This window comes from Neisseria lactamica, from assembly GCF_901482445.1.
GTDB classification, from domain to species: domain Bacteria; phylum Pseudomonadota; class Gammaproteobacteria; order Burkholderiales; family Neisseriaceae; genus Neisseria; species Neisseria lactamica.
The window spans coordinates 634,388-691,482 of sequence record NZ_LR590477.1 but is presented as its reverse complement, the minus strand read 5'-3'; the positions used below and the strand labels follow the sequence as shown (position 1 = coordinate 691,482).

The following is a 57,095-nucleotide window of genomic DNA, read 5'->3' as shown; positions in this document are numbered from 1 at the left end:
GCATCAAGGTTCGCTACCTGCACAGCGATATCGACACCGTAGAGCGCGTTGAAATTATTAGAGATTTACGGCTCGGCCTGTTTGACGTACTCGTCGGCATCAACCTCTTGCGCGAAGGCTTGGACATCCCCGAAGTCTCCCTCGTCGCCATCCTTGATGCCGACAAAGAAGGCTTCCTACGCTCCCACCGCAGCCTGATTCAAACCATAGGCCGCGCCGCACGCAACGTGAACGGCGTCGCCATCCTGTACGCCGACAAAATCACCGACTCCATGAAAGCCGCCATCGACGAAACCGAACGCCGCCGCGAAAAACAGATGAAATTCAACGAAGAACACGGCATCGTGCCGCAGCAGATTAAAAAACAGGTCAAAGACATCATCGACGGCGTGTACCACGAAGAAGACAGCGGCAAAGGTCGTAGACAAGGCAAAAACAAGGTTAAAGTCGGCGAAATCCACAACGAAGAAGACGCGATTAAAGAAATCGCCAAACTGGAAAAAGCCATGCAGCAGGCGGCTAGGGATTTGCAGTTTGAAGAGGCTGCAGTGTTGAGGGATAGGATACGGAATATTAAGGAAAGCATGTTGTTTGGGGCGGAGTGATGATTTTAATATTTGAAATTTTAGAAAGGATTATGTAATGGAAAATCTAGAAAAACGGACTCAAGAAGTTGTCTTTCAAACTTGTTTGTTATTAATTAAACATTTCAGAAACTTAATTGAATTTCAAAATGAAACCAATCAAATTCGTCTTGGGTACAATTCAAGAATTTTTGAACATATGTTGCACAAAGAAGATTCTTTTGTGTTTTTGGGGGAGTCAGAAAAAGCAGCAGCTACTACAGATCGATGTCGTCTCGAGCATGTAGTTCCCTGCTCTTATATGATTGATGAGTTAGATAAATTGATTAAACAAAAAGATTATTCTGATGAAGAATTAGCTACAGCACTTCAGAAAAATTGGAAAGTAGCACGTATTACTCTGGAAGAGGCTGGATACTTAGATGCTAAATCGGGAGCAGGATTGAAGAGTAAAATGCCAGATGGTTGGGATTTTATGGTAGGGCGACCGGAGGAAAGATTGGAAGTAGCCGGTATTAAATTGCTCCCTAAACAATCCTAGCAAGCGTGGGTCGGATACTTGTATCCAGCAAAACCTTTAATATTCCCGTCGTTGCAATCCATTGCAGCAATGCCCAAAATGTCGGATTCGAGAATCTGACCTACGGAAAACTAAAGATTTCATGCTGGCTACGGCTTACTTGTTGAGTTTAGATTTCATATGGGCTATAGCTTGCTTCTTAATTGTCTCCGAAGAAATTTTGAGCCTACCTACGTAATTTATTTATTATCTAATATTCTTATAGGTATTAATGGATTATTTTCCTCCCATGGAACTTCATAATCTAGGAAAATAGATTCTAGAGCTAGAATGAACGAATGATTAAGCTCAAATGGCAAATCTTCGCATTCGAATAGTTCGGGAATATAAAATTTAACTAAATCCAAACCTTTTTTTGTTAATGTAATTTCCCCAGAATACCATAATTCATTATTTTCCGTACCAAAAGGATTTTGTTTTGCAAATTCCTGGCAAAACAGGAATATCTCTTGTTTTTTATCAAATGTAAAAGGCCATAAAATAGCCAATTCACATACTAATAGCCGATATATAAATTCAACTGCAAATTGCCATTGCCATGTTTGCGGTTCGCGCCCTAGCGGTGCAAAAGATATCGGAGTAAGATCATCAAAGGTCAAATATTCAAATCCGCATTGTATTTCTTCTGCTGTTTCTTTATTCATAGTAAAACCTTATTTAGCTGGAAATTTAAATTTTAAACTTGTAGGCTTTCCCTTTTTACCAATATTTAATCGGCGGCAATCTCAGACTTTGGCAAAAACGCTTTTGGGAACATACTATCCGCGATGAGGCTGATTTTGCCTACCATTTTGATTATCTGCATTTCAATCCGGTCAAACATGGCTATGTAGGACAAATTTCCGATTGGCGGTTTTCTACGTTTCACCGTTATGTCAAATAGGGTATTTATCCGCATCATTGGGGTGGCGGCAATGCGGACTTTTCTATTGAATACGATTAAAGTAATGTCGGATTCAAGCATCCGACATACGGAAAACTAAAGATTTCATGCGTGTTACGGCTTGCTTGTTGAATTTAATCATATTTATTTGAATTGAATTCTTTTATTTTATTGTGAGATGAAAATAGTATTTTCGATGAGAAACCCATGACTAAAATAGTATAGTCTTTATCATTCTTTACGAAGTAACAATTACCATATCCTGCAATATTTTTATCCCAAAAATCACAATATGATTCAGTGGTAAAATCAGTTTTAGTTGATATAAAATCAAAATTATTTGGGTAAGACCCATATTGCTGGTAATATTTATCTATATTTTCTACTAAGAAATCAATTCTTTTTTCTAACATTTTGAGATTAATTTGTAATAATAAAATGTATAAAACTATACTAGTTATTATTATTTTTAAATAAGTCATTTTATTTTCCAGTAAATAGAAGTTTAGTTGTTTTGTTAACTATGCCTGAATGTATACCTAAGTCTTCTTTTGGTAACGATGAATAATTAGCAAGCGGTAGCCCGCATCTCCGCCAAACGCGTGCCACTATCTGCGAGTGGCACAAACTTTAAAACCGATGTGCATAAAACCTACAAGGATGCGTGCGGTACGCAGGTGTTTTGCCGTTCAAACCATTGTTTTAAAACTTGTATCGAAATATCACTCGCTGCTTTGCATGAGCCAGAAGTACTTGGTTGGAGTGGTTTTACAGAAATTTTAGGAGCAGTATATGATAAATGGTTGAATAATTCCACATTATGATGGTATTTATAAAGGAATTAGCGAAGTAACAGGTATTCCAAATATTTCTGATAAATATAAAGAACAAGGAGTAAAAAAATGAAAGTAATCACTATTACATTGTTTACTAGCTGCATACTATCTGGATGCTATGGGCTTGAATATGGAATGAGTGGCGGCATTCCTCATGATGACTGGGCAAGAGGCAGCCATGTTAGTCAAGCCAAAGCAGATGCTGCGTGGAAAGAATGTTCTGACAAATATATGAAAAATGGTGGTTCAGTATTAGTAGAACAATGTATGAATGATAAAGGATTAATACGTTTATCTGAAATACGTCGTAGGCAAAAGAGAGCAGAAACACAAAGAGCAGTAATTAAGTAACAATAATGAAATACTACTGTTCCCGAACAAAGCGGCATTTACGCAGGTGATGACGGCTATATTTTGAAAAAATGCCGTCTGTAAGCAAATGTGCTTCAGACGGCATTTTCAAACGGCGGTTTGTTATCCGATCCGTTTGAATACCAAGTCCCAAACGCCGTGTCCGAGGCGTTTGCCGCGCGCTTCGAATTTGGTTTCGGGGCGGTAGTCCGGTGTGGGGGCGTAGTCTGCCGCCGTATTTTGCAGGCTGTCGAAGCCGCTGAGGACTTCAAGCATCTGCTGTGCATATTCTTCCCAGTCTGTCGCCAGGTGGATATAGCCGCCGGTTTTGAGTTTGGGCAGTAGTTTGGCGATGAAGGGGGCTTGTATCAGACGGCGTTTGTGGTGGCGTTTTTTGTGCCACGGGTCGGGGAAGAATATGTGGATGCCGTCGAGCGAGCCGTCTTGCAGCATATTTTCGACAACTTCTACGGCATCGTGCCGCATCACGCGGATATTTTCCAAATGGTTTTCGTTGATGAGTTTGAGCAGGTTGCCTACGCCGGGGCCGTGTACGTCGATGGCGAGAAAGTCGGTTTCGGGCAGCCTGCGGGCGATTTCTGCGGTTGCCGTCCCCATACCGAAGCCTATTTCGAGGATTTTGGGTCGGTTGCTTCCGAAATTGGCATCAAGATCGGCCGGTGTTGCTTGGTAGCCGATGCCGAAGCTGTCCCATAAGGTATCGATGGCGCGTTGCTGCGCGGCGGTCATATGGCTTTGGCGGAGGACGAAGCTGCGGATACTGCGGGGGTGTCCGGCTTGACGGTCGTTTGGTGTTTGGTTTTCGGCGGTGTCTGTCATAATGCTTTCGTGCGCTTGTGCAATCAGGATGCCGTCTGAATGCGGGCTGCCTGTTCGGACGGCGGGAAGGGAAAGGGGCGATTATACCTGTTTCGTTTCAGCAGGGTAGGTGTAACGCTGTTCAGACGGCATTTTGCCATTGTTGCAGCAGTTCTTGCAGGACGCTTTTTTGCCCGTATCCGTTGTTTATGGCTTCTTGCAGGTAGCGGCAGGCTTTTTCTTTATCCGGCCCGACACCGTGTCCGCTGTAATGGATGCAGGCGAGGTTGTAGAACGCCATACTGTCTTTTTGCGCGGCGGCTTGTTCAAACCATTTGCGTGCTTTGTTGTAGTCGGCGGCTATGCCCTGTCCGAAGTAGTACATACTGCCCAGATTGGTTTGGGCTTTGCTGTGTCCGAGTTCTGCGGCTTCTGTGTAGAGTTTGAGCGCGGCTGCGTATTCGGGCGCGCATTGTAATCCGTAATGCAGGGCTTGGGCTTTTTGATAAAGCCGTTCTGCCCTTTGCCGCCTGATGGCGGAATCTTTGATGCCGCCGTATTGGTCGGGATGGTTTAACGCGCTGTCGGATATGAGTTTCTGATACGCGGCAAGGCTGCCTGCTTCGGCTGCCTGCCGGTAATAATGCCGGGCTTTTTCCGTATCGGGGGCTATACCCAAACCGTAGCGGCAGATGTCGCCCAGTATCCGCAAACCTTCGGGATGGCGTTCGGTGGCGGCTGCTTCGGCATGATGTAGGGCAAGTTCGTGGTTTCTTTCCAGATACTTGCCTTGCAGGTAGATGTCGGCCAGTGCGGCATGGGCATCGGGGTCGTTTTCCTGTGCCGCCTGTTGGAACCGGTAAACGGCCTCATCGGGGGCGGTAGGCAGGATGAGTTCGGCAAGCGGGGTGCAGGCGGGAATGTATCCTTGTTGTGCGGCGGCGCGCAAATGATTGACGGCCTGTGCCGTGTCGGTTTGCGTCCCTTGTCCGAAACGGTATTGCAGTCCGAGCTGCCAGTGTGCCGCCGCCAAGCCTTGTGCCGCCGCTTTGCGGTAGAGCAGGTGCGCCGTTTCAAAATCCGGCGGTGTGCCGTACCGGCAGTATTGGGCGAGCAGGTATTGCCCGTGGGGATTGTTGTTTTTTGCGGTCGTTTTTGCCCATTCGAGTGCTTCTTCAAAATGCCGGGACGCGTACAGCAGGTACATCAGGCGGACTTGCGCTTCGGGCACTCCTGCTTCTGCCGGAGGCCTGTAAAGCGATATCAGGGTTTCAGGGGGCGCGCCTTCCAATTCTTGGATATATGCCAGATTGTAACGCGCGTAGGGATGCCCCTGTTCGGCGGCGATGCGGAGCATTTCCATACCTTGTTCGCGGTCTTGGTAGGGGCCGTCCGCATCCATCAGGTGTTTTGCCAACTCGAATGCGGCGGCGGGATGACCTGCCGAGGCCGCTTCTGTCAGCAGTCGGCGGACTTCGGTAAAGTTATATTGTTTTTGAGAAAGGCAGTCTAAGGCCTGCCGATAGGATAAGTCGGGATTGCTCATATCAGATCGTTTTCCGTTTTGTCGAATCATCGTTATTCGTTATGAAGTTAGGTTTATATCGGCACGCCGGCCTGCTGTATCATATTTTTACAGGCGGTTTTTGCTTTGGCGGCACACTAATGCAGATGATTGTAAATGGTTTCCGCCAATGCCTTGCTGATGCCTTCCACTTGTTCCAAATCTTCTTTTCCGGCGGCAATCACGCCGCGCAGGCCGCCGAAGCGGGTAAGCAATGCTTGGCGGCGTTTGCTGCCGATACCGGGGATGTCGCTGAGGGACGAGGTAACGCGTGCTTTGTCGCGTTTTTTGCGATGCCCCGTGATGGCGAAGCGGTGGGATTCGTCGCGCACGGTTTGCAATAAATGCAAGGCCGGGCTATTGGGCGGCAGGCGGAAGACTTCGCCGGTAAAAGGCAGTATGAGTTCTTCCATACCGGCTTTGCGTTCGGGGCCTTTGGCAATACCGACCAAAGGAATGTGCAGCCCGAGTTCTTCCCATACCGATACGGCTACGCCGATTTGTCCTTTGCCGCCGTCAATCAACACGACATCGGGCCATTTGACGGTCTCGCCGTTGGCTTCGGCTTCCTGCATTTTGCCGTAACGGCGCGTCAACACTTCGCGCATGGCGGCGTAGTCGTCGCCGGGTTTGGCGGTTGTGATGTTGTAGCGGCGGTATTGCGAAGGCTGGATGTTTTGCTCGTCGTATACGACGCAGGACGCAATCGTGGCTTCGCCTTGCGTGTGGCTGATGTCGAAGCATTCGAGGCGGTTGAGGTCGTCTGAATTCATGTTCAGGATTTTTGCCAACTCGTCGATGCGGTGTTGCCGGTTGCTTTGTTGCAGGCGGCGTTGTGCAATCGCCATTTGCGCATTTTGTTCCGCCATCTTCAGCCAGACCTTGCGTTCGCCTATGGTCTTGGTGACAAACTGCATCTGCTTGCCGTGTTCGCCCTCTAAGGCTTCTTTCAATGCGTCGGGGACGGGGAAGTTGCTGATGATGATGTCGGGTTTGCTTTTGCCCAGATAGTGTTGGGCAACGAAGGCTTCGGCGTAATCTTGTCCGTTTGGCTCGGGATCGTTTTTGGTGTCGGGGAAGAAGCTTTTGTCGCCGACGTGCCGTCCGCCGCGGATGCTGACCCAGTGTACGCAAACGAGGCCGTCTGAAACGGCAAGTGCGAGCAGGTCGATATCGTTGGGGTTGTTCGGGTTTTTGCTGTCGATGAACTGGTTGCTCTGCATGATGCCGAGTGCTTGGATTTGGTCGCGGTAGCGGGCGGCTTCTTCAAATTGCAGATTCGCGGCGGCGGTCTGCATTTTGTGTTGCAGGGTACGCGTCAGTTCGTCGGTTTTACCGTTGAGGAAAGTGGCGGCTTCACGCACGCTGTCGCGGTAGTCTTCTTCGCTGATATGTCCGACGCAGGGTGCGGTGCAGCGTTTGATTTGGTACAGCAGGCAAGGGCGGTCGCGGTGTTCGAACACGCTGTCTTCGCAGGTACGCAGCATAAAGACTTTTTGCAGGACTTGGATGCTGTCGCGCACGGCGTTGCTGTTGGGATACGGGCCGAAGTATTGGTTGGGCTTTTTCAGCGTGCCGCGGTAATACGCCATTTGCGGATATTGATGGCCGCTGAGCATCAGATAAGGATAGCTTTTGTCATCGCGGAAAAGGATATTGTATTTCGGCGACAAGGCTTTGATGAAGTTGTTTTCGAGAATCAGGGCTTCGGCTTCGGAACGCGTGATGGTGGTTTCGATGTGGCGAACCTGTTTCACCATCAATGCAATGCGCGGCGAATGGTCGTTTTTTTGGAAATAGCCGGACACGCGCCGCTTGAGGTTGACCGCTTTGCCGACGTATAAGACTTTGCCGCCTTCGTCAAAAAAACGGTACACGCCCGGCAGCTTGGGCAGGTTTTTGAGGAAGAGCGGGATGTCGAATTGTTCCAAAGAACGGTTTTCTGTATTCATATCAATCATTTGAAAAACGGCTTCAGACGGCATATCGGCGGCGGCAGCCTTATCCGTTCGGAAAAGCTGTCGGGCGAGTTATATGCGGTCAATCGATTTTTACCCGTTTCAGGCGCAAGGCATTACCCAATACCGAAACCGAGCTTGCCGCCATTGCTGCGCCTGCGATAACAGGGTTTAAAAAACCGAGCGCGGCAAGCGGAATGCCCAAAATATTGTAGAAGAAGGCGAAAAACAGGTTTTGCTTGATATTTTTCAAAGTCGCCCGCGATACCGACAGCGCATCGGCGAGTTGGTTGACCGAATGCTGCATCAGCGTGGCGGACGCGGTGTGTTCGGCAACGTCCGCGCCGCCTTTCATCGCAAAGCTGACGTTGGCGGCGGCGAGCGCAGGCGCGTCGTTGATGCCGTCGCCGACCATCGCCACGGTTTTACCGGCGGCTTTGAGTTTCTGTACTTCGACGGCTTTGTCGCGCGGACTCATGTTGCCGAAGGCGTGTGCGATGCCCAGTTGTTTGGCGACGTACTCGACCGTGCCTTGGTTATCGCCGCTCATCATATAGACATCGATATTGTGTTTTTTCAGACGGCCTATGGCTTCGGCGGTATCGGCTTTCAATGCGTCGGCAAGTGCGAATGCGCCGATAGGTTTATTGTCAACTGAGACTGCAACAATACTTGCAACGTCCCAAACGCCGTCTGAAAACTTCGGCAAGGTCAATTCGGCAAAATCAAGTTTGCCCGCTTTCACCAAACCCACGCCTTCCACTTCGGCGGTAATGCCTGCGCCGACAACGGTTTGAGCGTTTTGTGCGGCAGGAATGTCCAAACCGCGCGCTTGGGCGGCGGAGACGATGGCTCGGGCGAGCGGGTGGGCGGCGTTTTGTTCGACGACGGCGGCGATGCGGTACAAAGCGTCTTCGTCAAAGCCGCTGTCGGGAACGCAATAAACGGCGGCAACCTGCGGCCTGCCTTCGGTCAGCGTACCGGTTTTGTCCAACACGACGGCATCGACGTGGGCGGCTTCCTCCATTGCCGCCGCATCTTTAAACCAAATACCGTGTTTAACCGCTTTGCCCATACCGACCATAATCGCGGCAGGGGTTGCCAGACCCAGCGCGCACGGGCAGGCAATCACCAAAACGGCAACGGCGTGCATCAATGCGAGCGTCCAATCGCCTTTAATCAGCCAAGTGGCAATAAAGGTCAACAGCGCAATGCCCACGACAGTCGGCACAAACACCGCCGCCGCTTTATCGGCCACGCGCGCAATCGGTGCTTTGCTGCCTTGCGCTTCGGAGAGCGCGTTCATCATGTCGCCGAGCAGGGTTTGGCTGCCGAGCTGGGTGGCACGGTACACCACGCTGCCTTCGGTCATCAGCGCGCCCGCCAACACTTTGCCGCCCGCCTTTTTCTCTTCGGGGTTGGATTCGCCGGTAAGATGGCTCTCGTCCGCCCAACCGCTGCCGCTTTCGATAATGCCGTCGGCGGCAATGCGTTCGCCGTGGTTGGCGCGGATAAGGTCGCCGATTTGCACTTGGTCGATGGGCACTTGTTTCCATTCGCCATCGCGTTGCACGTTGACTTGGGTTGGTGTGAGTTTGAGCAGCAAACCCAAGCTGTTCAGGCTGGATTTTTTGGTGCGGTGTTCCAAAAATTTACCCAGTGACACAAAACCGATCACCATCACGCCCACTTCAAAATACACATGCGCCATACCGTGCGCCGCGTGCGGGCTGAAAAACAGCATATAAACGGAATACAGGTAAATCGACACCGTGCCGATGGTAACCAGCACGTCCATATTCGCCAGCCCGCCCTTAATGCTCGCCCACGCGCTTTTGTAAAACGGTACTGCCAGCCAAAGCTGCACTATGCTTGCCAGTACAAACTGCCATACAGGCGGAATCATCCAATCGTATCTGCCAATCATCATCCCCGCCATACCGATAAGAAAGGGGATATTGATGGCAAACAAAAGCCACAATCTCCAGCCGATATGGTGTTCTGCTTCAGCTTGCGGCAATGTATCTTCCGTTTTTTCCTTCGCGCCGTAACCGGTTTTCTCAATGATTTTGGCAATGTCAGCTACCGACGTTTTGCTGTCGTCAAACGTAACCTGCGCTTCCTCGCTGGCGAAGTTCACTCCCGCCGATTCGACAAAATCTTTTTTGTTCAACACTTTTTCAATACGCGAAGCGCAGGCCTGACAGGTCATGCCTTCGATTTGGAAACGGATTTTTTGTTGCATAAGTTTGATTCCTGCTTTGATGTTCAGACGGTAGTCAAGGTTGCGGGATGCCGTCTGAACGCCCGTATGGTCGAAATTTCTCAAACGCGCCGATAATTCGAGTAGAATCCGAAAACTTGACACAGCAAAGGAAAAACGATGTCCCAACACCGCAAACTGATTATTTTGGGTTCCGGCCCCGCCGGATACACCGCCGCCGTCTATGCCGCGCGCGCCAATTTAAACCCCGTCATTATTACAGGTATCGCGCAAGGCGGGCAACTGATGACCACCACCGAGGTGGACAACTGGCCTGCCGATGCCGACGGCGTGCAAGGGCCGGAGCTGATGGCGCGGTTTCTCGCCCACGCCGAACGTTTCGGAACGGAAATCATTTTTGACCAAATCAACGCCGTCGATCTGCAAAAACGCCCGTTCGCACTCAAAGGCGATATGGGCGAGTACACTTGCGATGCCCTGATTGTCGCCACCGGCGCGTCCGCCAAATACCTCGGTTTGCCGAGTGAGGAAGCGTTTGCGGGGAAAGGTGTTTCCGCCTGCGCCACCTGCGACGGTTTCTTCTACAAAAACCAAGATGTTGCCGTAGTCGGCGGCGGCAATACGGCAGTTGAGGAGGCACTCTACCTTGCCAATATCGCCAAAACCGTTACGCTGATTCACCGCCGCAGCGAGTTCCGCGCCGAAAAAATCATGATCGACAAACTGATGAAACGCGTGGAAGAGGGCAAAATCATCCTCAAGCTGGAAAGCAACCTGCAAGAAGTACTGGGCGACGATCGGGGCGTAAACGGCGCATTATTAAAAAACAACGACGGTTCTGAGCAACAAATTGCCGTCAGCGGCATCTTTATCGCCATCGGGCACAAGCCGAATACCGATATTTTCAAAGGGCAGTTGGAAATGGACGAAGCCGGCTACCTGAAAACCAAAGGCGGTACGGCGGACAATGTCGGTGCAACCAATATCGAAGGCGTATGGGCGGCGGGCGACGTAAAAGACCATACCTACCGTCAGGCGATTACCAGCGCGGCTTCCGGCTGTCAGGCGGCTTTGGACGCGGAACGCTGGCTGGGCAGCCAAAACATTTGAATGCCGTCTGAAACCGAAATTTTCGGCGGAATGCAAGTTTTTCGCGCCAAATCCTTGATTCTGTCGGCAAACCCCAATATAATGCCCGTTCTTTGAACCTTGCCTTCTGCTTTCGCATGGCAGAAGGCTGTTTTTACCATCCATAAGGAGATAACATGCGTCATTACGAGATCGTGTTTATCGTTCATCCTGATCAAAGCGAGCAAGTGCCCGCTATGGTTGAACGTTACAAAACCATGATTGCCGAGGCAAACGGTAAAATCCACCGTTTGGAAGACTGGGGCCGCCGCCAACTGGCTTACCCGATTAACAAAATCCATAAAGCCCATTACGTTTTGATGAACATTGAAACCACTCCGGAAGTTGTTGAGGAGTTGGAAACCGCGTTCCGTTTCAATGATGCGGTATTGCGTCATCTGACCATCAAAACCAAACACGCCGTTACCGAAGCCTCCCCTATGTTGGGTGGTGAAAAGGCTAAGAACCTGTTGAGCGGTGCGTCTGAAGAAGCGGCTGCCCAATAATTGGGATTCAATAATCTTGTTTCGCTTGCCGCGTTGATTGAAAAAGTTTTCCCTATTCGATATACGCCTGCCGGAATCCCTGTTTTAGATATTATTTTAAAGCACGAATCATGGCGGGAGGAAAACGGGCAGCAATGCCTTGTCCAATTGGAGATCACCGCGCGGATTTTAGGCAGGCAGGCGGAAGAGTGGCAGTATCGGCAGGGCGTATATGTATACGTCGAAGGTTTTTTGGCTCAAAAAAGCAGACGTTCCCTGATGCCGATGCTCAGAATACAAAATATTCAAGAATATAAAGGTTAAACGACAATGGCTCGTCAATCATTCAAACGTAGAAAATTCTGCCGTTTCACGGCTGAAAAAATCCAAGAAGTCGATTACAAACAAGTTGATTTGCTGAAAGACTTTATCTCTGAAAACGGTAAAATCATTCCTGCCCGCATTACAGGAACGAAGGCATTCTACCAACGCCAATTGGCTGTTGCCGTAAAACGCGCGCGTTTTTTGGCACTCCTGCCTTATACCGACCAACACAAATAATTTTGGAGTTTGAATCATGCAAATTATTCTGTTAGAAAAAATCGGCGGTTTGGGCAACTTGGGCGACATCGTAACCGTTAAAAACGGTTACGCCCGCAACTTCTTGATTCCTGCCGGTAAGGCAAAACGTGCGACTGAAGCGAACATGAAAGAGTTTGAAGCACGCCGCGCAGAACTGGAAGCCAAACAGGCCGAAATTTTGGCAGATGCCCGAGCCCGTCAGGAAAAATTGGACGGTCAAACCGTTACCGTTGCACAAAAAGCCGGTGTGGACGGCCGCCTGTTCGGTTCCGTTACCAATGCCGACATTGCTGCTGCAATCGTTGCTGCCGGTATCGAAGCCGTGAAAGCAAATGTACGCCTGCCAAACGGTCCTTTGAAAGCCGTTGGCGAGTATGAAGTAGAAGTTGCTTTGCATACTGATGCCGTTGCTAAAATTACCGTTGCCGTCGTTGCCGCAGCCGAGTAATTGAAATTATCAGAATGCCGTCTGAAGCCCTGCTGATTATCGGAATGTGGTTTCAGACGGCATTTGTTTTGTTTTCCGTATATTCTGCAAAAATCGGGACGGTTGTTTTTCATTTTGCCGGAATGGGAGGCCGGAAGCCTTGTCCTGATTAAGTGTTTGTGCAAACGGTAAAAAGGGTTTTTCGTGTGTTTCAAAGCAGGTTGTACAGCATTTTTCCGGCAATCAAAAGCAGCATAATGCCGAAGGATTTTTTAAGTTTGGCAGAAGAAAGGTGATGGGCGGTTTTGACACCGAGCGGGGCAAAGGCAATGGTTGCCGCACTGAGGACGGCGACAGCGGGCAAATAAAGGAAGCCCAGCGAGCCTTCAGGCAGCCCTCCAACTTTCAGACCGTTTAAAAGATAAGATATCGCACCTGCCAGCGCAATTGGCCAGGAGAGTCCGGATGATGTACCGATGGCTTTGTGGGTGGGAAATCCGCATCGGATTAAGAAAGGGACAGAAAGTGAGCCGCCCCCTATGCCGACCCAGCTTGACATTGTGCCGAATAATGTGGAAACAGCAGTCAGTCCCGGCAGTTTTGGCAGCGGATGCGATGCAGTCTGATGACCGCTATGCAATGTTCTGAATGCGACGGCTGTAAAAAACAGGATAAAGAAAATTTGAAGCCAGAATGTGGGGATATATTTTGCGGAGAGCGAACCCAAGAATACGCCGAATATCATGCCCGGTATCATCATGAATACCGTTTTCCAGTCAACTGCCTGTTTTTTGTGCTGTCCCAACATACTGGAGAAGGCGGTAAAGACCATAACGGCAAAGGATGTGCCGATAGCGAGGTGTTGGGCATAGGGATGTTGAGCCAATCCTTGGTAACCGAGTACCCATAAAACGACAGGAACAATCAGTGCGCCGCCTCCGACACCGAACAGACCGGCAATAAAACCTGACGCACTGCCTACGGAAAGCAGGAGCAGGATAATTTCCCAATGCCACATTTAATCCGCCTTTCTGTATTTTTTCCAAAACCGGCGTGCCGCCATAATGTAGCCGGACAGGCTGTATCCGAGAAAGAACAGGAAGAGGACGAGCGACGGTTCCCAAGTGACCAAAAGCAGCAGCAAGACGGCAAGCAGCATTCCGACAAAGGGGACTTGTTTGCGGATGTTGATTTCTTTAAAACTCCAAAAAGGGATTTGGACAATCATCGACAGGCCGGCAAACAGCGTGATGCCCAATGCCCACCAGTGGACGGCGGGGAACTTTTCGACGCTGTGGTTGACCCAAATCAGCCCGGCAATCAGCGCGGCGGCAGTCGGACTGGGCACGCCGATAAACCAGCGTTTGTCCACCTTGCCGATGAGCGTGTTGAACAGGGCGAGGCGCAGGGCGGCGCAGGCGCAGTAGATGAAGGCGACGGAATAACCGATTTTGCCGAATTGCCAAAGTTGCCATTTGTAGGCAATCAGCGCAGGGGCGACACCGAAGCTGACCATATCGGCAAGGCTGTCGAGCTGCTCCCCGAACGCGCTTTGGCTGTTGGTCAGCCGCGCCACGCGCCCGTCCATACCGTCCAGCAGCATAGAGATGAATACCGCGATGGCGGCGGTTTCATAATGCCCGTGCATCGATTGGGTAATGGCGTAAAAGGCAGAAAACAGGGCGGCAACGGTAAAGGAGTTGGGCAGCAGGTAGATGCTGTTTTGACGCAGGGAGCGTTGGGGGGTGTTGGGCGGGGTTTCCATAGGCAAAGTATCTCGCGGACGTGGAAAGTCGATAGGGGATTATAACCCAAACCATTATCGAACAATACGCCCTTCAGAATTAAGCCCCGGGGGCGGTTTGTTTTTCCGACGCGGATGCTTTGCGGGGGCGGTTTGGGGACTCGTCTGCCGCCGGCTGTGTTGTTTCGGATTTTTGCCGGGTATTTTTGCGCTTGCCGGAAGGTATCGGGGGAAGGGCATCGGAATATGTGGTGCTCAGTTCAAACCGGGGCGGCGTTTCCCTATTTTCGGGGAGTTTGCAGGTTTCAACAAATTGAAAGATATTTTTGTATTTCCAAACGTATGCTGATTTTGAAGCGGGATAAATTATAGGACAAGGTTTTTCACCCGCCGCAAAGGTTGCCCGCAATGCCGTCTGAAAACAACGGCTTGCCGGCAAGGCGGCAGTAGGCGGATTTGTGCTGCCGAAACCGGTTTGCCGCACTCCGGCGGTGCAATCTGCAGGGAGGATAAGCCGATAAGGAGGGATTTATCTTGTTTTTTGTTTATAATGCGGCAGAATTTGGACGAAACGTCAGGAGTTTGTGATGATAAAAAGGATGGCGGCAGTATCTGTACTCTGCCTGATGACTGCGGCGGCACAGGCTGCCGATACTTACGGTTATCTCGCCGTTTGGCAGAATCCGCAGAATACGGACGATGTTTTGCAGATTAAGGCAACAAAAGAAGATTCGACGCAAAACGAGGCACTTGCCGAATTGGAGGCTTTTTGCAAAGGGCAGGATACGCTTGCGGGCATAGGCGGCGATCAGGCGACGGGATGCCGGTCGGTTGTGTCGCTGAACAATACCTGTGTCGCGTTGGCATACCCGAAAGCCTTGGGTGCGATGAGCGTTGAAAACGCCGTTGTGATTACTTCTCCGCGTTTTACGAGCGTCCATCAGGTCGCACTCAACCAATGTATCAAAAAATATGGCGTGCAGGGGCAATGTGCTTTGGAAACAGTGTATTGCACGTCTTCTTCTTATTACGGCGGGACTGTCCGCTCTTTGATTCAAAATCTCAAATAAAACGGAAAATGCCGTCTGAAAGATGTTCAGACGGCATTTGCGTGTTTACGGCAGGCTGTTCGCGTACCGGCGGCAGGCTGTCCGACACAATGCGGATACCGCGCGCAAACCGCCGGCACGAAGCCGGTTAACGGGTAAATTTTCCAGCGGTATCGGATCGGTATTTGCGTATCAACGCTCCGGTTCGCAGGCATCGGGCAGCAGGCTGTTCAACACAATGGCGAGTACGGCGCACAAGCCCACGCCGGCAAAGCTGAAACCGCCCAGTTTGAGCGTCATACCGCCGATGCCCGTCGTCAGTACCGAGCTGACGATAACCAGGTTTTTCGGCAGCATCAAATCGACTTTGGCATCAATCAGGGTTTTGATGCCTAAAGAAGCAATCGTGCCGAACAGCAGCAGCATAATGCCGCCCATCACAGGCATCGGGATGGAAGCCAAAAACGCATTGAATTTGCCGAAAAACGCCATGCAGACGGCAAAAACCGCCGCCCAAGTCATAATGACGGGGTTGCTGTTTTTGGTAATCATCACCGCGCCGGTCACTTCGCCGTAGGTCGTAACCGGCGGGCCGCCGATCAAGCCGGCAACGCATACGCCCAAGCCGTCGCCGGCAAGGGTTTTGTCCAAGCCCGGGTCTTTTGTATAGTCTTTCCCCGTTACATTGCCGATCGCCATAATGCCGCCGATGTGTTCGATGGCGGGGGCGATTGCGACCGGAAGCATAAACAGTGCCGCCTGCCAGTTGACTTGCGGCGTTTCAAAATGCGGGACGGCAAACCAAGGCGCGTGTGCAATGCTTGCCGTGTCCACCATTCCCATCAAGAGTGCCAATACATAACCCGATGCGACACCGATTAAAATCGGAATAAGCTTCATCATTTTGTTGCCGAAAACCGAAACGGCGGCGGTAACGGCAAAGGTAAAGCCGGAAAGAATCAGCGAATCGGTATAGTCGATGACCTGTTTTCCGCCTGACTGCCCCATCGCCATACTGCTTGCCGCCGAGGCGACCGACAAGCCGATGACCATAATGACCGGACCGATGACGACCGGCGGCAGCAGCCTGTGCACCGCCGCCAGTCCGCGCCGGCGGATGAGTGTGGCAAATACAAAATACATAAATCCCGCAGCAAACAACCCGAACATAGTGGAAGGCAGCCCCCATTCGCCGACGGAGTAGATAATCGGTGCGATAAAGGCAAACGAAGAACCGAGAAAAATCGGCACTTTGCGTTTGGTTGTGATTTGGAACAGCAGCGTTCCCACGCCTGCACCTAAAAGCGCGAGTGCCGGGTTCAGACCGGTCAGCAGGGGGACCAGCACCATTGCGCCGAATGCCACAAATAAAATCTGCGCGCCGGAAACGGCAAGTTTCAATTGCTTCATACCATCTTCTTTCAGTCGGTTCAAACGGCACGGATTATACTGGTTCGCCGCAATCCTGCGTAAAATACCCGCGATGCCGTCTGAAAGGCAACACCCGCCCGCCGCGCGTCCGACCGGGCGAAATGGGGTATAATCCGACACTTCACATTTAATCCGCAAACCGTCCCGTATGTTCGGACGGCATTTCCCGGTGATACGGAATGACAGAAAAATCCAATAAGAAAATCACAAAAGGCAGGCAGACCAAGCCGGCCCAAACCCGCCCGCGCAAGAAAAACGACAATGCTTCAAGGGGCAACAAGGTTTCCGAACAGCTCAAAGCCGCCAAAGAATTGCAAAAAAACGAAGCGAAGAAAGCGCGTCCCGAATATGTCGCCAATCTGATTGCCGACGCATTGTGGCTGATGGGCTTGGCGGCAACCCTGTATTTGGCGATTTCCCTGATCAGTTTCGATATGGGCGATCCGTCTTGGTCGCGCAGTTCGCCGGCTGCCGAAGATGCCGCCAATTTGGGGGGCTTGTTCGGGGCGTATGTCGCCGATGTCGGCTATTATCTTTTCGGGTTGTCGGCGTGGTGGTGGGTGGCGGCTGCCTGCGTCGTGCTGTATAAAGATTTCCGACGGCACGCCAAACAGGCATTGCCCGGCTCGTACAACCGCAAAATCGCCGCCGCCGCACTCTTTATCCTGACGGTATTCAGCCCCGTCTTGGAATATTTTGCGCTGGGCGGGAAATACGGGGATGCCTTGCCGGCAGGTGCGGGCGGTATGGTCGGTATGCGCGTCGGCACGATATTTGAATGGTTGCTGGGAAAATCGGGCAGCCTGTTGATTATTTCGGTTGTTTTATTGCTGTCCGTATCTTTGCTGGTGCAGGTGTCGTGGCTGGACGTGTTGGACGCTGCGGGCGGGGCGGTTCAAAATTTCCTGACGGCATCCGGGCGGAAAATATCGGCATTGGGCAAACGCCGGACAAACGCCAAAACAGACGGCATCGATACTTACAGTACCCGCCGGATGGTGAAAGAAGCCAAAAATATCACCTCCCAACCCCTTGCACCACCCGAAGGCAGCAGCAGCAACCGCAAATCCGTCGCGGTTTCCGTCGCGCCGCCGCCCAAAATTCAGGCTTCTTTGTTTGAAGACGACGAACCGGGGCAGGCGGGCGAATACCACAAGCCCGGCATAAACCTGCTGCGCCTGCCGGATGGCGAACCCGTCAGCATCAATCCCGCCGAATTGGAGCGCACTGCCGAACTGATCGAGTCCAAGCTGGCAGAATTCGGCATCGGCGTAGAAGTCGTATCCGCCACTTCCGGCCCTGTGATTACGCGTTATGAAATCGAACCCGCGCAAGGCATAAAAGGCAGCCAAATCGTTGCTTTATCTAAAGATTTGGCGCGTTCCATGTCGCTGCAATCCGTGCGTATCGTCGAAACCATCGCGGGCAAAAACACGATGGGCATCGAGTTGCCCAACGACAAACGCCAAGACGTGATGTTGAGCGAAATCTTGTCTTCACCCGTGTTTGCCGAAGCCAAATCCAAGCTGACCGTTGCATTGGGCAAAGACATTGCCGGTACGCCCGTCGTCGGCGACTTGGCGAAAATGCCGCACCTTTTGGTCGCCGGCATGACCGGTTCGGGCAAATCCGTCGGCGTGAACGGCATGATTATGTCTATGCTTTTCAAAGCTACGCCGGAAGAAGTCCGCTTCATTATGATAGACCCCAAAATGCTTGAGTTGAGCATTTACGACGGCATTCCGCACCTGCTCTGCCCGGTTGTAACCGATATGCGCGAAGCAGGACAGGCGTTGAACTGGTGCGTTGCCGAAATGGAAAAACGCTACCGCCTGCTTTCCCACGCCGGCGTGCGTAATTTGGAGGGCTTCAACCAAAAAGTCGAACAAGCCAAAGCGGCCGGCAAGCCTTTGCTTAATCCGTTCAGCCTGAACCCCGACGAACCCGAGCCGCTGGAAAAACTGCCGTTGATTGTGGTCGTTATCGACGAGTTGGCAGACCTGATGATGACCGAACGCAAAGCCGTCGAGCAGCAAATTGCCCGCCTCGCCCAAAAGGCGCGCGCCGCCGGCATCCATATGATAGTCGCAACCCAACGTCCGAGCGTCGATGTCGTTACCGGCTTAATTAAGGCGAATATCCCGACGCGTATGGCGTTTACCGTGCAAAGCAAAATCGACAGCCGTACCATTCTCGACCAAATGGGCGCGGACGAGCTGCTGAAATACGGTGATTCCCTGTTCCTCCAGCCCGGCAGTGCCGAACCGACCCGACTGCAAGGCGCGTTCGTTTCCGACGACGAAGTGCATCAAGTCGTCAACTACGTCAAATCGCAAGCCCCAGCCGACTATATTGAAGGTCTGCTCAGCGGCGAGGCCGCGCTGGAAACGACCAATATCGTCAATCCGAATGCGGGCAGCGACGAATTGTTCGATCAGGCTGTCGCGTATGTTTTAGAAAGCAAAAAAACTTCCATCTCTTCCCTGCAACGCCAGTTGCGTATCGGCTATAACCGGGCCGCCAACCTGATGGAAGCGCTGGAAAATGCGGGTGTCGTTTCCCCCGCCGGCCTCAACGGCAGCCGCAAAATTTTGGCACACAAAGATTATTTGTAGCGCAACCGCGCATATGCCGTCTGAACGGTGGGAAGGCGTTTTCAGACGGCATATTATGTTTCAGGCGGAACATTGTGATATACTTTCGAGCTAAAATCTCCCTTTTGCAGCAAGACGGTTCAAATCCCCGTATCCGCCGCGCGCCGGCTTTCCGTTGCCGGTAAGGGGTGTCATTTGATCAACACAACAAATTTAAGGGCTTATGATGAGCGTAACTGTTGAAACTTTAGAAAATTTGGAACGCAAAGTAGTGTTGTCCCTGCCTTGGTCCGAAATCAACGCAGAAACCGATAAAAAACTGAAACAAACCCAACGCCGTGCAAAAATCGACGGTTTCCGTCCGGGCAAAGCACCTTTGAAAATGATTGCCCAAATGTACGGTGCAAGTGCTCAAAACGATGTCATCAACGAAATGGTACAACGCCGCTTCTACGATGTCGCCGTTGCCCAAGAGTTGAAAGTGGCAGGCTTCCCCCGTTTTGAAGGCGTTGAAGAACAAGACGATAAAGAATTCCTGAAAATCGCTGCGATTTTTGAAGTGTTCCCTGAAGTCGTTATCGGCGATTTGTCTGCACAAGAAGTCGAAAAAGTAACCGCATCCGTCGGCGATGCCGAAGTGGACAAAACCGTAGAAATCCTGCGCAAACAACGCACCCGCTTCAACCATGTCGAACGCGAAGCCCGAAACGGCGACCGCGTCATCATCGACTTTGAAGGCAAAATCGACGGCGAACCTTTTGCCGGCGGCGCATCCAAAAACTACGCCTTCGTATTGGGCGCAGGTCAAATGCTGCCTGAATTTGAAGCCGGTGTGGCCGGTATGAAGGCGGGCGAAAGTAAAGACGTTACCGTCAACTTCCCCGAAGACTACCACGGTAAAGACGTTGCCGGTAAATCCGCTGTTTTTGCCATTACATTGAACAACGTATCCGAACCCGTCCTGCCCGAAGTTGATGCCGACTTCGCCAAAGCATTGGGTATCGCCGACGGCGATGTTGCCAAAATGCGCGAAGAAGTGAAGAAAAACGTCAGCCGCGAAGTGGAACGCCGCGTGAAGGAACAAACCAAAGAATCTGTAATGAACGCGCTGCTCAAAGCCGTAGAGCTGAAAGTTCCGGTTGCTTTGGTCAATGAAGAAGCCGCCCGCTTGGCAAACGAAATGAAACAAAACTTCGTCAACCAAGGTATGGCCGATGCCGCGAACTTGGATTTGCCTTTGGATATGTTCAAAGAACAAGCCGAACGCCGCGTGTCTTTGGGTTTGATTTTGGCGAAACTGGTTGACGAAAACAAACTGGAACCGACTGAAGACCAAATTAAAGCCGTTGTCGCCAACTTCGCAGAAAGCTACGAAGATCCTCAAGAAGTAATCGACTGGTACTACGCAGAGCCTTCCCGCCTGCAAGGCCCGACTTCTTTGGCGGTAGAAAGCAATGTCGTTGATTTCGTTTTGGGCAAAGCCAAAGTAAGCGAAAAAGCTTTGTCTTTTGACGAAGTGATGGGCGCGCAAGCCTGATCATCTTCAAAAGGCCGTCTGAAACAGGCAGCTTGAAAGCACCAAAGCGTCCCTTTGGTGCTTTCGCAACATTGACAGGAGACAAAAATGTCCTTCGATTTTAAGAATTACCTCGTTCCTACCGTTATCGAACAAAGCGGTCGCGGCGAGCGTGCATTTGATATTTACTCGCGCCTTTTGAAAGAGCGCATCGTATTTCTGGTCGGTCCGGTAACGGACGAGTCCGCCAATCTGGTGGTTGCCCAACTGTTGTTTCTGGAAAGTGAAAATCCGGACAAAGATATTTTCTTCTATATCAATTCCCCCGGCGGATCGGTAACGGCAGGTATGTCAATTTACGACACCATGAATTTCATCAAACCCGATGTATCGACTTTGTGCTTGGGGCAGGCGGCAAGTATGGGCGCGTTCTTATTGTCGGCAGGCGGGAAAGGCAAACGTTTCGCCCTGCCCAACAGCCGGATTATGATTCACCAGCCTTTAATCAGCGGCGGTTTGGGCGGTCAGGCATCCGACATTGAAATTCATGCGCGCGAGCTGTTGAAAATCAAAGAGAAACTCAACCGCTTGATGGCGAAACACTGCGACCGCGATTTGGCAGATTTGGAGCGTGACACCGATCGTGATAATTTCATGTCTGCCGAAGAGGCGAAAGAATACGGCTTGATCGACCAAGTTTTGGAAAACCGTGTATCTTTGCGGCTTTAAACCTTGTGAAGTAGACAAATGCCGTCTGAAAACAGTTCAGACGGCATTTGTCTTATAGGGACTGTATAGGGATGATTTTGTTCTGGTTGCGTTTGAGGCCGTTTTCACCGTAGTTGATTTTGACATATTCTTCAACAATAGCTAGAAACTCTGTTGCAATGTTGTCGCCTTTCAGTGTGACTTTGCGCTCCCCGTCCACATAAACCGGCGCGACGGGTGTTTCCCCCGTACCGGGCAGGCTGATGCCGATGTCGGCCAATTTGCTTTCTCCGGGACCGTTGACGACGCAGCCCATCACGGCAACGTTCAGGGATTCAACCCCAGGATAAAGAGTACGCCATATAGACATTTTTTGGCGAAGGTAATTTTGAACATCTTGTGCCAGCTCTTGAAAAACGGTACTGGTGGTGCGCCCGCAGCCCGGACAGGCGGTAACCATCGGTGTAAACGAACGCAGACCCATAGTCTGTAAAATCTCTTGTCCAACAATAACCTCCTGAGTACGCGGGCTGCCCGGCTCCGGAGTGAGTGAAATGCGGATGGTGTCGCCGATTCCTTCTTGAAGCAAAACAGATAATGCCGCCGTTGATGCGACAATGCCTTTGCTGCCCATGCCGGCCTCGGTCAAACCCAAATGCAGCGGATAGGCGCAACGGCTGCCCAGTTCGCGGTAAACCTGAATCAAATCCTGAACCGCGCTGACTTTGCACGACAGGATGATTTTGTCTTCGGGCAGTCCCAATAGAACGGCTTTTTCGGCAGATTCCAAAGCGGAGACAATCAGGGCTTCCTTCATCACTTCTTCAGGCGGTTTCGGCGCGGAAGAAGCGAGGTTGGCATCCATCATACGTTTGGCGAGGCTTTGATCCAAAGAACCCCAGTTTACGCCGATGCGGACGGCTTTATCGTTTTCGGCAGCAGTCCGAATCATAAAGGCAAATTTTTCATCGCCTTTCGCGCCTTTGCCGACATTGCCGGGGTTGATGCGGTATTTGGACAATGCTTTGCCGCATTCGGGAAATTCCGCCAACAGGCGTTCGCCGTTGAAATGAAAATCGCCGATAAGCGGTGTAGTATAGCCCATATCGTCCAAGCGGCGGCGGATTTCGGCAACTTTGGACGCGGCTTCGGGGCTGTTGACGGTAATACGCACCATTTCGGATCCGGCGTCGCTCAATTCCTTAATCTGCAATGCGGTGGCTTTTGCATCGGCAGTGTCGGTGTTGGTCATAGATTGGATAACGACGGGTGCTTCCGAACCGACGGTAATATGATCGATGCGGACTTGATGCGTCCTGCGGCGTTGGAGTGTGTTCATATGGTTTGAATCTGTTTATTGACCGGTGAGGACGGTTTGCAATTCTTCCGAGTAGGGGAAATTTGCCTGCAACTGTGCTTCATATTCGTATGCCGCCTGCGCGTTGCCGAGGGCTTTGGCAATTTTCCAGCCTAGCAGCAAATCATCGGCCTGAAGGACTTCCACCCTGCTTTGGTATTTTTTAAAGTAGTAATCGGCATCGCCCAACTGCCCGGCCAGCATTTTGGTGCGCGCCAGTTCTTTAAATGCGGGAGGAAACTGCGGCTGCGAGGCGAGCGAACGTTCCAAATAGGCTTCCGCCAATCCGAATTGCCCCTGTTTGGCACTGCATATGCCTTTATTCAGGTTGGCAATATAAGGGGTCGGGTAGGTGGGGTCGGCCAGGGCTTTGTCGAAATATGCCATAGATTCGGCAGGGCGGTTGAGCCTGCCGCATAGGAACCAGCCGTAGTTGTTGTTGATTTCGGCACTGTCGGGTTTGATGGAGAGGGCGTGCCGGAAACTTTCCTGCGCCTTGTCGTTAACTTTCAGGTATTGATAGATTTCGGCACGAACCAGCCAGGCAAGCTCGTTCTTAGGATCCGATTTCAGGGCGTCTTCAATACTTGCCGTCGCCTGACGATAGTCCTGCCCGCGCATATATTCCATTGCCAACTGGGTTTTGATATTGGAAACCTGATTGGCCTTTTCCGCCCGCGAGGGACGGTAGGAAGTGCTGCACGCGCCCAAGGCAAGGACAAGCAATAAAGAGATTCGTTTGGATAGCTTAAAAGGCATAATTACCCCTGTTGTCCGATTAAAATCTGCTGCCATTTTTGTTGGCGGCGCGTTTTATCCTGAACCTGCCCCGCCAACTGTCCGCAAGCGGCATCAATATCGTCGCCCCGGGTTTTACGCACGGTAACGACAAATCCCGCTTGTTGCAAGATATCTTTGAAAACTCGGATATTTTCCTTGCTTGATCGTTCGTATCCCGAATTGGGGAAGGGGTTAAACGGGATGAGGTTGAATTTGCAGGGAACATCTTTGACCAAATTAATCAGTTCGTGCGCATGTTGCGCCTTATCGTTGATTCCGTCCAGCATCACATATTCGAAGGTGATGAAATCCCTGGGGGCTTTAACCAGATAGCGCCGGCAGGCAGCCATCAGTTCTTTCAAGGGATATTTTTTGTTCAACGGTACGATTTGGTCGCGGACTTCGTCATTGGAGGCGTGGAGGGAAACCGCCAAAGCTACCGGCATGACATCGCGCAACCTGTCCATTTGGGGCACCATACCTGAAGTGGAAACCGTTACACGGCGGCGGCTCAAACCGTAGCCGTGGTCGTCCAGCATAATGCTTAAGGAGGTAACGACATTGTCGAAGTTCGCCATCGGCTCGCCCATACCCATCATCACTACATTGGAAATTACGCGTTCGTTTTTCGGTGTAACACCCATTGCTTTGTTTGCCCACCACAACTGTCCGATGATTTCGGCAGCAGTCAGGTTGCGGTTGAAGCCCTGCCGGCCGGTCGAGCAAAATGTACATTCCAAAGCGCAGCCGACTTGCGAGGAAATGCAGAGCGTGCCGCGATCCGATTCGGGGATGAAGACGGTTTCCACCCCGTTCCCCGTCCCGACATCCAACAGCCACTTGCGGGTGCCGTCTGAAGATTCTTGGGACATCATCAGCTTGGGAATGCCGATGTTTGCCTGTTCGTTTAATTTATGGCGCAACGATTTTGCCAAATCGGTCATTTCATCGAAATTTTGCGCGCCGGATTGGTGTATCCAACGCATAACCTGTTTGGCGCGGAAAGGTTTTTCGCCCATATCGGCAAAATGTCGGATCAGTCCTTGCAGGTCGTAGTTGAGCAGGTTGGTTTTCATGTGTTTGTGTTTTTCTTAATCAAGGCTTCAAATAAAAATCGCCGGCATACGGGCATGATTTAAAGCTTCCTTAAGACAAGGGGTTCAGACGGCATAGATACGCCTGATGCCGTCTGAAAAGGCCGGGGCGGCGTATCAACGGGGGCAGATTTCGGTTTGGCTGAAGAAATAGGCAATTTCCAAAGCGGCATTTTCCACGCTGTCGGAACCGTGTACGGCGTTAATGCTGACCGATGTGGCAAAGTCTGCCCGTATCGTACCTTCGGCGGCTTCGGCGGGATTGGTCGCCCCCATCAGTTCGCGGTTTTTCAGGACGGCGTTTTCGCCCTCCAATACCTGAATCATAACCGGGCCGCCGGTCATAAATTCAACCAATCCGGCGTAGAAGGGGCGGTCTTTATGAACCGCATAAAATTCTTGCGCCTCTCTGAGGGTAAGCTGCTTCATTTTGGCGGCAACGATTTTCAAACCGTTTTCTTCAAAGCGGCTGTATATTTTGCCGATAACGTTTTTGCCGACGGCATCGGGTTTGATAATGGAAATGGTGCGTTCAATCGCCATATTGCATCCTTATTTTTTATTTATGAAAGTTATTTTATCGGGAAAAAATTTATCCGACCTAATCCTTCGGGGATAAGGTCAGATGCGGCTGTTCCAAATAAACTTCGGACTGCATTTCAACCATCCGGCTGGCGGTGCGGGTAAATTCTTCGGCAAAATCGCCTTCTGTATAGATATGGTTGACATCTACCGCGCCGGTGGCACACAGTTTGACCCGGAAATCATAGAGTACGTCAATCAGCCAAGTCAGCCGCCGTGCTTCCGCCTTTTCTTGGGGAGAGAGTTTTTCCAAACCCGATAGAAAAACCATTTCATAATGTTCGGCCAGATACAGATAGTCGGACTGTGAGCGGGGACCGAAACACAGTGCGCGGAAATCAAACCATACGGCACGGCCGGATTCCGCCTTATGCGGAATATCCCGCCCGTGGATGGTGCTGGTGCCGGGGTTCAAATCGGTAATGCCCGTCATTTCTTTGAACAGTTGTGCCAGTTTTGCCTCATTTTCTTCATTGGCAGGCGTAAAGAAAATCTCGGCGGGGCGGAGGGCACGCAGCCGGTAGTCTTCCCCGCCGTCAACGTTTAAGACGGTCAGGCTGGATTCGATGAGCGCGATTGTGGGAAGAAAACTGCTCCGGTTTTGACCTTGCGGATAGAGTTCGGAAGGCGCGTAGTTTGAAGTCGCCACCAAAACAACGCCCTCGTTAAGCAGGTTTTCCAGCAGACGGCCTAAAATCATTGCATCCGCAATATCGCTGACATGAAATTCGTCAAAACACAATACGCGGGTTTCTTTGGCAATCTCGGCGGCAACGGATTTCAACGGGTTGCTTTCGCTTTTCAGGGCTTTCAGCCGCCGGTGGATTTCTGCCATAAAGGCATGAAAGTGGACGCGGCGTTTGCGGCGGTAAGGGAGGCAGCCGAAAAAAGCGTCCATCAGAAAGCTCTTGCCGCGTCCGACTCCGCCATAGAAATAAAGCCCTTTGGGGACTTGCGGGGAACGCAAACTCCTGCCTAAAAAACGGTTTCTTTTGCGTTTGAACATCATCAATTCGGTCCAAAGCCGATCGAGGTGTTCGATGGCGGCTGCCTGCGCGTCGTCGCGGATGAAGTTGGGCAGTTGTGAGGCAGCCTGATACCAAGTCAGCGGGCTGTGGTTTTCAAACGGCGGAGCTTGAAAAAGTTGGTCTCTATTACTCATATTTAACCTTGTTATACTTCTTGCGGCAAAGAAAGAAAATGCTTACCGCTGGTATTATAAATGATTTCCTTCAAACTTGGCGTTTTCCGTAGAAAAGAATAATGAAGCGTGCAAGGGGGTATGAGCAAAGGCGGCGTTCCAATATGATGTTGATATTACCAATTTATTGAAAGAAATGCCTTTTGTTTCAGGCTGTGTTTTAATATTGAAGAAGGACAGATTAAACAGATGGTGAATCGCGAAGCTGTTACGCCCCCACCGGTTTGGAGGGATCGAAAACACAACAGGAACAGGCTGCTTATGCAAATTCGACAATGAAAATAAAAGTAAGCTAGGAAATACGGGCGATTTTAATGTTTGACCAATCAAGGTGTAAGCTCAAAAATCAGACTAATCAAATCAAGGGCAGGGTTTGGTAATCCGTAGGACAGGCTTCTTTGGGTTCAGACGGCATACGTTGATGTCGGTATTTTGCCGGCACTTCTTACTACCCTCGTGCCGGCTATTCCAAACTGCTTTGCTTTAGCTTACTTCAAAAATGCCGCGTGATAGGCAATATGCTCGCCAATAAAACCGGCGATGAAGTAATAGCTGTGATCGTATCCTTTATGGAAGCGCACATCGGCCAGCTGGTTTGCCGCACGACAGGTTTCGATAAAATCTTCGGTACGCAATTGTATCTGTAAAAACTCATCTTCCAAGCCCTGATCAATGCGCATACCTTGCACTTTATAGCCTTGTCGGATGAGCGAACTTGCATCATATTGCTGCCATTTTTCACGATTGTTTCCCAAATAGGCAGAAAAGGCTTTTTCTCCCCAAGGCACGAGGCTTGGCGACAAAATGGGCGAAAAGGCAGAAACACTTTGATAACGTTCCGGGTTTCGCAGTGCCAATACCAATGCGCCGTGTCCGCCCATCGAATGCCCCATAATGGAACGTTTGCCGTTGGTAGGAAAATGTTTCTCAATCAGACGGGGCAACTCATTCAAAATATAATCATACATTTGATAATTCGTTGCCCAAGGTTGCTCGGTCGCATTCAGATAAAAGCCCGCACCCTGTCCTAAATCGTAAGCCGCATCGTTCGGTACTTGCTCTCCGCGAGGGCTGGTGTCGGGCGCAACTACAATCACCTGATGTTCTGCCGCGTAACGCTGAAAGCCCGATTTGGTAATGAAATTTTGTTCCGTACACGTCAAACCGGAAAGCCAATAAATCACACCTAGCGGTCGATTCTCCGGATTATCCGGCAAATAGACGGCAAATTTCATTTCGCATTGCAACGTTTGGGCATAATGCGCCCAAACTTGTTGCGAACCGCCAAAAATTTGATGTTGTTCGATTAGTTTCATTGCGTACCTTAGTAATGAATAACAGCGCGGATCGATTTACCTTCGTGCATTAACTCAAAGGCTTCATTGATTTGATCGAGTGTCAGTGTGTGGGTTACAAACGGTTCTAACTCGATATCGCCTTTCATTGAATCTTCCACCATTTTCGGAAGTTCGGAGCGACCTTTCACACCACCAAATGCAGAGCCTTTCCAAACACGACCTGTTACCAATTGGAACGGACGCGTTGAAATTTCTTGTCCCGCACCCGCTACGCCGATGATAATGGATTGTCCCCAACCACGGTGTGCACTTTCTAATGCCTGGCGCATTACGTTTACATTGCCGATACATTCAAAGGTATGGTCAATACCCCATTTATTAATACCTAACAACACATCTTTGATCGGTTTATCGTAATCGTTCGGATTTAGACAATCCGTTGCACCGAACTGTTTTGCCAACTCGAATTTTGAGGGATTGGTATCAATGGCGATAATGCGGCCGGCTTTGGCTTGACGCGCACCTTGCACCACCGCCAAACCAATCGCCCCCAAGCCAAATACGGCAACAGAGTCGCCTTCTTGCACTTTTGCCGTATTATGTACCGCACCAATACCTGTGGTCACACCGCAGCCGAGCAAACATACTTGTTCGTGGTTGGCTTCAGGGTTGATTTTCGCCAGTGAAACTTCGGCAACAACTGAGTATTCACTGAAAGTCGAACAGCCCATATAGTGATAGATCGGCTGACCTTGATAAGAAAAACGTGTCGTGCCGTCCGGCATTAAACCTTTACCTTGCGTGTCACGCACTGAGACGCACAAGTTGGTTTTACCCGAACGGCAAAACTCACATTCGCCACATTCGGCGGTGTAAAGCGGAATAACGTGATCGCCCGGTTTTACGCTTGACACACCCTCGCCCACAGCAACGACCACACCGGCACCTTCGTGCCCAAGCACCACGGGGAATACGCCTTCAGGATCGTTTCCTGATAACGTAAACGCATCAGTATGGCACACGCCCGTATGAGTGTTACGGATTAACACTTCGCCTTTGCGTGGCATTTCTACGTCGATTTCCACAATTTGTAAGGGTTGATTGGGAGCGAATGCCACCGCCGCACGAGATTTGATGGTTGAATCGGTTGGTTTCATTTCCATTGTCTTTCCTCTTAATTCATTGACAAAACAGCCTTGCCTGAGCAACATAGCAACAGTTTACACTTTAGAGTTAACTCTAAAGCAAGTGTTTTTTACTGTTTTTGTTTAGAAGGAGGGAAAATGACTTATACCACTGCCAAAGCCGCCGAAAAAATAGGCATCTCCGTCCACACCCTACGTTTTTACGACAAAGAAGGCTTGTTGCCTAATATCGGACGTGATGAATATGGTAACCGCTGTTTTACCGATAACGATTTGCAATGGTTGGGCTTATTGCAATGCTTGAAAAATACGGGAATGAGCTTGAAAGACATCAAACGTTTTGCGGAATGCACCATCATCGGCGACAATACCATTGAAGAACGCCTTTCCTTGTTTGAAAATCAAATAGAAAATGTGAAGTGTCAGATTGCCGAATTAACACGCTATTTAGATTTGCTTGAATACAAATTGGCGTTTTACCAAAAAGCGAAAGCATTAGGCTCTGTAAAAGCCGTGAATTTTCCGCAAATTCCTGAAACGGCTTAGTCTTAGTGCAACAAGCAGGATTTTTGTCCTGTTCATAATAGAAATAAATAATTTGTTGTTTAAAAAGCGGATTGTAAGCAATGATATAGTAGATTAACAAAAATCAGGACAAGGCGACGAAGCCGCAGACAGTACAAATAGTACGGAACCGATTCACTTGGTGCTTCAGCACCTTAGAGAATCGTTCTCTTTGAGCTAAGGCGAGGCAACGCCGTACTGGTTTAAATTTAATCCACTATAAAAAAATCCACGCTCTAATCCGTTGCTTGCTTGGCTTAAGGTATTGAAGCAGCGGATGAAGTTAAACCACAGAAAAAACGCCGCTTGGAAGCGGCGTTTTGATGCTAAGGTTTAGTTGGCATTTTCTTTTAAAGCCAAGTCAACCCGTTCGCGCAATTCTTTACCGGGCTTGAAGTGGGGTACGTGTTTTTCAGGTACTTCCACCCGCTCCCCGGTTTTGGGATTGCGGCCGATACGGGCAGGACGATGGTTCAAATCGAAGCTGCCGAAACCTCGAATTTCGATGCGTTGGCCTCGGGCAAGCGATCGGGTCATGGTGTCAACCAAGACTTTCACGCTGTACTCTACGTCTTTTGCCAGAAGATGCGTGCCGTTTTTGGCGGCAAACACTTCTGCCAGGCGAACCATTAACTCGGACTTCGTCATGTCTGCAACCTTATTCTTGCTCGCCGGAAAGTTTGGCTTTCAGCAGGTCACCCAAGCTGGTGGTACCGGCATTCGCATTGGCGGCGGCATTGACGGAGTTCAGTGCTTCGCGGCTTTCTTTGGCATCTTTAGCTTTGACGGAGAGTTTGATGCTGCGGTTTTTGCGGTCGACGGTTAAGACGACGGCTTCAACTTCGTCGCCTTCTTTCAGTTTGGTGCTCAGGTCTTCAACGCGGTCGGCTGCAAATTCGGAAGCAGGCAGGTAGCCTTCCACTTCGTCGGACAGGGCGACAACGGCGCCTTTCGCATCGACAGATTTCACAGTGCCTTTAACCAAAGAGCCTTTGTCGTTCACGCTGATGAAGTTGCCGAACGGATCGCCTTCCAGTTGTTTGATACCCAAAGAGATGCGTTCTTTTTCAACATCGATTGCCAATACGACGGCTTCGACTTCTTCGCCTTTTTTGTATTTGCGTACGGCTTCTTCTCCGGATTCCGTCCAAGAGAGGTCGGACAAGTGGACAAGGCCGTCGATGCCGCCGGGCAGGCCGACGAAGATACCGAAATCGGTAATGGATTTAACCGCGCCGGAAATCTTGTCGCCTTTGTTGTGGTTGGCGGCAAACTCTTCCCAAGGATTGGCCTGGCATTGTTTCATACCCAAAGAGATACGGCGGCGGTTTTCGTCGATTTCCAAAATCATGACTTCGACTTCGTCACCCAGTTGTACGACTTTGCTCGGGTGTACGTTTTTGTTGGTCCAGTCCATTTCGGAAACGTGTACCAAGCCTTCGATGCCTTGTTCGATTTCGACAAATGCGCCGTAATCGGTCAGGTTGGATACTTTGCCGAACAGGCGGGTGCCTTGCGGATAACGGCGGGTCAGGCCGTTCCAAGGATCTTCGCCCAGTTGTTTCATACCCAGGGAAACGCGTTGTTTTTCTTGGTCGAATTTCAATACTTTGGCTTCAACTTCCTGACCGACTTCCAATACTTCGCTCGGGTGTTTGACGCGGCGCCAAGCCAGGTCGGTGATGTGCAGCAGGCCGTCGATACCGCCCAAGTCGACGAATGCGCCGTAATCGGTAATATTTTTGACCACGCCTTTGATAATCGCGCCTTCTTGCAGGTTTTCCAGCAAGGCTTTGCGTTCTTCGCCCAAAGTAGCTTCCAAAACGGCGCGGCGGGAAACGACGACGTTGTTGCGTTTTTTGTCCAGTTTGATGACTTTGAATTCGATTTCTTTGCCTTCAAAGTGGGAAGTGTCTTTGACGGGGCGTACGTCGACCAGGGAGCCCGGCAGGAATGCGCGGATGCTGTTTACCATAACGGTCAGACCGCCTTTGACTTTGCCGTTGATGACGCCGGAGAGGATGTCGCCGTTTTCCATCGCTTCTTCCAGGGCGATCCAGTCGGCGGCGCGTTTGGCTTTTTCGCGGGACAGTTTGGTTTCGCCGAAGCCGTTTTCGACGGATTCGATGGTAACGGTAACGAAATCGCCGACTTTGACTTCGATTTCGCCTTGGGCGTTTTTGAACTCGGCAACGTCAATCAGGGATTCTGATTTCAGGCCTGCGTTTACGGTAACGAAGTTTTGATCGATTGCCACGACTTCGGCGGTAATCACTTCGCCCGGGTTCATTTCTTGCAGGGTAAAGCTTTCTTCCAGCAGTTGGGCAAAATTTTCCATAGACATATGTAACTCTTTTCGGTACACCGCCAAGGGGTGCGGGTTAGGTTGGGAAATGCCTGCCGCCCTTGGCGCGGCAGGCGGGCAAATAAAGGCTTCAGACGGCATCTGTGTGTTTTTGTGCCGTCTCAAGCGGGACGTGGGCGATTATACCTGAAAATTTAAACTTCACGATACCAATCAAGTACTTTTTTTACGGTTTCTTCTATGCCGATATGGCTTGTGTCCAAAAGTCGGGCATCGGGCTGCTGCTTCAGGGGGGCTAGCGTGCGGTTGCGGTCTGCTTCGTCCCTGGCTTCAATGTCGGACAGGATACGGTCGAATGCCGCGCCTTCGCAGGGGATGCCGATTTGTTTGGCGCGGCGTTCCGCCCTGATTTTGGATTCTGCCGTCAGGAAGATTTTGAGTTCGGCTTGGGGAAAGACGACCGATCCGGTGTCCCGTCCGTCGGCGACCAGCCCTTTGGCGGTCAGGAAGCCGCGTTGGCGTTGCAGCAGGGCGGAGCGGACTTTAGGCAATTGCGCAACGGCGGATGCACCCATGCCGATGGCTTCTGTCCGGATGCCGTCTGAAACGTCTTCGCCGTCGAGCAGGATGCGGCTGCCTGAAAATACGGCGGGCAGTTTTTCGGCAAGTACGGAAACGTTTTCTTCATCGTGCCATTCCACGCCTTGTTTTTGTGCATATAGGGCGGTCAGGCGGTAGAGCGCGCCGGTATCGAGATAATCGTATCCCAATGCGGCGGCGACGCGGGCGGCGACCGTTCCTTTGCCGGATGCGCCCGGGCCGTCGATGGCGATGACTTTTTGTCTGTTCATAAGGGGGATTCCTGATGGTTTGGGGTATGGGTTTTGCCGTCTGAAGGATGTGTTTCCCGTTGGGGCGGATTCTACCTGTTTTAAAGGACGATTGTCTAAGCAGACGGAACGCCGCTTGCCCGGAAAGCGTCCGACAGAAGCCGGCAAGCCGGTTCGGATTCCGGCGTTGCGGGTATTGTGTCGGGAATCAAGGCAATGCCGTCTGAAAGAGGTATGGCCTTCAGACGGCATCGATTGCTGCGGATTAGAACAGGTTGCTGACGAAAATCAGCAAAATCACCAATGGCACAAGGTATTTCACATAGGCAAACCAAATATTGACCGTCGTATGGTTGCCTTTATAAAGTAATTCGTCCTTTGCTTCGTCCTTCATCACGAAACCGACAAACAGCGCGGAACCGAGCGCGGTCAGCATAAACAAGATGTTGCCGCTGATGTAGTCGAAAGCATCGAAAATATTTTTGCCGAATATGGAAACATCTTTCCACGGGCCGTAGCTCAGAATGGACGGGATATTGCCGAAGATAAAAATACCTGTCAGTACGATGGTAATCGCGGCGGTACGGCGGATTTTGGTTTTTTCCTGAATGGTCGTAATCAACACTTCATAAATCGTCAGCGAAGTCGTCAACGCGGCAATCAGGAGCAGCGAGAAGAAAATGACGGCGAACACAGGTCCTGCCCACATATGCGAGAACACAATCGGCAAACTTTGGAATACCAAAGTCGGGCCGGAATCCGGGGCAACGCCGAAGCTGAAGAGCGACGGGAAAATCATAAAGCCCGCCAGTACGGCGATGATGGTATTGGTAATTGCCGTGATGACTGCGGTTTGCACCAGATTTTCGTTTTTATCCAAATAGCTGGACAAAGTAATCATCACGCCGAAGCCCAGGCTCAAGGCAAAAAATACCTGTCCCAAAACGAAGACGAACAGTTCGGCGGTAATCTTGCTGAAATCAGGTTTCAGATAAAACGTAATCCCTTCCATCGCACCCGGCAGGGTAACGTTGCGGACGACCATCGCGATTAGGAATAAAAACAGCAGCGGCATCAGGTATTTTGCCGCTTTTTCAATGCCGCCAATCACGCCTTTAACCAAAATCCATTGGTTTACAAGGACAAACAAGAAAGTGTAGAACGCAATTTCCCAAGGGCTGTTTTCAATGTGTTCGGTAAAGAAGCTTTTCGTTATTCCGCCGTCGACGGGATTGGAAATATTCAGGTTTCCGCTAATAATATTAACGATATAGCTGATGACCCAGCCGCCGAGTACCATGTAATAAGCCATAATGCCGAACGCGCCGAGCAAGCCCATCCAGCCGACCAGTTTCCAAATTTTGGCGACGGGTTTGCCGTTCATCGAGCCGCCGAACGCGTCCAGCGCGTTCACACCTTTGCGCCGCCCGATGACGTTTTCCACCAAAATCATCGGAATGCCGATAACCAGCATCGCGATACAGAATAAAAATACATACGCGCCGCCGCCGTTTTCACCGACCAAATACGGGAAACGCCACGTCGCGCCGAAGCCGACAGTCGCGCCGGCAACGGTAAGGATATAAGTCAAACGGCTGGACCAAGTTTGACGGTTGGTATTTGAAGGGGAAGACATATTGAAACAGTGCCATATTGAGATAAAGCGAAAATTTTACACATTTTTCTTAATGGGAACTGACTGAATGCTTTTTAACCGTCCGGTGTTTTTAACTGAAATATATATATTTTTTAGAGAATATCCCCGATATGCAAGAATAAGGGTTTGCCGCAATCAAGCGGGTATTCAAACCACGGTCATTCCTGATTATGGATGGTGCTGCCGACAGTGCTTGCGCGGGGCGTGTGTTGAATTTTGATTTTCAGGTAGCGGCAGTGTCGGCAATTCTGTTTTTGCGTGTGCGGCAACAGGTATTTTATTTGCCGGGCAATGTCCGGCAGCTTGGGCGGAAAATTTGAAATAAAAAAAACCATCTATACCGGAAAGTATAGATGGTCAAACACATTACGGGGAAAACGTCTTACTCATAAGCCTGCTTGCACAGGCATTGCTCAGACAGGCGGATTATATCGCAAACCGGTTGTTTTTGAGTTAATTTCGGTTAAATTATTCATTTTATAAGTATGTATTTGAATATAGGTAAATAATGGCATTTTTTCAGAATTTGGGGCATCCGATAAATTTCCATTCCCCGGGTTTGAGGTTTTCTGTTTCCAGATGTGCGAATCGCCGGCGGTGAAGATGCTGCACGCGGTTGCCTGCGGCGGCGACCATACGTTTGACTTGGTGGTATTTTCCCTCGGTAATGGTCAGGAGCAATGCGGACGGGCTTTCCAATACGGCATCGGCGGCGTAAACCGTTTCGTTTTCGTCGTGGAGCAGGACACCGTTTTTCAGGGTTTCGCAAAGCGTTTCGCCGGCAGGATGCTTGAGTGTAACTTCGTACAGTTTGGGGATTTTATGGTTGGGGGAAGTCAGCTTGTGGTTCAGGTGTCCGTCGTTGGTAATCAGCAATACGCCGGTCGTATCCGCATCCAGCCTGCCGACCGCCTGCATATCGATGTTCCGCATATTGTCGGGGAACAGGCTGAATATGCTGCGGTAGTGCTTCGGTTTGTGTGAAGTTTCGTAATCTGTGGGTTTGTTGAGCAGGATATAGAAATAAGGTTCGGGAATAACGGTTACTGCTTTGCCGTCAATATCCAACGTTTCGACGGATGAGGAATCGATGTCTGCATCGGTATCGTCCATGCAGGTTCCGTTGATGGAGACGTAACCGCCCCTAATCAGCCATTGGCACTGTTTGCGGCTTCCTATGCCTTGATATTGCAGGTATTTGATGAGTTTCATGATGGTATGGGAAATGTGGGATGAAAAAGACAGGACTGAAAAAGTCCTGTCATGTGCCGTATCCGAATCAGCTTCCAATCAGTTTGACCCTCTGTCCCGGATTGATGGTGTTCAGGGTGGGGTTGAGCCTGCGGATGTCGTCGATGTGTATATTGAAACGGGCGGCAATGCTTTTGAAAGTATCGCCTTTGCGCGCGGTGTAGGATACTTTTTCGATACGGTTTTGGGCAGGGACTGCCTGGGTCAGGCGGAGCACCTGTCCTTTTTGGATGGTGTTGCCTTTGATGTTGTTGGCGACAATCAGGTCGGCTACGCTGACGTTGTAGCGTTTGGCGATGTTGAACAGGGTATCGCCTTCCACGACGCGGTGGATTCCGATGCGGGCGGCGGAGTCTGTTCCGTTGCCGGCGGCTTTGGCTACGCGTGTTTCCAAACGGGCGGGGCGTTTGCCGTCGGCGGCGGTATGCTGCGGAGGCAGGTGGGGGCTGTGTCCGGCAGATGCGTCGGATGTGTTGATGATGTCGGCAACGCTTTCTTCCGCCTGCAGGCGCAGGCTGCTTTGGGCGACAAGCCTCATCAGTTCGTCCGTTGCCTGTATGTCGTTTGAGAAAACGCTTTGCGCGGATGCCGCAGTTTGGGTTTCAGACGGCATTGCGGCTTGAACACGAGCGCCCGGCGTTGCCGATGCGGGCTCGGAAATCAGGGAGGCAAGGGCGGAAGGCTTGCTGCCGGCGGTTTTTTGCGGCAGGGGTTCGACGGGGATGCCGGCGGTTTGCGCGTCGGCAGGCAGGGCTTGGGCAAGGCTGATATTCATTATCCCAGCCGGCATATTGGACCAGTAGGTGTCCGGCGTGTCGTCGATGTCGATGGCGGCAACGGACTCCGATGCCGTCTGAAGGGTTGTGCCGGTTTTGGCAATCAGGATGCTGTGTCCCGCCTTGACAAGGTTGCCGCTCAGGCTGTTGAGACGTTTGATGTCGGCAATGCTCATACCTGTTGCGGAGGAAATATCGGATACGGCGGTTTGTACGGGGGGTGTATAGATTTCCCAAGAGAACAGGCTGTCGGGGTTGGCGGCGCGGTAGTTGCGTTGGAAGGTTTGGGCGTTTGCGGCGGGAAGCAGCAGTTTGCGTTTGTTTTTGGGGATAAACGCGGGGACGTTGAATGCCGGGTTTAGGGCGAGCAGCTCGCTTTGCGTGATGCCGGCAAGCCGGGCGATGGCTTCGTTATCGATGGGGCGGTCCGGTTCGACTGCCTGAAAATAGGGTTTGTTGTCTATATCGCCGATGCTGATGCCGAAGGATTGGGGATTGGCGATAATGTTGCGGACGGCAAGGAGCTTGGGGACGTAGTTGCGCGTTTCATCGGGCATACGCAGGTTTTCGTAGGTCGGTTCGAGACCTTGCGCCCGTGCGCGGTTGACGGCGCGTCCGACATTGCCCTCGCCCCAATTGTAGGCGGCGAAGGCGAGCGGCCAGTCGCCGAACAGCCCGTACAGGTATTGCAGGTAGTTCAACGCGGCATCGGTGGCGGCGTAAACGTCGTGCCTGCCGTCGTAAACCGGTGTTTTTTCCAAGCCGTAATGCCTGCCGGTGGCGGGCATAAACTGCCATAATCCCGATGCGCCGACGTGTGATTTGGCTTTGGTGACGAACGCGCTTTCGATAAAGGGGAGGAGTGCGGCTTCGGCGGGCATATTGCGTTTTTTGACTTCGTTGGCAATATGGTACATATAGGGCCGGCTCCGGTTGACGACTCTGCCGAAATAGTTGCGGCTTGAGGCGAACTTGTTTTCGTGGCGGCGTACCAGTTCGGGATTGACTTCGCCCATCCGGAAGCCTTGGCGCAGCTCGCCCCAGAGGCTGCCGGATTGGAAATATTGTTTTGTCGGTGGCAGGTCGAGTATTGAAGAGTTTAAGCGCATAATCGCCAAACCGATTTGGTGTGATGAGGTGTTTTGGGCGTATAGGAAACCCGGACAAACGGACAGACCCGAAGCGGTCAGTACGATGGTTTTGAGTTTGGACATAATCTATATCGGGAGGATAAACATATTTTATCGTCCGATGGTACTGTTTGACTGAAAAAGCGTCAAGTTTTACAGGAACTTTATGCGGATTCGAAAATGGCGGCCGATGTGTTTTTTGACAGAAATTCTGTTTGGAATAGAATATCGGCAGGCAATCTGTTTGAAACGGACGCAATATGGATGCATGGTTTGAAGATACGGCGATGGGGCGGTATGTTGCAAAATTGGAACAGGACTTCTTCGGGCGGTATCTGGATTCATACCGTTTTTCGGGAATGTGTGCGGTTCAGGTGGGCGGCAGGTGGCTGATGCCGTCTGAAGATGTTGTCTGTGTGCCGCGAGATATGTCGATGTCGGCGGAGAATATGGCTTTGGCGGATGTTTCTGCGGATATGCTGCTTTTTCCGCATACGCTTGAAGGCGGTGTTCCTTCGCAAATCCTGTCGGAAGCGCACCGGATATTGAAACCGTCCGGGCGTGTGATGCTGACGGGTTTTAATCCGCATTCGCTTTGGGGGCCGGGTTCGTGGTTTGACGGCGAACGCCTGCCGGAAAAACGCTTCTGCCTGACGCTTCGCGGGCTGAAAAGACAGATTGCCGATGCCGGTTTTGATATTGAACTTGGGAAATTTATGGTGTATCTGCCGCCGGTTTCGTCGCCCGGGCAAATACGCTTTTGGCGGTTTATGGAAAAGGCGGGCGACCGCTGGTGGCCGCAATGTGCCGCAGTGTACGGCTTGGTTTTGGTCAAAAGGGCGGCGGGGGTAACGCCCCTGCCGGAGTGGGACGGGTATTTGGGCGGAAAAGCCCTTGCGGCGGGTGCGGCAAGGGTTGCGGATTAGGCGGGTTTTGTTTCAGACGGCATTTGCCGAAGAAAGTGTCGGGAGGGATTATGCCGGAATTGCCGGAAGTGGAAACGACGTTGCGCGGCATCGCGCCGCATATTGAAGGAAAAACGGTGGAAGCCGTGGTATTGCGCCAACTGAAGCTGCGCTGGCAGATTAATCCCGATTTGGGGGAGATTTTGTCCGGCCGGCAGGTTTTGTCCTGCGGCAGGCGGGCGAAGTATCTGATTGTCCGTTTCCAAACGGGGATTTTGCTGATTCACTTGGGGATGTCGGGCAGCTTGCGGATTTTTACGCCGTCGGACGGACGTATCGGCAGGCCGGACAGGCACGATCACGTCGATATTGTGTTTTCAGACGGCACAGTCATGCGTTACCGCGATCCGCGAAAGTTCGGCGCGATACTTTGGTATGAGGGAATCGAAGAACATCATCAGCTGCTGGAAAAACTGGGGCCGGAGCCTTTGTCGGAGGCATTTTGTGCGGATTATCTGTATGCGAGGCTGAAGGCGCAGAAACGCGCGGTCAAACTTGCCCTGATGGACAATGCGGTTGTGGTCGGCGTGGGCAATATTTATGCCAACGAGAGCCTGTTCAGAGCGGGCATTTCGCCCCACCGTCCTGCCAACCGTCTGAAAAAGAAAGAGTGCGCGCTTTTGGTTGAAACCGTCAAAGCGGTGTTACAGCGCGCCATTGAAACGGGCGGCAGCACCTTGAGGGATTTTGTGGACAGCGACGGCAAAAGCGGCTACTTCCAACAAGAATATACGGTGTACGGGCGGCACAATCAACCGTGCCCCCGGTGCGGCGGTTTGATTGTGAAAGAAACTTTGGGGCAGCGCGGCACGTTTTACTGCCCGAACTGTCAGAAATAGGGCGGAACACGGTTTCAGACGGTATTTTATCGGTATGCCGTCCGAACGTTTCAACAACAAACACCGATTATCGGGAAAGAATTGCTCATGTCTTCAAATAAAGCTTCAATTTTTACACGCCTGCATCGGTTGTGCCGTTTGGCGGTCTGGCTGTTTAAAACAGGGAAAAACCTGCGCGGTATTGACGGCGGCTGCCCCGAGTCGCGCAATCGTGCGGTAATCGAGTTGGGCCGGGGGGCTTTGGCGGCTTTGGATATCGGATTGGAGGTGGGCGGGCACGCACCCGAACATCCGAACGGTGTCTTGGTAGCTGCCAACCACGTGTCCTGGCTGGATATTTTCGCGATGAGCGCGGTTTATCCGAGCAGCTTTATCGCCAAGCAGGAAATCAAAAGCTGGCCGGTATTGGGCAAGATGGGGCAGAACGCGGGAACGGTGTTCATCAACCGCAATTCGCGGCGCGACATCGAGCCGATTAACCGCGCCGTCTGCGAAACCTTGCAACGCGGTCAAAACGTCAGTTTTTTTCCTGAAGCGCGGACTTCTTCCGGCTTGGAGCTTTTGCCTTTTAAAGCCGCACTGTTCCAATCCGCTATCGATGCGGGGGCAAAGGTTTTGGCGGTCGCGCTGCGTTATTATGACGAAACGGGAAAAAGGACGGCTCGTCCCTCATATGCCGATGTCGGTTTGCCGACCTGTCTGTGGCGCATTGTGTCTATGAAAAAATTGACGATAAAAGTCGATTTCGTTTGCGTGGCGGACGCGGCGGAAAGCGAAGACCGTTATGCTTTAAAAGATAAAATCGAAGAAAGCATCCGTGCCGTTGTCGCCGGCGATGCGGATATTGCCGTCTGAAACCGGTTGTCGGAATGTAGCAGTATGATTCGCTTTTGCGGATGTATAGTGGATTAACAAAAACCAGTACAGCGTTGCCTCGCCTTAGCTCAAAGAGAACGATTCTCTAAGGTGCTGAAACACCAAGTGAATCGGTTCCGTACTATTTGTACTGTCTTCGGCTTCGTCGCCTTGTCCTGATTTTTGTTAATCCACTATATTAAGGCTGCGGCAACGGGAGCACCTCAAACGAAATGCCGTAAGGATAGTTTGTTGTATAGTGGATTAACGGCTGAACCTGCCGCCGTCGAAATCATCGAAAGCCTCATAAGCCGCCCGGCATTGGATTCTTTGTTCCTTATAAGGCAGGGAGCGGAATGCTTTGCGCGCCTTTTTGTTTTCGCGCAATTCCTGCACGTTGCCTTGCAATCGGTACCACGCGGCACGGCGTTCCAAATATTTCCTGCATTCGGGGTGCAGCATCTGCTTGTTTGCCTTGCGGATATGTTTGGTATGGCGGTGGGCGGGTTCTGACGTACCGGCAGCGGCAGTTGTCGATACCAGTCCCAATATTGCAGACAACAGTATGGCAAGCATCTTTTTGACAGACATGACGATCCTTTCAGTTTGTCATTCTTTCCAGTATAGGATGGAAGGATGGAAGGAAGGATGGAACGGGCAAATTGTCGGCAGTTTCAGACCCATTTAGCCAGCAAAACTTGCCGTTTGATATGCAGATTCAAATAACACATTAATCTCAATAATAAATTTCAAAGGGTAAGAAAATGGAATTTGTCGGCGGCGGCGTGGCAAAAATCATACTTTGCAAAATTTAACAATTCGCAGGGGCAGAAAACCGGAAGCTTTCCTTTTTCGTCGGAAAATCCTTATTTCATCGCCTTGTAGCAGGAGCCGGTCAAAAGGCAAAAAATTTACCCGTTTTTTATCGGTAAAGAATTATCAGATAAAACAAATATTATAGGGAAAATACGACAGGCGGGTTTTATCGCGTATTGCCTGAAACTGAAAAATGCAACCGTTGTCAAGACTGGAGGAAATACAAAAAATCCACTATATTGTCTGCCTTGATTGATTTGGAAAGAGTGTCCCTTGGGTATCGGGGGCGGAAGGGGAAACGATGAATACGACGGCTGATTTGAAAGTAACCAAACGTGACGGCAGATTAGAACCCATTGATTTGGATAAGATTCACCGTGTCGTCACTTGGGCGGCGAAAGGGTTGGAAAATGTTTCCGTGTCGCAGGTCGAGTTGAAATCGCACATCCAGTTCTACAACGGCATCCGCACCGACGACATCCACGAAACCATCATCAAAGCCGCTGCCGATTTAATTTCGGAAGATACCCCGGACTACCAATACCTTGCAGCACGTTTGGCGATTTTCCATCTGCGTAAAATAGCCTACGGCGAATACGAGCCGCCGCACCTTTACGACCACGTTAAAAAACTTACCGATGCCGGAAAATACGACAGGCATATCCTTGAGGATTACAGCCGCGAAGAATTTGACGAACTGAACTCCTATATCGACCACGAACGCGATATGTCCTTCTCCTATGCCGCCGTCAAGCAACTCGAAGGCAAATATCTGGTACAGAACCGCGTTACCCGCCAGATTTACGAAACGCCACAGTTTTTATATGTTTTGGTGGCGATGTGCCTGTTCAGCAAATACCCGAAAGAGACGCGCTTGGGTTACGTCAAACGGTTTTACGATGCCGTTTCCACATTCAAAGTATCGCTGCCGACCCCGATTATGAGCGGCGTGCGTACGCCTACGCGCCAGTTCTCAAGCTGTGTGCTGATTGAATGCGACGATAGTTTGGATTCCATCAATGCCACTACCAGCGCGATTGTGAAATACGTTTCCCAGCGTGCGGGCATCGGCATCAATGCCGGACGTATCCGCGGTTTGGACAGCGAAATCCGGGGCGGCGAAGCGCGGCATACCGGCTGCATCCCGTTTTTCAAAATGTTTCAGGCGGCGGTCAAATCCTGTTCGCAAGGCGGCGTGCGCGGCGGCGCGGCAACCTTGTTCTACCCCTTGTGGCATATCGAAGCCGAAAGCCTGCTGGTGTTGAAAAACAACCGGGGCGTGGAAGACAACCGTATCCGCCAGCTTGATTACGGTGTGCAAATCAACCGCCTACTGTACACCCGCCTGATTAAGGGCGGCAACATTACGCTGTTTTCGCCCAACGAGGTTCCGGGGTTGTACGAAGCGTTTTTTGCCGACCAAGACGAATTTGAGCGGCTCTATACGAAATACGAGCAAGACCCGAACATACGCAAGCGTATCATTCCGGCTGCCGACCTGTTTTCCACGCTGATGCAGGAGCGTGCCGGGACCGGGCGCATTTACATTCAAAACGTCGATCATTGCAATACGCACAGCCCGTTTGATCCGAGTGTCGCCCCCGTGCACCAGTCCAACCTGTGCATGGAAATCGCACTGCCGACCAAACCTCTGGACAATATCAACGACCCGAACGGCGAAATCGCCCTGTGTACACTGTCCGCCTTCAATTTGGGCGCATTGAACAACTTGGACGAGTTGGAAGGGCTTGCTGATTTGACCGTTCGCGCACTCGATGCACTTTTAGATTATCAGGGATATCCGGTAGAAGCCGCGCGTACCTCTACCATGGGTCGCCGTTCGCTCGGTATAGGCGTCATCAACTACGCCTACTATCTGGCGAAAAACGGTGTCCGCTACAGCGACGGTTCCGCGCTCGGTCTGACCCACCGTACCTTTGAAGCCATGCAGTATTACCTGCTCAAAGCGTCAGTAAACCTTGCCAAAGAATACGGTGCGTGCACGCTCTTTAACCAAACCGTTTATTCGCAAGGCAAACTGCCAATCGACACCTACAAAAAAGATTTGGATGCCGTGTGCAACGAGCCTTTGCACTACGACTGGGAAAGCCTGCGTGCCGACATCGTCAAATACGGCCTGCGTAACTCCACCCTGACCGCGCTTATGCCGTCTGAAACCAGTTCGCAAATTGCCAACGCCACCAACGGCATCGAGCCGCCGCGCGGATTGGTAACGGTCAAAGCGTCGAAAGACGGCATCCTGAAACAAGTCGTTCCAGAGTTTGAAACCCTGAAAAATGCCTACGAAACCCTGTGGCAGCTTCCCGGCAACGAAGGCTACCTGAAACTTGTCGGCGTGATGCAAAAATTCGTCGATCAGGCGATTTCCGCCAATACCGCATACGACCCGGGCAAATTTGAAGGCAACAAGGTTTCCATGAAGCAAATGCTGAAAGACCTGCTGACCGCCTACAAATACGGCGTCAAAACCCTGTACTACCACAACACCCGCGACGGCGCGGACGATACGCAAGCCGATATTCAAGATGACGGCTGCGCGGGCGGGGCTTGTAAGATTTGACTTTGCAATTTACCTATTTGAAAGTGAAACAGGCTATGCAAAGCAAACAGATAAAAGAACCCAAGCTTTGGAAATCTTACGATGAACAGTTGGAAATTCTGAAAAGTAGAGGATTACAGATCGATGACGAAAAAAATGCATTAGGATATTTACGCAGTATTGGTTATTACCGACTAAGTGGCTATTTTTACTCTTTCCGCCAATTTGATCCCCAAAATCCTAATAGCAGGTTAGATAGGTTTATTACAGATACTCGTTTTGGAGATGTCAAAAGCCTTTATATGTTCGATAAGAAATTGCGGCAATTGGCATTAGATGCACTGGAAAGAATTGAAGTAGCTCTTCGGGTAAATATCGCCCATACATTGGGGCAGTATGATCCCTTGTCTTACAAGGATAACAAATATTTTACCTCTGGCTTTAATCATGCCGAATGGATGAATAGGCATGATAATTTAGTCGAACGTGAAAAGAAAACCGGTTTTATTACACATCATTTGGAACATTATATCGATTTACCTATTTGGGTAGCCTGTGAAGTATGGGATTTTGGTACGATGTCCATGATGTATAAAGGGATGTTAAATAAAGATAAAGACCGTATTGCCAAATTGTATCGTTTGAAAGATGGCAAACATCTACAAACGCATCTACACGCATTTAACTTTATTCGCAACGTTTCGGCACATTACAGTCGATTATGGAATAGAGACATTACGTTTAAAGCCAGCTTGAAAGGTTTGTCTGATGCAGAATGGAAATCATTTCCTATCAATAAACCGTTTGTGTATTTTTGCCTGATGAAACGGATGTTGGATATTATTTGTCCGCGAACCGAATGGGGAAGCCGTCTTCTTGCTTTACTGGATGAGTTTCCAGATGTCGCGAATGAAGCTGTAAGTTTGCGCGATATGGGTTTGGAAAATAATCCGCGAAACTAGAGATTGTGGCAGGGATAAAAGAAAGCCCCCCAACCTTGTTGCTCCAACCGCGCAGGTTGGCAAAGTTGGGGGAGTTGTTAGGGAAGATTATAACTAACAGCTATATTTAAGGCAAGAACTTAATGTACAGATACATTCAGACGACCTACTTAAAACATATAAGATCGTCTCAAATCCAAATTCCTAAATTTAAATAAACCTGAGAAAGACCCATGTCCTGCGAACACCTAGTCATGTCATACAGCACCTTTCCCAAAACCAAAAACGACGCGCTGAAAGAGCCGATGTTTTTCGGTCAGCCAGTGAATGTTGCACGTTATGACCAGCAGAAATACGAAGTATTTGAAAAACTGATTGAAAAGCAACTGTCTTTCTTCTGGCGGCCTGAAGAAATTGATGTCTCGCGCGACCGTATCGACTACGCCAACCTGCCCGAACACGAAAAACATATTTTCATCAGCAATCTGAAATATCAAACACTGCTCGATTCCATTCAAGGGCGCAGTCCGAATGTTGCCTTGCTGCCGTTGGTATCGATTCCCGAGCTGGAAACGTGGATTGAAACGTGGAGCTTTAGCGAAACCATCCATTCGCGCAGCTATACCCATATCATCCGCAATATCGTGAATGACCCGTCGGTCGTGTTTGATGATATTGTCGAAAACGAATACATTACCGCACGCGCCGAAGATATTGCCTGCTATTACGATGATTTAATCGAATACACCCAGTATTACAACCTGTTGGGCGAAGGGATGCACAATGTCGGCGGCAAGCTCGTTACCGTGTCTTTGCGCGGGTTGAAGAAAAAGCTCTATCTCTGCCTGATGTGCGTCAACGTGTTGGAAGCCATCCGTTTCTACGTTTCATTTGCCTGCTCGTTTGCTTTTGCCGAGCGCGAATTGATGGAAGGCAACGCCAAAATCATCAAACTGATTGCCCGTGACGAAGCACTGCATCTGACCAGTACGCAGCATATGCTTAATTTGATGCGTTCGGGTGTCGATGATCCGGAAATGGCAGAAATTGCCGCCGAGTTGCAGGATGAATGCTTCCAACTCTTTAAAAAAGCGGCGGAACAGGAAAAAGAGTGGGCGGCATATTTGTTTAAAGACGGTTCGATGATTGGTTTGAACAAGGAAATCTTATCCCAATACGTCGAATATATTACCAATCTGCGTATGCAGGCGGTGGGATTGCCGGCTGGATTTGAAGGTGCAAATCAAAACCCGATTCCGTGGATTAATGCGTGGCTGTCGTCCGACAACGTACAGGTCGCGCCGCAGGAAGTGGAAATCTCTTCTTACCTTATCGGACAGATTGACTCTGAAGTGAATACGGATGATTTGGGCGACTTTGAGCTGTAAATTTTTTACCGTATGTGTTTTTTATGGAGGAATGCCGTCTGAAACTTGTTTTTTCAGACGGCATTTTTTCAATAAGGAATGAAACGGGTTAGGCTTGTTATCGGTTTTGGGTTTTTATGATTGGTTAGAAATGGCACTCATTAGTACGAGAGATAGGGTTTTTGAGTTGTTGGAGGGGGAAACTTTGTTGGAAGGCCTGGAACGGACGGGGCATATGGTGGAATATCAGTGCCGAAGCGGATATTGCGGATCGTGCCGGGTAAAGATTTTGGAGGGAAGCGTTACTTATCGGGAGCCGCCGTTGGCTTTTTTGGGGCGGGACGAGATACTGCCGTGCTGCTGTTGTGTCGAGGGGGATGTCAGGCTGGATTGCGGTTTGACGGGGAAAGAGGAAAGTCTGCCTGACGGTTTCTTGAAATAAAAGCCGTCTGAAACGGATTCAGACGGCTTTTGTACGGCATTACCGGTTATGCCTGATGAGTCGGTAAAAGGTTTCGCCGTCTTGGATATAACCCAGCTCTACCCGGGCGATTTCCGAAATGGCTTCTTGACCGTTTTCCAAATCATAGACTTCGGCTGCAAGGGAATGGTTGCGTAGGGCGAGTGTCTGGTTTTTTTCTTCCTGAACGGCAATCTGATCTTTCAGGTTGTTGTTGCGCCCGATACTGCCTTTGCCGAACCAGAGGCTGTACTGGCAGCAGGCGAGGGCGACGGATAAAACGACAGTTACCCACTTCATACGTTAACCTTTTCTTATTTTCCCAGTTGGTAGAATGCGGCCTTGCCGGGGTAGTAGGCGGCTTCCGCCAATTCTTCCTCGATACGCAGCAGTTGGTTGTATTTCGCCATACGGTCGGAACGGGACAGGGAACCGGTTTTAATCTGCATGCAGTTGGTGGCGACTGCCAAGTCGGCAATGGTGCTGTCTTCGGTCTCGCCGGAACGGTGGCTCATTACGCAGGCATAGCGGTTGCGTTTGGCCAAGTCGACGGCTTTCAGGGTTTCGCTCAAAGTACCGATTTGGTTGACTTTGACCAATAGTGCGTTTGCCACGCCTTTTTCAATGCCTTCGGCAAGGATTTTCGGATTGGTAACGAAGAGGTCGTCGCCAACGAGCTGGACTTTGCCGCCCAATTTTTCGGTCAGCAGTTTCCAGCCTTCCCAGTCGTTTTCATCCATGCCGTCTTCGATGGAGATGATGGGGAACTCGTTGACCAGGCCTTCCAAGTATTCGGCAAATTCCGCACTGGTGTAAAAGCGGCCTTCGGCTTCCAAGTGGTATTTGCCGTCTTTGTAGAACTCGCTGGACGCGCAGTCCAAGGCGAACAACACGTCTTCGCCTGCTTTGTAGCCTGCGGCTTCGGTTGCTTCGACCATCAGTTGCAGGGCTTCTTTGTGGCTGTTCAGGTTGGGGGCGAAACCGCCTTCGTCGCCGACGGTAGTCGGGAAGCCTTTACCATCGCACAGTTTTTTCAGCGCGTGGAAGATTTCCGCGCCGCAGCGCAATGCTTCGCGGAAAGATTTTGCGCCGACGGGCATAATCATAAATTCTTGGATGTTCAGGCTGTTGTTGGCGTGTTCGCCGCCGTTGATGACGTTCATCATCGGTACAGGCAGGGACATCGGGCCTGCGCCGCCCAAGTAGCGGTAAAGCGGCAGACCCGAATCTTCGGCAGCGGCGCGTGCAACCGCCATGGAAACCGCCAAAGTGGCGTTCGCACCCAAATTGCCTTTGTTTTCAGTACCGTCCAATTCAATCATAATTTGGTCGATATAAGATTGTTCGTTGGCATCGATACCGATGAGGGCTTGGGCGATTTGGTTGTTGACGTGTTCGACCGCCTTCAATACGCCTTTGCCGGAATAGCGGGATTTGTCACCGTCGCGCAGTTCCAAAGCTTCTTTCTGACCGGTTGATGCGCCGCTTGGTACGGCTGCGCGTCCCATGACTCCGGATTCCAGCAATACATCGCATTCTACGGTGGGGTTGCCGCGTGAGTCCAAAATCTCGCGGGCAAAAATATCAACGATTGCGCTCATAAATATTCTCCAAATTAAAGTGACGTGAGGTAAAGCGGTAGGCTTCAGACGGCATTTTTGCCGTAGAGCCGCCAACTTAAGTAAATCGAAAGTAGGGCGGCCGCCATAAAAACAATACTGGAAATGCCGTGCCACATTCCGAAAGATCCGCCCAAAGCCGACAACAGCCAATTCTCATGCCCGTATTTCAGCGCCTCGATAACGGGTGTAACCAAGAATCGGTTGGCGGCAAGGGCGGACAATAAAAAAATCAGCAGGGCGGTTTGCAGCCGGGTCAGGACGGAAAAGGCGGCAATCAGCACCGCGCCCCAAACGGCAAGCCCGCTCCAAGAAAGGATGTCGAACAATACGCCGGCAATTTTGCCCGCCTGCATTTTGGGCAGCATTTTGAACAGCACCGGTGCGGCGATATAACCCGTCATAATCTGCATACCGAGCCACAAGGTTGCGGCATACAGGCTGATTTTTCGGAAAGTCTGCATCATAAGGCGAAACCGTGTTACTCGATTGTTAAAATCGGTTGTGATTTGATTAAATCGTCCAATGCTTTGATGCGGATTAAAAAATCTTCTAAAAGGTGCAGCGGCAGCGCGCTGGGGCCGTCGCATTTTGCCAGTTTCGGATCATGGTGCGATTCGAGGAACAGGCCGGCAAGGCGGGTTGCCATGCCTGCAAGTGCCAAATCCAAAGCCTGTGCGCGACGACCGCCGGATGCGGCAGAACCGGCATCGCGGGTTTGCAGGGAATGGGTAACGTCGAAAATAACCGGCAGGTTACCGCAAGTCTGTTTCATCACGCCGAAACCGAGCATATCGACAATGAGGTTGTCGTAGCCGAAGCTGCTGCCGCGTTCGCATAAAATCAGTTTCCCGTTGCCGGCTTCGCGGAATTTTTCCACGATATTTTTCATTTGCGAAGGGCTGAGGAACTGGGGTTTTTTGATATTGATAACATTGCCCGTTTCCGCCATTGCGGCCACCAAATCGGTCTGCCGCGCAAGAAAGGCGGGAAGCTGGATGACATCGCACACTTCGGCAACGGGTCGGCACTGATAGGGTTCGTGTACGTCGGTAATGACGGGGATGCCGAATTCCGCTTTGACTTTTTCGAAAATCTTTAAGCCTTCTTCCAAGCCTACGCCGCGATAAGAATGGATGGAGGAACGGTTTGCCTTGTCGAAAGAGGCTTTAAAGATATAGGGGATGCCCAGTTTGCGGGTTACTTCGACGTAATGCGCGCAGGTTTGGAGGGTGGAATCCAAATCTTCTAAAACGTTGATGCCGCCGAATAGGACGAAGGGCGAGTTGTTGCCGATGGTGATGTCGTTGATTTTAATATCCATAATCAATGTCCGTTTTCAGGGTTACAGCACGGTGTGCGGCGGCTCATAGGAGATGATGTCGCGGATTTTGTTGTTTCCGTCCAATAAGACGACTTTGGGCTCGTGTGCGGCGATTTCAGGCTCGGAGAGTTGGATATAAGACATGATGATGACGATATCGCCTTTCTGTACCAGCCTGGCCGCCGCCCCGTTCAGGCAGACCACGCCGCTGCCGCGTTTGCCTGAAATGGTATAGGTTTCAAAACGTTCGCCGTTGTTGTTGTTGACGATGGCGACTTTTTCGTTGGGATAGATGCCTGCCGCGTCCAATAGGTCTTGATCGACGGTAATGCTGCCGACGTAGTTCAAATCGGCTTCGGTTACGGTGGCGCGGTGGATTTTTCCGCCAAGCATAGTACGGAACATGTATTTCCTTTTGGTTTGTGTGCGGTCTGACGGGCGCGATGCCGTCTGAAAATCTGAATACCGTATTATAGTGGAGTTTCTTTCAAATTCATAATGGCAAGGCTTCGGGCAGGGAAGCTGTTTTCAGACGGCATTTCATTTTTGCCGATTGGCAATCCGGCTCAACTCTCCCAATCGATTGAGAAAATGCTGCCGTCCAAATGCAGTTTGACGGCAAGGATTTCGTCGCTTTCCATATTGGCGGGCATATAATCCATAACGGCAAAAGCCGGACTTTCTGCCCATAAGCTGATATAGGTCAACTGCATGGTGCGGACAAACTTTGCCGCATCGCGGCTTGTTTGGGTATCTTCGGTGTGAAAGTCGATATAGCGGCTGTCCCGTTTCAAATATTCCGTCAGTGCGGCGCGTGCGGCATCATCGGCTTTTTCCAATTCGGACAGGAAGGCGGCAAATGCATCCAATGTTTTGGTTGGCAGGCTGTTTTCATTTTCTGCCCACAGGGATACCTCGACAAGATTGCCTTTGACGGTCAGCTCGTCTTCCCAGAGGACATCTTCTTCTCCGTCAAAACCCTCGGTGGACAGTTGTTGGAAATAGGGGTGAAAAATCGACATGATTGTTCCTTTGGTGAGGATTGAGAGATTGTGTGCCGTCTGAACGGTGTTCTTCAGACGGCATCGTTACATCAATTTCCTTTGGGCAGGCGTTTGCTTTGCAGGGTTTTTAGCACGGTTTTGACGGTGTTGATCCGTACTTCGATGTTTTCCATTTCCGCTGCAAACCTCAATTTGTCTGCCCCTGCCGGCCGGTATTTTTTATCCGTCTGAATCAGCAGGATAATCTCCGTCGGGTCGATACAGTGGTGTTTGCCGAAGGTAACGGTTACGGCTTCGCCGGCCGCATCAATGGCATCGATACCCAATTCTTTTGCCATAAGCCGTAAGTGGTGGCTTTCGATGAGGGTTTTGACGGGTTGCTCGGGCAGGCCGAAGCGGTCGACGAGTTCTTCGTGTATGGCGTTGATTTGCTGCACGGTTTCGCAGACGGCGAGGCGTTTGTAGAGGACGAGCCGTTCGTGGATGTCGGGGCAGTAGCTTTCGGGCAGTAATGCCGGGCTGTGCAGTTTGATTTCGGTGGTAATGCCCAACGGTGCGTCGAGGTCGGGCTGGCGGCCTTTTTTGAGGTCGCGCACGGCCTGTTTGAGCATTTCGGTGTAGAGCGTGAAGCCGACCTGCATCATTTCGCCGGACTGACCTTCGCCAAGGATTTCGCCTGCGCCGCGGATTTCCAAATCCTGCATGGCGAGGGTGAAGCCTGCGCCGAGTTCGTCTGCCGCCGCAATGGCATCGAGGCGTTTTTCTGCGTCTTTGGTGATGTATTCGGGCGTGAGCAGGTAGGCGTAGGCTTGGTGATGGCTGCGGCCGACACGCCCGCGAAGCTGGTGCAGTTGCGCCAGTCCGAATTTGTCGGCACGGTTGATGATGATGGTGTTGGCGTTGGGGATGTCGATACCGGTTTCGATGATGGTGGAACAGAGCAACACGTTAAATCTTTGTTGCAAAAAGTCGCGCATCACTTGCTCCAGCTCGCGCTCGCGCAGTTGTCCGTGCGCTACGCCGATGCGGGCTTCGGGCAGCAGGGTTTCCAGCCGCTCGCGCATATTTTCAATCGTATCTACTTCATTGTGCAGGAAAAATACCTGTCCGCCGCGTTTGAGTTCGCGCAATACGGCTTCGCGCACGCTGCCTTCGCTGAAGGGTTTGACAAAAGTTTTGACGGCGAGGCGGCGGCTGGGCGCGGTGGTAATCAGCGAAAAGTCGCGCAGGCCTTCCAACGCCATACTTAAAGTACGCGGAATCGGCGTGGCGGTCATGGTAAGGATATCGACATTGGCGCGCAGGCGTTTGAGCTGCTCTTTTTGGCGAACGCCAAAGCGGTGTTCTTCATCGATAATCACTAAACCTAAGTTTTTGAATCTGATGTCGTCCTGCACCAATTTGTGCGTGCCGATAACGATATCGACCGTGCCGTCCGCCATACCTTCCAGTGCGGCTTTGGTGGCTTTGTTGTTGTTGAAACGCGAAAGGCCGGCGACTTTCACGGGAAAATCGGCGAAGCGGTCGGCGAAATTTTGCGCGTGCTGCTCGACCAGAAGCGTGGTCGGGGCGAGTACGGCGACCTGTTTGCCACCCATTACCGCCACAAACGCGGCGCGCAGGGCGACTTCGGTTTTGCCGAAACCGACATCGCCGCACACAAGGCGGTCCATCGGCTTCGCCTGCGTCAAATCTTTAATCACGGCGGCGATGGCGGCGGCCTGGTCTTCGGTTTCCTCGTAGCCGAAACCGTCGGCAAACGCCTGATAGTCCAACTCGTTGATTTCAAACTTGTGTCCCGATTGGGCAGCGCGTCGGGCGTAGAGGTTGAGCAACTCGGCGGCGGTATCGCGCGCTTTTTCGGCGGCTTTGCGCTTCGCCTTGTTCCACGCGCCGCTGCCGAGCTTGTGCAGGGCGACGTTCTCATGCGCCTGACCGGAGTAGCGGCTGATTAAATGCAGTTGCGAAACGGGCACATAAAGCTGCGCTTCGCCTGCGTATTCGAGCAACATCATTTCGTTGGTTTCGCCGCCCAAGTCCATTGTGACCAAGCCCATATACCGCCCGATGCCGTGTTCTTCGTGAACAACGGGATCGCCGATGTTGATTTCGGCAAGGTCGCGCAACAGGCCGTCTGAAATGGCGGCGTGTTTCTTGCGGCGGTTGTGGGCGCGCGAACGGGCGACGTATTGGTAGAGGTCGGATTCGGTGATGACGGCGATGGTGCTTTGAGCGGCAACCGCTTTGCTTTCTCCCCAATTTTCTCTCTCGGAGGCTGGAGCAGCTTGCTGTTGGTTCGGCGATTGCAGTCCGCCCAGTTTGAACCCGTATGCCAACGGCGCAACAGTAATCATCAGCGGCTCGTGTGCCGATAAAAAGCCCTGCCAGTCGGACACGGGTTTGGCTTTCAAGCCGTTTTGCTGCAAGAAGCCGAGCATGGTTTCGCGCCGTCCCAAACTTTCGGCGCACAGCAAAATCCGTCCTTCAAACGCCGTCTGAAAGTCCTTCAATGCCTGCAAAGGCTCGTCGGATTGGCGGTTGACGGCAAGGTCGGGCAGGGTGTGTTCCTTGCCGGAAACATCGGGCAGAACTTGTCCGTAGTTTTTCAGACGGCCTGCGAATACGTCGGCAGAGAGATACAAATGCTGTGGAAGCAAAGGCGGATAGGTTTCGTCGCCCTGCGCCATGGCGTAACGCGATTTGACATCGCTCCAAAAGCGGTTTGCCTCGGCGTGAACATCGTCCAAAGAGACAAACAGCGCATCTTCGCCGATATAGTCAAATAGCGTTTCCAGCTCGTTTTCAAAAAACAGCGGCAGATAATATTCCACGCCTGCGCCGAAATGACCGTTGCTGACGGCTTTATACACAGCGGCATCGTTCGGATTGCCGTCGACTTCTTCTCGGAAGCGGCTGCGGAAAATCTTTTGCGCCTCGCTGTCGGTGGGGAACTCGTGTGCCGGCAGCAGGCGGATTTCGGAAACGGGGGAAATGGTGCGCTGCGTTTCAGTGTCAAAGGTTTTGATGCTGTCGATTTCATCGTCGAACAAATCGATGCGGTACGGCATTTCACTGCCCATCGGGAACAAATCGACAATACCGCCGCGCACAGCGAACTCGCCTGCCGCAACAACGTGGGAAACATGGTTATAACCTGCATCCACTAAATCGCTTTTCAGACGGCCTATATCCAAAGTCTGCCCTGTTTTCAGCCAAAACGTGCGCCCTGTCAGAAACGGTACGGGCGGCAGCTTCTGCATCGCCGTGGCAACCGGCACGAACAACACATCCGCCGCGCCGCTCTTAATCTGCCACAACGCCGACAGCCGCTCCGACACCAAATCCTGATGCGGAGAAAAACGCTCGTAAGGCAGCGTTTCCCAGTCCGGCAGGAACACCGCCGTATCGTGCGGACGGAAAAACCGCCACGCCGTCTGAAGGCGCAACGCCTGTTCCGCATCTTGGGTCAGCACGACTTTGAGCCGCTTGTGCGGCAGATAACGCGCCAAAGCCAAGGGCAGCGAGCCTTGCGAAAGGTTGAACCAACGGGATTTTTCACGGGGTTTGGGGATGGGGTAGGTCATGGCGTAGGGATAATGGTTTGCGGCAGCTGGAAAAAATTTCGAGCCGCTTCGGGGTTAGTCAGGTTGTATAGATGGAATTTTAACAGATTAAGAATAGGATACTTGCTTGGTTTTTTAAACGGCTTTTGTATGACGGAGAAAACTTGATTTTATGGGAAAAAAGGATGTGTAAAACGCTACCTTTGCTACCGGATAGTAAGTTTCAGCTTTTCAAATGGCAAGGCAAAGTGAGGTTACGAAATGAAAATATAAGACATATCGGCATTATTTAGTATCAAGGAGAAGATAATCTTTATCTCATTGCATCCCGCTGGAAGGAGCGCATTGCTTTTCTTTTTGATTAAAACCTTGCTATTCAGGGCGATAGAATCTAATCGGATACAGAAGTAACCGCCCCCTGTTCATGACGACACATAGAGCGATGCTTTATATGTCGTCATGTTTGTTGAAACATGTCTTATCAAATAATTCTGTAGAAATTAAAAATCAGGGTGTAGCGGCAACCGGAATAAATTTTGCTAACGGCGTGATGAGATTCTTTTGATATTTCAAATGCAAACATACTTCGATGCTCCGGTAAAATTATATTGGCTATATCCTGTGGATTTTTGCTGTTAAAAATCATTAAATATCCTCCATTATCAGCAGACCAGCCGTGATTTAGTTGAATAAGCAGGCGATGCGATTCGGCTTCGAAATCAGCCTCTTCAATGTAATCATTGTGAATTTTGATGATTTGATTGTCTAATAAGCGATGGGCAACTATCTCGACAGTATCCTTTAGTCGGCATGAAAATAAATTCTCCATTAAATTCTTTAATCTTTGTTTTGTTTCATCACTAATCAAAAATTGTAGATTTTTTGGTACATTCTGTATATCAAGTAAAAATTCGTACTGGCTGTAGAAATCTGTAACAGTTAAATGCCAAGGGGCAATTTCCAACCATTCTAAAATATCTTTTGCTTGTTGCCCGTCTAAAAAATTTTTAGAAAAAGCATGAGGAAAAGGTATTTTATTGCATTGAATATTATTTGTATTTATCTTCATAGGTATTTTTCTAATGTGTTTGATATGGTTTCAATGATATGTATATGATCTTGGCAGAATACGGATGGATTATCAAATCCGTTTTTATCACTCCAACGATATAGGGGCATCCCACCGCCACAGATTGATAAATATCGACAATTTTTACATTCTTTTGATATCGGATTTTGAAGTTTCAGGTAATCTTTAAATTCATTAGATTGGATTAGTTCAATTAAATTATTCTTGGATACATTCCACGAAAACTCGAATCTGTCTGCCCGATTTTTTGTACTCTTTAGGGTATCGTTCTTGGTAATATCTCCATTTGTATCAATAATCAAAATGCCTGAAGTTTCAGTTCCCGTCCCTTCTTTCGAACTAAATCCTCCAATCAGCAGTTTGACGTAGTTATCAAAAAATGCTATAGGGATAGGGTTGGGGTCATAAAAATATAAATTCCATAAAGATTCCAGCCATTTTCCATATTCTAATGATTCAAAACTTGATTTTCCAAAAGGGTATCGGTCATGATTGCCGTCTCTCATTAAGAAATTAACACTTGGAATATTTAATTTTTTAAAAAAATTATAAATCTCTTTAGGGTTACTTAAAGGGTTAATAACAGCCAAGCAACCAGTAAAAACTTGATTTGAAAATGGATGGTTTTTTATCAGACGAAGACTATCCATAATGCGGTAAAATGAACCACGTCCTAAATGATCCAGCCTCATTTCATCATTGATGTTTTGCGGACCGTCCAAGCTGATAGAAATAGTTACGTTATATGTATAACAAAGTGTAATCAATTCTTCTGTAAGAAGAAGCCCGTTAGTTTGAATTGAAACAGTAGTGTATTCAGGTAATCGATGCCGCAATTTTTTCAATAAATATTCAAGCCGATGTTTTGGCAATAAAAAGGGTTCGCCTCCATGAAGAACAATTGCAAAACTTTTTCCTTGAAAAGAGTATAAGTCAAACAAAGATTTCTCAATATCGTCAATGCTCTTTTCACTAAGCAGTTTTGGATTATCTTTCCAACCGTCATCGCCTAAATGGTACACATAACAGTAGGTGCAATTCAGATTGCACCTACTGGCGACTTTCAATAAAACAGTATCAATCATAATCTGATATTACTGACCACGATTATGACGGTTGTGCGTGCGGTCATATTTGAACATCATCGCTGTTTTCTGCTCATTCTCAACTTCTTTAATCAATCGAGAAAGTAATGGGTGGTTAATAGGCATTTTTTGGTCAACTGAGTGATTTTTATTCAGCATTTAAGACTCCATAGTATTGGTTAGAAAGATTCAATAAAGCATTAAGAGTCCCATTATATATATATATATATATATATATATAATGTAAATAATTAATTTTTATTAAAAATCAATATGTTATCTTTTAATATTTCATAATTAAATTTGGAAATGGCTGTAGCTGCTACGTTGTGAGTTATTAAAGCTGTCCGATAATCATTGTTGCTTAGGTAAGTTTATGGTATAAAACTTAGAAAATTAACTCTAAACCGTGGCAGGCGGTTTGACCGGCCGCCGATTAATGGGAACCGACAGAGAAAGCCGATGATACACACCGAACCGAGCGCGCAGCCGTCAACCATGGACACGGCTGCTTTTTTAAAGCACATCGAATCCGCATTCCGCCGCATTTTTTCAGACGGCATCGACCTGATGCGATACCTGCCCGAAGACAAATGGCTGGCCTTGAAGCAGGCTGGTTTGCTGTTGCCCTTCCTCGACAAAAAACACGGCGGCCGCAAGGGCAGCCAGTTTGAAATTCAGGAAGTATTGCGGATTGCGGGGCATTACGGCGTGCCCGTTACCCTGCGTACCGGCATCGAAGGCGCGCTGGTGTTGCAGCCCCTGCAAGAATTCGGCGGCGAAGCGCAAGTCGCGCAAGGTTTGGATATGGTTTTCAAAGGCGAGGGCGGCGGTTTGGGCGTTACCGAACCCGAAACCTCCGGCGCGGCGATTGCACGCGAAATGCAGTCCTACTACGAATATACCGACGAACAAACCATTTACGTCAACGCCGCGAAATACTGGCAGGGCAACTCGCAAAGCGACTTCCTCCTCGTTGCCGCCAAAGAGCGCAAAAAACGGCAAACTCGCCAAAGTCATCGACCTGCTGCTCGTCCCCAAAACATACATCCGCTGCGAAACCCTCGCATCCGAAGGCTTGCGCGCCGTCCGTTACGCCGTCAATCGTATTGATGATCAAATGCCTGCAACCGCCGTGATGAAACTCTCTCAGGGCGACGCGGCCGGTTTGCGC

55 protein-coding genes and 2 pseudogenes (2 of these 57 running past the window's edge) are annotated in these 57,095 nt (G+C 50.4%); 24 read left to right on the top strand and 33 right to left on the bottom strand.

Annotated features, from left to right (window positions below; genetic code table 11):
• Together uvrB and FGL10_RS03730 are read left to right on the top strand one after the other, a co-directional pair.
• On the top strand, positions 1-605 hold the end of the coding sequence (gene uvrB / locus FGL10_RS03735; protein WP_003710117.1) for an excinuclease ABC subunit UvrB. 1,423 nt of this gene lie to the left of the window's left edge; 605 of the gene's 2,028 nt are visible here — the last part of the coding sequence; the start codon falls outside the window, past its left edge; the stop codon is at positions 603-605.
• Positions 606-642: 37 nt separating this feature from the next.
• Positions 643-1,125, top strand: coding sequence for a hypothetical protein (locus tag FGL10_RS03730; RefSeq protein WP_003710116.1), 483 nt, complete (start codon positions 643-645; stop codon positions 1,123-1,125).
• 218 nt (positions 1,126-1,343) lie between these two features.
• On the opposite strand, the gene FGL10_RS03725 is transcribed toward FGL10_RS03730, so the two are convergent.
• A complete protein-coding gene (locus tag FGL10_RS03725; RefSeq protein WP_003710115.1) occupies positions 1,344-1,808 on the bottom strand; it encodes a hypothetical protein in 465 nt (154 codons plus the stop codon).
• Between the two features lie 59 nt (positions 1,809-1,867).
• On the opposite strand from FGL10_RS03725, the pseudogene FGL10_RS12470 reads away from it, so the two are divergent.
• A pseudogene (locus FGL10_RS12470) lies at positions 1,868-2,047 on the top strand (REP-associated tyrosine transposase); the annotation flags it as partial.
• Between the two features lie 134 nt (positions 2,048-2,181).
• Here FGL10_RS12470 and FGL10_RS03715 read toward each other — a convergent pair.
• On the bottom strand, positions 2,182-2,529 hold the full coding sequence (locus tag FGL10_RS03715) for a hypothetical protein (protein ID WP_003710113.1): 348 nt from the start codon (positions 2,527-2,529) through the stop codon (positions 2,182-2,184).
• 420 nt (positions 2,530-2,949) lie between these two features.
• Here FGL10_RS03715 and FGL10_RS03710 point away from each other — a divergent pair, with 420 nt between their 5' ends.
• Positions 2,950-3,234, top strand: a complete 285-nt coding sequence (locus FGL10_RS03710) for a hypothetical protein (RefSeq protein WP_003713620.1) — start codon at positions 2,950-2,952, stop codon at positions 3,232-3,234.
• Between the two features lie 123 nt (positions 3,235-3,357).
• Here FGL10_RS03710 and trmB read toward each other — a convergent pair whose 3' ends face one another.
• The 4 genes from trmB to FGL10_RS03690 form a co-directional block, all read right to left on the bottom strand.
• Positions 3,358-4,074 (bottom strand): tRNA (guanosine(46)-N7)-methyltransferase TrmB, encoded by a 717-nt coding sequence (trmB, locus tag FGL10_RS03705; RefSeq protein WP_003710110.1) that lies wholly within the window; start codon positions 4,072-4,074, stop codon positions 3,358-3,360.
• A 121-nt stretch (positions 4,075-4,195) separates the two neighbouring features.
• Positions 4,196-5,599 carry a tetratricopeptide repeat protein gene (locus FGL10_RS03700; protein ID WP_003710109.1) on the bottom strand — a complete coding sequence of 468 codons (1,404 nt, stop codon included), beginning with the start codon at positions 5,597-5,599 and terminating at the stop codon, positions 4,196-4,198.
• Between the two features lie 116 nt (positions 5,600-5,715).
• Positions 5,716-7,602, bottom strand: a complete 1,887-nt coding sequence (uvrC, locus tag FGL10_RS03695; protein ID WP_036475081.1) for an excinuclease ABC subunit UvrC — start codon at positions 7,600-7,602, stop codon at positions 5,716-5,718.
• Between the two features lie 55 nt (positions 7,603-7,657).
• Complete coding sequence (locus tag FGL10_RS03690) at positions 7,658-9,820, bottom strand: heavy metal translocating P-type ATPase (RefSeq protein ID WP_036470046.1); 2,163 nt, start codon at positions 9,818-9,820, stop codon at positions 7,658-7,660.
• Between the two features lie 138 nt (positions 9,821-9,958).
• On the opposite strand from FGL10_RS03690, the gene trxB reads away from it, so the two are divergent.
• From trxB to FGL10_RS03660, 6 genes are all read left to right on the top strand, one after another.
• The gene (gene trxB / locus FGL10_RS03685; RefSeq protein WP_003710105.1) at positions 9,959-10,909 is read left to right on the top strand and encodes a thioredoxin-disulfide reductase; all 951 of its coding nucleotides are present in this window, start codon (positions 9,959-9,961) and stop codon (positions 10,907-10,909) included.
• Between the two features lie 155 nt (positions 10,910-11,064).
• Complete coding sequence (gene rpsF, locus FGL10_RS03680) at positions 11,065-11,433, top strand: 30S ribosomal protein S6 (protein WP_002223699.1); 369 nt, start codon at positions 11,065-11,067, stop codon at positions 11,431-11,433.
• Positions 11,434-11,736 carry a primosomal replication protein N gene (gene priB, locus FGL10_RS03675; RefSeq protein WP_003710104.1) on the top strand — a complete coding sequence of 101 codons (303 nt, stop codon included), beginning with the start codon at positions 11,434-11,436 and terminating at the stop codon, positions 11,734-11,736.
• A 6-nt stretch (positions 11,737-11,742) separates the two neighbouring features.
• Positions 11,743-11,973, top strand: a complete 231-nt coding sequence (rpsR, locus tag FGL10_RS03670; protein WP_002213306.1) for a 30S ribosomal protein S18 — start codon at positions 11,743-11,745, stop codon at positions 11,971-11,973.
• A gap of 16 nt (positions 11,974-11,989) precedes the next feature.
• Positions 11,990-12,442 (top strand): 50S ribosomal protein L9, encoded by a 453-nt coding sequence (gene rplI / locus FGL10_RS03665; RefSeq protein WP_003710103.1) that lies wholly within the window; start codon positions 11,990-11,992, stop codon positions 12,440-12,442.
• 14 nt (positions 12,443-12,456) lie between these two features.
• On the top strand, positions 12,457-12,594 hold the full coding sequence (locus FGL10_RS03660; protein WP_003710101.1) for a hypothetical protein: 138 nt from the start codon (positions 12,457-12,459) through the stop codon (positions 12,592-12,594).
• Positions 12,595-12,632: 38 nt separating this feature from the next.
• Here FGL10_RS03660 and FGL10_RS03655 read toward each other — a convergent pair whose 3' ends face one another.
• Entirely contained in the window at positions 12,633-13,439 is an 807-nt protein-coding gene (locus FGL10_RS03655) for a sulfite exporter TauE/SafE family protein (RefSeq protein WP_003710100.1), read from the bottom strand.
• Positions 13,440-14,186: a CDP-diacylglycerol--serine O-phosphatidyltransferase gene (gene pssA, locus FGL10_RS03650; RefSeq protein ID WP_003710098.1), complete on the bottom strand. Its 747-nt coding sequence runs from the start codon at positions 14,184-14,186 to the stop codon at positions 13,440-13,442.
• 566 nt (positions 14,187-14,752) lie between these two features.
• Between pssA and FGL10_RS03640 the strand changes: the two genes are divergently transcribed.
• Positions 14,753-15,235, top strand: a complete 483-nt coding sequence (locus FGL10_RS03640) for a DUF4189 domain-containing protein (RefSeq protein WP_003710095.1) — start codon at positions 14,753-14,755, stop codon at positions 15,233-15,235.
• A gap of 8 nt (positions 15,236-15,243) precedes the next feature.
• Positions 15,244-15,366 carry a hypothetical protein gene (locus tag FGL10_RS12760; protein ID WP_003710092.1) on the top strand — a complete coding sequence of 41 codons (123 nt, stop codon included), beginning with the start codon at positions 15,244-15,246 and terminating at the stop codon, positions 15,364-15,366.
• A 40-nt stretch (positions 15,367-15,406) separates the two neighbouring features.
• On the opposite strand, the gene FGL10_RS03635 is transcribed toward FGL10_RS12760, so the two are convergent.
• Positions 15,407-16,624 (bottom strand): uracil-xanthine permease family protein, encoded by a 1,218-nt coding sequence (locus tag FGL10_RS03635; RefSeq protein WP_003710090.1) that lies wholly within the window; start codon positions 16,622-16,624, stop codon positions 15,407-15,409.
• Between the two features lie 200 nt (positions 16,625-16,824).
• On the opposite strand from FGL10_RS03635, the gene FGL10_RS03630 reads away from it, so the two are divergent.
• The 3 genes from FGL10_RS03630 to clpP all read left to right on the top strand — a co-directional run bounded on the left by FGL10_RS03630 (position 16,825) and on the right by clpP (position 21,484).
• Complete coding sequence (locus FGL10_RS03630) at positions 16,825-19,260, top strand: DNA translocase FtsK (protein ID WP_036475079.1); 2,436 nt, start codon at positions 16,825-16,827, stop codon at positions 19,258-19,260.
• Positions 19,261-19,465: 205 nt separating this feature from the next.
• Positions 19,466-20,776 (top strand): trigger factor, encoded by a 1,311-nt coding sequence (gene tig, locus FGL10_RS03625; protein WP_036470054.1) that lies wholly within the window; start codon positions 19,466-19,468, stop codon positions 20,774-20,776.
• Between the two features lie 87 nt (positions 20,777-20,863).
• Complete coding sequence (gene clpP, locus FGL10_RS03620; protein ID WP_003710085.1) at positions 20,864-21,484, top strand: ATP-dependent Clp endopeptidase proteolytic subunit ClpP; 621 nt, start codon at positions 20,864-20,866, stop codon at positions 21,482-21,484.
• A gap of 52 nt (positions 21,485-21,536) precedes the next feature.
• Here clpP and ispG read toward each other — a convergent pair whose 3' ends face one another.
• The 7 genes from ispG to FGL10_RS03585 all read right to left on the bottom strand — a co-directional run bounded on the left by ispG (position 21,537) and on the right by FGL10_RS03585 (position 28,938).
• The gene (gene ispG / locus FGL10_RS03615; RefSeq protein ID WP_003710083.1) at positions 21,537-22,802 is read right to left on the bottom strand and encodes a flavodoxin-dependent (E)-4-hydroxy-3-methylbut-2-enyl-diphosphate synthase; all 1,266 of its coding nucleotides are present in this window, start codon (positions 22,800-22,802) and stop codon (positions 21,537-21,539) included.
• 15 nt (positions 22,803-22,817) lie between these two features.
• Positions 22,818-23,579: a type IV pilus biogenesis/stability protein PilW gene (pilW, locus tag FGL10_RS03610; protein WP_003710080.1), complete on the bottom strand. Its 762-nt coding sequence runs from the start codon at positions 23,577-23,579 to the stop codon at positions 22,818-22,820.
• A gap of 2 nt (positions 23,580-23,581) precedes the next feature.
• Complete coding sequence (gene rlmN, locus FGL10_RS03605) at positions 23,582-24,676, bottom strand: dual-specificity RNA methyltransferase RlmN (protein WP_003710079.1); 1,095 nt, start codon at positions 24,674-24,676, stop codon at positions 23,582-23,584.
• Between the two features lie 135 nt (positions 24,677-24,811).
• Positions 24,812-25,237, bottom strand: a complete 426-nt coding sequence (gene ndk, locus FGL10_RS03600; protein ID WP_003710077.1) for a nucleoside-diphosphate kinase — start codon at positions 25,235-25,237, stop codon at positions 24,812-24,814.
• A 58-nt stretch (positions 25,238-25,295) separates the two neighbouring features.
• The gene (gene zapE, locus FGL10_RS03595; protein ID WP_003710075.1) at positions 25,296-26,438 is read right to left on the bottom strand and encodes a cell division protein ZapE; all 1,143 of its coding nucleotides are present in this window, start codon (positions 26,436-26,438) and stop codon (positions 25,296-25,298) included.
• 527 nt (positions 26,439-26,965) lie between these two features.
• Positions 26,966-27,793, bottom strand: coding sequence for an S-formylglutathione hydrolase (gene fghA, locus FGL10_RS03590; protein ID WP_003710070.1), 828 nt, complete (start codon positions 27,791-27,793; stop codon positions 26,966-26,968).
• A gap of 8 nt (positions 27,794-27,801) precedes the next feature.
• The gene (locus tag FGL10_RS03585) at positions 27,802-28,938 is read right to left on the bottom strand and encodes an S-(hydroxymethyl)glutathione dehydrogenase/class III alcohol dehydrogenase (RefSeq protein ID WP_013449000.1); all 1,137 of its coding nucleotides are present in this window, start codon (positions 28,936-28,938) and stop codon (positions 27,802-27,804) included.
• 120 nt (positions 28,939-29,058) lie between these two features.
• On the opposite strand from FGL10_RS03585, the gene FGL10_RS03580 reads away from it, so the two are divergent.
• Positions 29,059-29,466 (top strand): MerR family transcriptional regulator, encoded by a 408-nt coding sequence (locus FGL10_RS03580; protein ID WP_003710067.1) that lies wholly within the window; start codon positions 29,059-29,061, stop codon positions 29,464-29,466.
• A 351-nt stretch (positions 29,467-29,817) separates the two neighbouring features.
• On the opposite strand, the gene FGL10_RS03575 is transcribed toward FGL10_RS03580, so the two are convergent.
• The 6 genes from FGL10_RS03575 to FGL10_RS03550 all read right to left on the bottom strand — a co-directional run bounded on the left by FGL10_RS03575 (position 29,818) and on the right by FGL10_RS03550 (position 37,517).
• Entirely contained in the window at positions 29,818-30,132 is a 315-nt protein-coding gene (locus FGL10_RS03575; protein ID WP_002213349.1) for an integration host factor subunit beta, read from the bottom strand.
• Positions 30,133-30,142: 10 nt separating this feature from the next.
• Positions 30,143-31,828 carry a 30S ribosomal protein S1 gene (gene rpsA / locus FGL10_RS03570; RefSeq protein ID WP_036475077.1) on the bottom strand — a complete coding sequence of 562 codons (1,686 nt, stop codon included), beginning with the start codon at positions 31,826-31,828 and terminating at the stop codon, positions 30,143-30,145.
• A 155-nt stretch (positions 31,829-31,983) separates the two neighbouring features.
• Positions 31,984-32,640 carry a (d)CMP kinase gene (cmk, locus tag FGL10_RS03565; RefSeq protein WP_003708615.1) on the bottom strand — a complete coding sequence of 219 codons (657 nt, stop codon included), beginning with the start codon at positions 32,638-32,640 and terminating at the stop codon, positions 31,984-31,986.
• Between the two features lie 244 nt (positions 32,641-32,884).
• Entirely contained in the window at positions 32,885-34,255 is a 1,371-nt protein-coding gene (locus tag FGL10_RS03560) for a sodium-dependent transporter (RefSeq protein WP_036469566.1), read from the bottom strand.
• Positions 34,256-34,795: 540 nt separating this feature from the next.
• Positions 34,796-35,488, bottom strand: coding sequence for a 16S rRNA pseudouridine(516) synthase (locus FGL10_RS03555; RefSeq protein WP_036475075.1), 693 nt, complete (start codon positions 35,486-35,488; stop codon positions 34,796-34,798).
• Positions 35,489-35,555: 67 nt separating this feature from the next.
• Positions 35,556-37,517 carry a lytic transglycosylase gene (locus FGL10_RS03550; protein ID WP_003708606.1) on the bottom strand — a complete coding sequence of 654 codons (1,962 nt, stop codon included), beginning with the start codon at positions 37,515-37,517 and terminating at the stop codon, positions 35,556-35,558.
• Positions 37,518-37,693: 176 nt separating this feature from the next.
• On the opposite strand from FGL10_RS03550, the gene FGL10_RS03540 reads away from it, so the two are divergent.
• The 3 genes from FGL10_RS03540 to FGL10_RS03530 all read left to right on the top strand — a co-directional run bounded on the left by FGL10_RS03540 (position 37,694) and on the right by FGL10_RS03530 (position 40,092).
• A complete protein-coding gene (locus FGL10_RS03540; protein WP_003708604.1) occupies positions 37,694-38,359 on the top strand; it encodes a methyltransferase domain-containing protein in 666 nt (221 codons plus the stop codon).
• Between the two features lie 50 nt (positions 38,360-38,409).
• Positions 38,410-39,237, top strand: a complete 828-nt coding sequence (gene mutM / locus FGL10_RS03535; protein WP_003708602.1) for a DNA-formamidopyrimidine glycosylase — start codon at positions 38,410-38,412, stop codon at positions 39,235-39,237.
• Between the two features lie 87 nt (positions 39,238-39,324).
• Complete coding sequence (locus tag FGL10_RS03530) at positions 39,325-40,092, top strand: 1-acyl-sn-glycerol-3-phosphate acyltransferase (protein WP_036469561.1); 768 nt, start codon at positions 39,325-39,327, stop codon at positions 40,090-40,092.
• A 264-nt stretch (positions 40,093-40,356) separates the two neighbouring features.
• Here FGL10_RS03530 and FGL10_RS03525 read toward each other — a convergent pair whose 3' ends face one another.
• On the bottom strand, positions 40,357-40,668 hold the full coding sequence (locus FGL10_RS03525; RefSeq protein WP_171007442.1) for a stress response protein: 312 nt from the start codon (positions 40,666-40,668) through the stop codon (positions 40,357-40,359).
• A gap of 541 nt (positions 40,669-41,209) precedes the next feature.
• Here FGL10_RS03525 and nrdA point away from each other — a divergent pair.
• From nrdA to yfaE, 4 genes are all read left to right on the top strand, one after another.
• Positions 41,210-43,489, top strand: coding sequence for a class 1a ribonucleoside-diphosphate reductase subunit alpha (nrdA, locus tag FGL10_RS03515; protein WP_003708593.1), 2,280 nt, complete (start codon positions 41,210-41,212; stop codon positions 43,487-43,489).
• A gap of 35 nt (positions 43,490-43,524) precedes the next feature.
• Positions 43,525-44,430: an Abi family protein gene (locus FGL10_RS03510; protein WP_171007441.1), complete on the top strand. Its 906-nt coding sequence runs from the start codon at positions 43,525-43,527 to the stop codon at positions 44,428-44,430.
• Positions 44,431-44,663: 233 nt separating this feature from the next.
• Positions 44,664-45,797 carry a class Ia ribonucleoside-diphosphate reductase subunit beta gene (nrdB, locus tag FGL10_RS03505; protein WP_003708590.1) on the top strand — a complete coding sequence of 378 codons (1,134 nt, stop codon included), beginning with the start codon at positions 44,664-44,666 and terminating at the stop codon, positions 45,795-45,797.
• A gap of 130 nt (positions 45,798-45,927) precedes the next feature.
• On the top strand, positions 45,928-46,218 hold the full coding sequence (yfaE, locus tag FGL10_RS03500; RefSeq protein ID WP_003708588.1) for a class I ribonucleotide reductase maintenance protein YfaE: 291 nt from the start codon (positions 45,928-45,930) through the stop codon (positions 46,216-46,218).
• Positions 46,219-46,257: 39 nt separating this feature from the next.
• Here the strand turns inward: yfaE and ftsB are convergent, their stop codons facing one another.
• From ftsB to yhhA, 10 genes are all read right to left on the bottom strand, one after another.
• A complete protein-coding gene (gene ftsB, locus FGL10_RS03495; RefSeq protein ID WP_003708585.1) occupies positions 46,258-46,536 on the bottom strand; it encodes a cell division protein FtsB in 279 nt (92 codons plus the stop codon).
• Between the two features lie 14 nt (positions 46,537-46,550).
• Positions 46,551-47,837 (bottom strand): phosphopyruvate hydratase, encoded by a 1,287-nt coding sequence (eno, locus tag FGL10_RS03490; protein ID WP_003708584.1) that lies wholly within the window; start codon positions 47,835-47,837, stop codon positions 46,551-46,553.
• Positions 47,838-47,881: 44 nt separating this feature from the next.
• Positions 47,882-48,322 (bottom strand): DUF4149 domain-containing protein, encoded by a 441-nt coding sequence (locus tag FGL10_RS03485; RefSeq protein ID WP_003708582.1) that lies wholly within the window; start codon positions 48,320-48,322, stop codon positions 47,882-47,884.
• Between the two features lie 14 nt (positions 48,323-48,336).
• Positions 48,337-49,179 (bottom strand): 3-deoxy-8-phosphooctulonate synthase, encoded by an 843-nt coding sequence (kdsA, locus tag FGL10_RS03480; protein ID WP_003708580.1) that lies wholly within the window; start codon positions 49,177-49,179, stop codon positions 48,337-48,339.
• Positions 49,180-49,200: 21 nt separating this feature from the next.
• On the bottom strand, positions 49,201-49,584 hold the full coding sequence (gene panD, locus FGL10_RS03475; RefSeq protein ID WP_003708577.1) for an aspartate 1-decarboxylase: 384 nt from the start codon (positions 49,582-49,584) through the stop codon (positions 49,201-49,203).
• A 161-nt stretch (positions 49,585-49,745) separates the two neighbouring features.
• The gene (locus tag FGL10_RS03470) at positions 49,746-50,201 is read right to left on the bottom strand and encodes a DUF2004 domain-containing protein (protein ID WP_003708575.1); all 456 of its coding nucleotides are present in this window, start codon (positions 50,199-50,201) and stop codon (positions 49,746-49,748) included.
• A gap of 71 nt (positions 50,202-50,272) precedes the next feature.
• The gene (gene mfd, locus FGL10_RS03465) at positions 50,273-53,767 is read right to left on the bottom strand and encodes a transcription-repair coupling factor (protein WP_003708573.1); all 3,495 of its coding nucleotides are present in this window, start codon (positions 53,765-53,767) and stop codon (positions 50,273-50,275) included.
• Between the two features lie 460 nt (positions 53,768-54,227).
• Entirely contained in the window at positions 54,228-54,815 is a 588-nt protein-coding gene (gene yhhC, locus FGL10_RS03460) for a cyclophane-containing peptide 2OG-Fe(II) oxygenase YhhC (protein ID WP_003708570.1), read from the bottom strand.
• Complete coding sequence (yhhB, locus tag FGL10_RS03455; protein ID WP_003708568.1) at positions 54,812-55,921, bottom strand: cyclophane-forming radical SAM/SPASM peptide maturase YhhB; 1,110 nt, start codon at positions 55,919-55,921, stop codon at positions 54,812-54,814. Before yhhB ends, yhhC begins: the two co-directional genes overlap by 4 nt.
• 9 nt (positions 55,922-55,930) lie before the next feature.
• Positions 55,931-56,080, bottom strand: coding sequence for a YhhA family cyclophane-containing RiPP (gene yhhA, locus FGL10_RS12010; RefSeq protein ID WP_003713099.1), 150 nt, complete (start codon positions 56,078-56,080; stop codon positions 55,931-55,933).
• Between the two features lie 303 nt (positions 56,081-56,383).
• On the opposite strand from yhhA, the pseudogene FGL10_RS03450 reads away from it, so the two are divergent.
• Positions 56,384-57,095: pseudogene (locus tag FGL10_RS03450) on the top strand (acyl-CoA dehydrogenase family protein); it runs 717 nt beyond the window's last position.

Coding starts and splice junctions, on each gene's coding strand:
- FGL10_RS03730 (WP_003710116.1), top strand. CDS start 643: ATGGAAAATCTAGAAAAACGGACTCAAGAAGTTGTCTTTCAAACTTGT.
- FGL10_RS03725 (WP_003710115.1), bottom strand. CDS start 1,808: ATGAATAAAGAAACAGCAGAAGAAATACAATGCGGATTTGAATATTTG.
- FGL10_RS03715 (WP_003710113.1), bottom strand. CDS start 2,529: ATGACTTATTTAAAAATAATAATAACTAGTATAGTTTTATACATTTTA.
- FGL10_RS03710 (WP_003713620.1), top strand. CDS start 2,950: ATGAAAGTAATCACTATTACATTGTTTACTAGCTGCATACTATCTGGA.
- trmB (WP_003710110.1), bottom strand. CDS start 4,074: ATGACAGACACCGCCGAAAACCAAACACCAAACGACCGTCAAGCCGGA.
- FGL10_RS03700 (WP_003710109.1), bottom strand. CDS start 5,599: ATGAGCAATCCCGACTTATCCTATCGGCAGGCCTTAGACTGCCTTTCT.
- uvrC (WP_036475081.1), bottom strand. CDS start 7,602: ATGCCGTCTGAAGCCGTTTTTCAAATGATTGATATGAATACAGAAAAC.
- FGL10_RS03690 (WP_036470046.1), bottom strand. CDS start 9,820: ATGCAACAAAAAATCCGTTTCCAAATCGAAGGCATGACCTGTCAGGCC.
- trxB (WP_003710105.1), top strand. CDS start 9,959: ATGTCCCAACACCGCAAACTGATTATTTTGGGTTCCGGCCCCGCCGGA.
- rpsF (WP_002223699.1), top strand. CDS start 11,065: ATGCGTCATTACGAGATCGTGTTTATCGTTCATCCTGATCAAAGCGAG.
- rpsR (WP_002213306.1), top strand. CDS start 11,743: ATGGCTCGTCAATCATTCAAACGTAGAAAATTCTGCCGTTTCACGGCT.
- rplI (WP_003710103.1), top strand. CDS start 11,990: ATGCAAATTATTCTGTTAGAAAAAATCGGCGGTTTGGGCAACTTGGGC.
- FGL10_RS03660 (WP_003710101.1), top strand. CDS start 12,457: ATGCCGTCTGAAGCCCTGCTGATTATCGGAATGTGGTTTCAGACGGCA.
- FGL10_RS03655 (WP_003710100.1), bottom strand. CDS start 13,439: ATGTGGCATTGGGAAATTATCCTGCTCCTGCTTTCCGTAGGCAGTGCG.
- pssA (WP_003710098.1), bottom strand. CDS start 14,186: ATGGAAACCCCGCCCAACACCCCCCAACGCTCCCTGCGTCAAAACAGC.
- FGL10_RS03640 (WP_003710095.1), top strand. CDS start 14,753: ATGATAAAAAGGATGGCGGCAGTATCTGTACTCTGCCTGATGACTGCG.
- FGL10_RS12760 (WP_003710092.1), top strand. CDS start 15,244: ATGCCGTCTGAAAGATGTTCAGACGGCATTTGCGTGTTTACGGCAGGC.
- FGL10_RS03635 (WP_003710090.1), bottom strand. CDS start 16,624: ATGAAGCAATTGAAACTTGCCGTTTCCGGCGCGCAGATTTTATTTGTG.
- FGL10_RS03630 (WP_036475079.1), top strand. CDS start 16,825: ATGACAGAAAAATCCAATAAGAAAATCACAAAAGGCAGGCAGACCAAG.
- tig (WP_036470054.1), top strand. CDS start 19,466: ATGAGCGTAACTGTTGAAACTTTAGAAAATTTGGAACGCAAAGTAGTG.
- clpP (WP_003710085.1), top strand. CDS start 20,864: ATGTCCTTCGATTTTAAGAATTACCTCGTTCCTACCGTTATCGAACAA.
- ispG (WP_003710083.1), bottom strand. CDS start 22,802: ATGAACACACTCCAACGCCGCAGGACGCATCAAGTCCGCATCGATCAT.
- pilW (WP_003710080.1), bottom strand. CDS start 23,579: ATGCCTTTTAAGCTATCCAAACGAATCTCTTTATTGCTTGTCCTTGCC.
- rlmN (WP_003710079.1), bottom strand. CDS start 24,676: ATGAAAACCAACCTGCTCAACTACGACCTGCAAGGACTGATCCGACAT.
- ndk (WP_003710077.1), bottom strand. CDS start 25,237: ATGGCGATTGAACGCACCATTTCCATTATCAAACCCGATGCCGTCGGC.
- zapE (WP_003710075.1), bottom strand. CDS start 26,438: ATGAGTAATAGAGACCAACTTTTTCAAGCTCCGCCGTTTGAAAACCAC.
- fghA (WP_003710070.1), bottom strand. CDS start 27,793: ATGAAACTAATCGAACAACATCAAATTTTTGGCGGTTCGCAACAAGTT.
- FGL10_RS03585 (WP_013449000.1), bottom strand. CDS start 28,938: ATGGAAATGAAACCAACCGATTCAACCATCAAATCTCGTGCGGCGGTG.
- FGL10_RS03580 (WP_003710067.1), top strand. CDS start 29,059: ATGACTTATACCACTGCCAAAGCCGCCGAAAAAATAGGCATCTCCGTC.
- FGL10_RS03575 (WP_002213349.1), bottom strand. CDS start 30,132: ATGACGAAGTCCGAGTTAATGGTTCGCCTGGCAGAAGTGTTTGCCGCC.
- rpsA (WP_036475077.1), bottom strand. CDS start 31,828: ATGTCTATGGAAAATTTTGCCCAACTGCTGGAAGAAAGCTTTACCCTG.
- cmk (WP_003708615.1), bottom strand. CDS start 32,640: ATGAACAGACAAAAAGTCATCGCCATCGACGGCCCGGGCGCATCCGGC.
- FGL10_RS03560 (WP_036469566.1), bottom strand. CDS start 34,255: ATGTCTTCCCCTTCAAATACCAACCGTCAAACTTGGTCCAGCCGTTTG.
- FGL10_RS03555 (WP_036475075.1), bottom strand. CDS start 35,488: ATGAAACTCATCAAATACCTGCAATATCAAGGCATAGGAAGCCGCAAA.
- FGL10_RS03550 (WP_003708606.1), bottom strand. CDS start 37,517: ATGTCCAAACTCAAAACCATCGTACTGACCGCTTCGGGTCTGTCCGTT.
- FGL10_RS03540 (WP_003708604.1), top strand. CDS start 37,694: ATGGATGCATGGTTTGAAGATACGGCGATGGGGCGGTATGTTGCAAAA.
- mutM (WP_003708602.1), top strand. CDS start 38,410: ATGCCGGAATTGCCGGAAGTGGAAACGACGTTGCGCGGCATCGCGCCG.
- FGL10_RS03530 (WP_036469561.1), top strand. CDS start 39,325: ATGTCTTCAAATAAAGCTTCAATTTTTACACGCCTGCATCGGTTGTGC.
- FGL10_RS03525 (WP_171007442.1), bottom strand. CDS start 40,668: ATGCTTGCCATACTGTTGTCTGCAATATTGGGACTGGTATCGACAACT.
- nrdA (WP_003708593.1), top strand. CDS start 41,210: ATGAATACGACGGCTGATTTGAAAGTAACCAAACGTGACGGCAGATTA.
- FGL10_RS03510 (WP_171007441.1), top strand. CDS start 43,525: ATGCAAAGCAAACAGATAAAAGAACCCAAGCTTTGGAAATCTTACGAT.
- nrdB (WP_003708590.1), top strand. CDS start 44,664: ATGTCATACAGCACCTTTCCCAAAACCAAAAACGACGCGCTGAAAGAG.
- yfaE (WP_003708588.1), top strand. CDS start 45,928: ATGGCACTCATTAGTACGAGAGATAGGGTTTTTGAGTTGTTGGAGGGG.
- ftsB (WP_003708585.1), bottom strand. CDS start 46,536: ATGAAGTGGGTAACTGTCGTTTTATCCGTCGCCCTCGCCTGCTGCCAG.
- eno (WP_003708584.1), bottom strand. CDS start 47,837: ATGAGCGCAATCGTTGATATTTTTGCCCGCGAGATTTTGGACTCACGC.
- FGL10_RS03485 (WP_003708582.1), bottom strand. CDS start 48,322: ATGATGCAGACTTTCCGAAAAATCAGCCTGTATGCCGCAACCTTGTGG.
- kdsA (WP_003708580.1), bottom strand. CDS start 49,179: ATGGATATTAAAATCAACGACATCACCATCGGCAACAACTCGCCCTTC.
- panD (WP_003708577.1), bottom strand. CDS start 49,584: ATGTTCCGTACTATGCTTGGCGGAAAAATCCACCGCGCCACCGTAACC.
- FGL10_RS03470 (WP_003708575.1), bottom strand. CDS start 50,201: ATGTCGATTTTTCACCCCTATTTCCAACAACTGTCCACCGAGGGTTTT.
- mfd (WP_003708573.1), bottom strand. CDS start 53,767: ATGACCTACCCCATCCCCAAACCCCGTGAAAAATCCCGTTGGTTCAAC.
- yhhC (WP_003708570.1), bottom strand. CDS start 54,815: ATGAAGATAAATACAAATAATATTCAATGCAATAAAATACCTTTTCCT.
- yhhB (WP_003708568.1), bottom strand. CDS start 55,921: ATGATTGATACTGTTTTATTGAAAGTCGCCAGTAGGTGCAATCTGAAT.
- yhhA (WP_003713099.1), bottom strand. CDS start 56,080: ATGCTGAATAAAAATCACTCAGTTGACCAAAAAATGCCTATTAACCAC.